Origin of the sequence: Mesorhizobium sp. M0954 (assembly GCF_040319155.1) — a bacterium.
GTDB lineage: Bacteria > Pseudomonadota > Alphaproteobacteria > Rhizobiales > Rhizobiaceae > Mesorhizobium.
Genome location: NZ_JAMYNR010000030.1, coordinates 1 through 57,130 on the forward strand (window position 1 = coordinate 1; position 57,130 = coordinate 57,130).

Genomic DNA, 57,130 nt, shown 5'->3' on the forward strand with positions numbered 1-57,130 from the left:
GCCATCACAGCCATCATGCGAAAGCTCATCATCCTCGCAAACGCACTACTCAGGGACAATCGGACCTGGACACCATCTCTCCCTTGACCAACACGGATACTCTGGCGCAGCTCGGAACTCTGTAAGCCGTCCGTAAGTCGCGGTCTGGGAACCTCGGCTCGTCGATCAAAACCGATCGCCGGAGGCCTGAAGCCCCCGATACCAACACTCACAGGAAGGAAAAGGTCATGCCGTATACTGCCAGAGCAACTTCGAGAGTGCGTGCCGGCACCATCCGGGCTGGAGCCACAAGACTTTCCGACCAGCTCAGGATCGGGCCTTGGTCGCTCCTCTCGCCCGAAGCTGTCATACAGCAAAAGTACAACTCCCTTGGAGGCGCCGGCTTCGCCGAGATCGACAGGAAGGACACTGGAAAAGCCTGGTATCTCAAGAATGGCTCATGCATTTGTTACAACGATGCCATGCACGACGCCTTTGAGATCCATGGCGAAATCTACAGGAAGTGGATTGCGCTTGGCGGTCTCGCGTGGGGCATTCCCTGCACCGACGAAACCGGAACTCCCGACGGCGTCGGCCGATACAATCACTTCAACAACAATACCGCTTCGATCTACTGGACACCGAATACCGGTGCTCAAGCGATTTGGGGGGCAATTCGCGGCAAATGGGCAGCAATGGGCTGGGAGCGCTCGGTTCTCGGCTATCCGGTCACCGACGAAACCGGAACTCCCGACGGCGTCGGGCGCTACAACCATTTTGCCAATGCCGGCTCGATCTACTGGACACCGAACACAGGAGCCAACGTGGTGTACGGTGACATCCGCAAGAAGTGGGAGAGCCTGGGCTGGGAACAGTCATATCTGGGATATCCCACGACCGACGAGACCGAATTTGCCGATGGTGGCCGTGCCAATCTGTTTGAAAACGGCGGCATATACTGGTGGCCCGACACCGGCGCGATCGACCTTCGAGATGTCGTCGTCCACTATACCGGCCTCCATTGCTTCGGCGAGACCGACTGGGATCAGGGATCGAGTGCGGACGAACCCTATGCCATCGTCAGCGTGACAACGCCGCAGATCGCCGACACCAAGCGCAGCCAGGTCTATGGCGACGTCGATGCCGGAGATACAAGACCCGACCTTATGGAAATCTATCGAGGCAAGCCTTACGGCATCAATATCGGCACGGTGCTGATGGAAAACGATTTTGGCGACCCCAACAAATACAAGGACGAGGTGCAGAAGATCGTCATGGGCGTCCATACGGCGGGCACGCTCGCTTTGGGCCTCATTCCGGTGGCAGGACCTATCATTGCCGCGATAGCCGGCCCGGCCCTGGGATCCTTGATGCCATCGATCGGCGGCGCCATCAGCGATCTCTTCGATTGGGGCGATGACAGGATCGGGAGCGCGACAGTAACCATCTCCGCAAAGCAGATGGTGTTGCTCGCTGCACGCACGAACAATACTACCTTCAGCGGGATTGGATTCAAGGTGGAAACGCCCCTGATTTCCGGCGATGGGGCTTCCTACAAAGCCTATTTTGGCTTTGTGCCTGCCTAGGCCAATCGCCCTGGCAAAAAAGCTTGCCGGGACAATCAACTTACCAGCCCCGCCTTCCGTTGGCGGGGCTGCCAGTTCGCGACAGAGAGTTTTATTGCCCTGGTACCTCTGCACAGAGGATTTGATGGGTTAGCTGGGCTCTGGGTAGGCTTTCGGGTTCGACGAGCAGTTCGATATTGCGCGCGAGGCCGGATTGCCTGCGGATCAATCCGCTGAGCGCCGCCTCCAGGCCTATCTCCACGAAGCGCTTGGTGCGGTAGACCGTGGAGCCGCCGACCACCACCGTGGCGGCGATGGCCTCGTCGCCCAGGCCGGCATTGGCAGCGAGCAGGATCCGGGCCCGCTTGGAGCTGACCGAGCACGAACAGATGTCGCGCGAGACTCGCGGTTGCCAAATGGCGGAAGCAATCTCCACGAGGCGCTGGCCACGAAGCGGAATCATGGAACTGTTTGCCCGTGCCGTCATGGCGAGAGTGTTAGCGCAATCGCTGTCACCGGAAGCGCGCGCTTATGTGCCGTGCTGGAATGTACATGAAGAATCCGCGTTCGCGCGGCCTCGTCGATTTCCTTGCCTTCGAGGAAATCGTCGATTTGTTCATAGGTGACGCCATATGCATCCTCGTCAGGACGAAGCGGGACAAGGTTCTCCAGGTCGGCGGTCGGGGTCTTGTCGACGAGTTCGGGCGGAGCGCCCAGATGCGCGGCCAAGGCTCGCACCCTGCGTTTGTTTAGCCCCGAAAGAGGAAGGATATCGGCGGCGCCGTCGCCGAACTTGGTGAAGAAGCCCATCAGTGCCTCGGCCGCATGGTCGGTGCCGATGACCAGTCCTCGGCTGGCACCGGCGAGCGCGAACTGGGCAATCATGCGCTGACGCGCCTTGATGTTGCCAAGCAAGAAATCCTCGCGGCCGGCGTCGCCGAACTCGACACCAGCCCGCTTGATCGAATCCAGCATTGCGTCGGCAGCCGGCTTGATGTCGACCCGGCACACTTCGTCCGCCCCTATGGTGTCCAAAGCCCGCTGGGCGTCGCTCTCGTCGGCCTGGTTGCCATACGGGAGCCGAACGGCCAGGAATTTGGCGTCATATCCAGCCGTTCGCAGTTCTTCGACGGCTCGTTGAGCCAGAAGGGCCGCGACGAGTGAATCCACCCCGCCGCTGATCCCCAGCACATAGGTGCTGAGGCCCGATGCACGCAGATACGTGCCGAGAAAGTCGATACGCCGGCGTGCTTCCAGCGCGACGTCAACACTGGGAGCGACGCCCAACGCGTTGATAATCATTTCCTGTTCGGTCATTGGCAGTGGGTGCTCCTGATATCACAGCATTCCGTCTAGTAGCTCTGCACAGAGGATTCGGCGGGTTCGATGGGTTGTAGCGTGGGTAGGATATTGGGTTCGACGAGCAGTTCAATGCTGCGCGCGAGGCCGGGTCGCCTGCGGATCAATCCGGCCCGCTCGAGGATGAGCACCATCTTATGGACAGAAGGCGCGGTGACACCGACCTTGCATAAGGTCAAGGTCACCGAGCGCGCAGCACAAGACTTTGCCACTGCATGCGCGACCTCCTCGATATTCATTACCCCCAGCCCGACCGCGTCAGGGTGGTGCTCGTTAGTCTGCCGACCCACACGCCGCGCTCTATCAGGCCCTGCCGGCGTCAGAGGCGCGACGCATCCTGCGACGGCTGGAGTTCCATGACACGTCCAAACACGTGAGCCGGCTCAACATGGTCGAGATCGAGATCGGCATCCTGCGCAGCCAGTGCCTCGACCGCCGCATCGAAAGTCGCGACAGCCTGTTTGCCGAGATCGCCGCTTGGGAAAACCAGCGAGGCGCCAGCGGCGCCCGCATCAACGGGATGTTCTCGACCGAACAGGCCCGCCTCAAATTGGCCAAAGCCTATCCTATCCAAAGCCCACCGCCAACGAGTCATAATCCCTGTGCAGAGCCACTAGTAGTCGTCGCAAGGCGCGGTCCGGATGCGGCAGCGGCCGATCAGCATAGCGGGCAAGCTGTCGTTGCCTACCCCCGCACAGCCCGTAGCGCCGCCATGAACGCGGCTCCTTCGGCCGGAACGATGGAGACCGCATTAAGTGCAGTCACCTTAACGACGCGAACGGCCAACGGGGCCGAGCGGGATCGGCGGAAACCGGATCAGGCGGTGCGCAACCCGACGCCATGACAGCCGACATCAATCAGGATGGAAAGAGAACGGTGACAAGAGCGGCATGCATCACACCAGCCCGCGCTTGGCCATCATCGCTTCCGGGGAAGGCATCTTGCCGCGGAAGGCGGTGTAGAGTTCTTCGGGGTCCTTTGAACCGCCGGCGGCGTAGATGTTCTTGCGCAGCCGCTCGGCCAGCGCCGGATTGAAGGGATCGCCTGTTTCCTCGAAGGCGGCGAACGCGTCGGCGTCGAGCACTTCCGACCACATGTAGGAGTAATAGCCGGCAGAATAGCCATCGCCGGCGAAGATATGGCCGAAATGCGGGGTGCGGTGACGCATGGCAATGGTGTCAGGCATGTCGAGCTTTTCGAGCGTCTCGGCTTCGAAACGAAGCGCCTGTTCCGGTGCATCCGGCCGGGCGTGGTAGGCCATGTCGACCAACGCCGAGGCGGTGAACTCGACGGTGGCGAAGCCGGCGCCGAAGGTGCGTGCCGCCAGCATCTTGTCGACCAGCGCCTTTGGCATCGGCTTGCCGGTCTTAATATGCAGCGCATGCTTTTCCAGCACCGCCGGCACCGTCAGCCAGTGTTCATAGAGCTGCGACGGCAGCTCGACGAAATCGCGGCTGACCGAGGTGCCAGCGACCGATGGCCAGGTAACGTCGGTCAGCATGCCGTGCAGCGCGTGACCGAATTCGTGGAACAGGGTCTTGGCCTCGTCGACCGACAGCAAGGCTGCCTCGCCGGCCGGCGGCTTGGCGAAATTCATGATGTTGTAGATGACCGGCTTGGAGCCAGGACCAAGCTTGTAGCCGGATTTCAGCGCGCTCATCCATGCGCCGGAGCGCTTCGAGGGTCGCGCGAAATAATCGGCGAGGAACAGGCCGCGCTCGCTGCCGTCGGCATTCTTCACCACGAAAACACGGGCGTCCGGATGCCAGGTGGCAATGCCCTTCTTTTCTTCGAAAGAAATGCCGAACAATCGTGTTGCCACGTCGAAACAGGCGTCGATGATGCGGTCTAGCTGCAGATACGGCTTCAGCTCGGCCTCGTCGAAGGCGAATTTCTCTGCGCGCAGCTTCTCCTGATAGAAGCGCCAGTCCCAGGCAGCGAATTTCTCGTTGCTGCCGGCCTCGGCCGCCAGCCGCTGCAATTCGGCCTGGTCGCTTGCGGCCTTTTCCACCGCCTTTTCCCAGACCGGATCGAGCAGCGCGTGCACCGCCTCCGGCGTCTTGGCCATGGTATCGTCGAGCTTCAATGCGGCATAGGAAGGATAGCCGAGCAGCTTCGCCTTCTCGGCGCGCAGGCGCAGCATGTCGCGCACCACTTCCGTGTTGTCGGTAGCGCCGCCATTCTGGCCTCGCATGATGAAGGCGCGGAACGCTGTCTCGCGCAGGTCGCGGCGTTCTGAGAAGGTCGAGAACGGCTCGTAGATCGAACGCGACAAAGTGACGGCGTAGTGGCCCTTCTGGCCGCGCATCTCGGCGGCTTCCGCCATCGAGCTTTTCAGGAATTCCGGCAGGCCGGCAAGATCGGCCTCGTCGAGGAACAGCGCCCAGTCGCGCTCGTCGGCAAGCACGTTCTGGCCGAAATTGGTGCCGAGCGACGACAATTCCTCGTTGATCGAGGCGAGCCGCTTCTTGCCTTCGGCGTCGAGCCTGGCGCCGGAGCGGACGAAGTTTTTCCAGGTCTTTTCCAGTACGCGCAGCGTTTCGGCATCGAGCTTCAGAGTCTCGCGGCGTTGATAGAGATCGTCGATGCGGGCAAAGAGGCGCTCGTTCATCGAGATCGCCGAGAAATGCCGCGACATCTTCGGCGAAATGTCGCGCTCCAGCGCCTGGATTGCCTCGTTGGTGTGGGCGCCAGCGCGGCACCAGAAGATCGACGAGACATGGTCGAGAGCCTCGCCGGCGAGTTCGAGCGCGGCAAGTGTATTGTCGATGGTCGGCGTCCCGGTGTTGCCGGCAATCGCCTCGATCTCGGCCTCATGCGCCTTCAGGGCCGCGTCGAAGACCGGAGAAAAATCGCCGTCGCCGATGCGCGTGAAATCGGGCAGGCCGAGCGGCCCTTGCCATGCGGTCAGCGGATGGGCGGCGAGGTCGACGGTGGACGGCATGGGCAAACTTTCGCTGAGTGGCGGGAGAAGCGGATCGTCACCGATGTAAGGCGCCGGCCGGTTGCGCGCAACAGCGGGTCCCGTTCATGGTTCCGTCAGTAGCCGTCGCAGTTTTCGGCGATCGCGGCTTGCGAACTGGCGGTGATCTGGTCGTTGGCGACTGCAAAGGTCTCCTGCATCAGCATGTCGTTGCTGGGAAAATCATAGCAGGCGATCACAGTGGTGACGCCGCCCTCCGTCTTCTCGATCCGGTGGCGGATTTCGGCCCCGGCGACGGCGCCCTGCCACTCGGCGATCGAGGCGATGAATTCCTGCTTGCTTTGCACGACGCCGAGGTCGTCGAGCTTGATGCGGACGTTGTCGGCGAGCAGGTCCGACAATTCGGTGCGGTCGGCGATCAGTAGTGCCGAATACCAGCGGTCGATGATCGCGCTATCATCGGCGCGGGCGACAGTTATCGGGCACAGCAGTGCCGCCGCCGCGAACGCGATCCGAGCTCGCACCATGCCTCGTCTCCTACTCCGTCTCCGGCCGCTCGAAATCGCCGGTTTCCTTGTTCATCACCCAAAGCTCGCCGGTCGAAATATCGAACCAGGCACCGTGCAGCGACAGTCGCCCCTTGCCTTCGAGGATCGAAACACAAGGGAAGGTACGCAGATTGGCGATGGAATACCGGATCGAGATGCGCTCCAGCGCCGTCTGGCGCTCGGTCGCGGTCATGAAGGTGCTGGACGATACGGTCTCGGCCGCGGGCGCGATCAGGCTCATCCACTTGCCGATGAAATCGCCCGGCGACAAGGGTGCGGCCGTGGTGTCGAGTGCCGCGCGGATGCCGCCGCAGCGGCCGTGGCCCATCACCACGATGTTCTTGACCTTGAGGCTCTGCACGGCAAATTCGAGCGCCGCCGATGTCGAGTGGAACTGATCGTCTGGCGCATAGGGTGGCACCAGATTGCCGACATTGCGCAGCACGAACAGCTCGCCCGGCCCGGCATCGAAGATCGCTTCGGGCGCGGCCCGCGAATCGCAGCAGGCGACGATCATCGTTTCCGGTGCCTGGCCCTCTCGCGCCAGCGAGCGATAACGGCCGCTTTCGGTGAGATAGCGGCCGCTCATGAAACTGCGGTAGCCGGTGAGAAGATGCTCGGGAAGATGGGGCATGGGCAGCGGTGGGAGCCTTTCCGGGTTGAAGGCAGCTCGGTTCAATCCCGAAAGGCTCTAGCGCATCGGCCCGAAAATCGGAACCGATTTTCGGAAAGCGGGATGGCGTGGTTTCGACGTGCCAGCCCGTGTTTTGACACGGGTGAACGAACGCCGCCATTAATCGGCCTCAGAACCGCAGATTGGCGGTTCGACTATTCCGCGATGTCCAGCAGGGTCGATATCAGCAGCCGGCGCTCTTCGGCGGAGAGAATGTCCGAATCGAACAGGTTCATGCTGCGAAGCCCTTCGATGGCGAGATAGCAGACCAGTAGCGCTTTGAGGTTCGGCGTCTCCTGCTTCAGCCGCTCGAACAGCTGCCGCCTGAACGATTTTATCGGCGTCAGGAAATCGGGATCCTCGGCAATCGCCGAAAATATCCAGGATGCCGACGGTTTCGATTCCTCGGCATGCTCGGCCGACAGCTTGATGTAAGTTGCAAGCGGGCTTTCGCCGTTGACGCCGGCCGTGCGGGCGGACTCCAGGGCCTGCTCGAAGGCGCGCAGGTAATCCTCCACCAGCGCCTGCATCAATTTCGCCTTGGTCGGGAAATTGTAGAGAAGACCGCCCTTCGACACGCCGGCACGGCTGGCGACCGCATCCAGCGACAGGCTGCCAGGACCCGTCTCGCGCGCCACGGCGGCGGCGGCGGCGAGGATCTTCTCGCGCGAATTTGCTCTGCGGGCCTTCATCAAGCGTTCCCCATTCATTAGCTTAGGCGGAATTGACAAGACCGTCCAGACGGTACAGTAAGATCGCCGTCATTTGAAATTGGGACCAGGCACAGGTATGTGTTCCGGTCATCCGACCGTTATGCTGGGCCGTGGCCGAGGGACTGTTCGTGATCAAGCGCTTCATCATCGCCTTCATTCTGCTCGTGCTGGTGTGCGGCGGCATCGTCGGCTTCAACCTGTTTCGCGACAATGCGATCAAACAGTTCTTCGCCACCATGAAGCCGCCGGCCGCGACCGTGTCGACGGTCATCGTCAAACCGATGTCCTGGACGCCCGGCATCGAGGCGATCGGCACTGTCAGTGCCGTACGCGGCGTCGACCTGACGGTCGAAACCGCGGGCATCGTCAAGGACATCCTGTTCCATGCCAATCAAAAGGTCGCCGCCAACGCCGTGCTGCTGCAGCTCGACGATGAAGTCGAGCGAGCCGACCTCGTGGCATCGAAGGCGCAAGCCACCTCCGACCAGACGACGCTGATGCGCGCTCTTGAGCTGCAGAAGCGCGGGGTCGGCACCGACGCTACGCTCGACACGGCGCAGGCAGCGGCATCGGTCTCCGCCGCGCAGGTAAACAAGCTGCAAGCGGTGCTCGACCAAAAGCAGTTGACGGCCCCTTTCAAGGGTACCGTCGGTATTCCGAAAATCGACCTTGGCCAGTATCTCACACCCGGCACCGCCGTGGTGACCTTGCAGGACATGGATACGATGCGTGTCGATTTCACCGTGCCGGAGCAGCAGCTTCCGCAGCTGAAGATCGGACAGACGGTACGGCTCGGCGTCGGCGGCGACGACATGCCGTTCGCCGGCAGCATCCGCGGCATCGATCCGAAGATCGATCCGACCAGCCGGCTGGTGACGGTGAGGGCGGAGGTCGGCAATCCCGAAGGCAAGCTGACGCCCGGCCAGTTCGTCCAGGTGCGCGTCGAACTGCCCGAGGAGAACGACGTGCTGGCGCTGCCGCAGACAGCGCTGACTTCCAGCCTGTACGGCGACTTCGTCTTCGTGGTGCGGCCGGCCAAATCCGCCGAAGCCAACGGCGCGGCGCCCGAGGCAAAGCCGGAAGAAAAGCCGGCTGCAGATGCTGCCAAGCCCGCGGCCGAAGCACCCGCGGCAAAACCCGACGAAAAGCCGGCTGCTACCCCAGCCAAACCGGCAGAGGAAGCCAAGCCGGCAGCGGAAAAACAGAAGCCGCAGCTCGTGCTAGCCCAGGTGTTCGTCAAGCCAGGCCGCCGCAACGCCGGCCTGGTCGAGATTCTGGAGGGCATCGCGCCCGGCGACGAAGTCGTTACCGCCGGCCAGAACCGGCTCTCCAACGGAATGTCCGTTGCCGTCGACAACACGATCGATCCGAGCAAGCCAGGGAACCAGCAGGCAGCCCAGCAATGAGCTTTTCCGACCTCTTCATCCGCCGCCCGGTCCTTTCGACCGTGCTTGCCTGCATGATCCTGCTTCTGGGTTTTCAGGGAATCTTCAACCTTTCGATCCGGCAGTATCCAGAGGTTGAAGAAACGGCCATCACCATCACCACGGCCTATCCCGGCGCCAGTGCCGACCTGATCCAGGGGTTCATTTCCGCGCCGATCGCGCGTGCCGTCGCTTCGACCGAAAACATCGATTATGTCACGTCGTCGAGCCGGCCGTCCTCCAGCACCGTGACAGTGCAGATGAAGCTCGGCTCCGACCCCGACGTCGCGCTGAACGAAGTCTTGTCGAAGGTTCAGAGCGTTCGCGGCGATCTACCGGACGAAACCAAAGACCCGGTGATCGTCAAGGGCACCGGCCAGCAGTTCGCGATGATGTACATCTCGATGCAGAACCCGAACATGACGCCGGAACAGCTCACCGAATATATCGAGCGCGTCGTGCGGCCGCGTATCTCGACGGTCGAAGGCGTCGCCGACGTGCAGATCTTCGGCGCAGCCGAATATTCGATGCGGGTCTGGATCGACCCGATCAAACTGGCGGCGCGCGGCGTGACCGCGGCGGAAGTGCTGGCCGCCATCAACGAATCGAATTTCCTTTCCGCGCCCGGCGACACCGAAAACGAATATGTGGTTTCTTCGATCACCGTTCGCTCTACGCTGCAGACCCCGGAGGCTTTCGCCGCCCTTCCACTCCGGTCGAAGGACGGCAATGTGGTGAGATTGCGCGACGTGGCCCGCGTCGAACTCGCCGCGGCGAACACCGACACCAGGGTCAGCTTCAACGGCAAGCCCGGCATCTTTCTCGCTATCTTTCCGACGCCGGCCGCCAATCCGCTGACCACCGCGGCGGCAATCCACAAGATTGTGCCGACCATCCAGGAGACGCTGCCGCTCGGCATGACGATGGAGATCGTCTACGATTCAACCGAGCAGATCAGTGCGTCGATCGAGGAGGTGTTCAAGACCATCGGCGAGGCGGTCGCCATCGTCATCGTTGTTATCCTGCTCTTCCTCGGCTCGTTCCGCTCGGTGCTGATGCCGATCGTGACCATTCCGCTGTCGCTGATCGGCGTCTGTTTCCTGCTGTTTTCGGTGGGCTATTCGATCAATCTTTTGTCGCTGCTGGCCATGGTGCTGGCGATCGGACTTGTCGTCGACGATGCCATCGTGGTGGTGGAAAACATCCACCGCCACATGGAGGAAGACGGCTTGTCGCCGATGCAGGCGGCGTTCAACGGCATGCGCGAGATCTCGTCCGCCGTCGTCGCCATGACGATAACTTTGGCCGCCGTGTTCGCGCCGCTGGCCTTCACCGGCGGCCTGACAGGCGCACTATTTCGCGAATTCGCGGTGACGCTTGCCGGCTCGGTGGTGCTTTCGGGTGTCGTCGCCCTCACCATCACACCGATGATGTCGGCACGTATCCTGAGGTCCGGCTCGCACAGCCGCTTCCAGCGCATTGTCGACAATACGTTCGGGCGCGTCGAACACATCTATGAGCGGCTCGTCACCGGTTCGTTGAACTATCGCCCGGTGACGCTGATGATCGTCCTCGCGCTGGTCGCCACGACCGGTTTCATGTTCACCAAGACCGCGAGCGAACTGGCGCCGGAAGAGGACCAGGGTTTCCTGCTTTCGCTGGTGACCGCGCCGCGGTACGCGACGTCGGACTATACCGAAACCTACGTCAATCAGATACTCGGCCTGGTCAAGGATCTGCCTGAGACGCGGGCACAGTTCTCCGCGGTCGCCTTCGGTGGTGGCCAGACAAACAGCGCTTTCGTCGGCTTTGCGTTCAAGGACTGGGCTGACCGCACGCGCAACTCGAAGGAAATCCAGCAAGACATTACGGGCCGCCTGAGCAAGGTGGCGGGCGTCGAAGCTTTCGTCTTCGCGCCGCCGACGCTGCCCGGCTCCGGCGGCGGCCTGCCGATAACGATGGTCGTGCGCTCGACCGGCGACGCCTCGCAGGTGTACGAGGCGGCCGAAGACATCAAGAACAAGGCGCAGGCCTCCGGCCGCTTCATCGTCGTGCAGAATTCGATGACCTTCGACGCGCCGCAAGTGACGGTGACGATCGACCGCGATCGCGCCGCCGCGCTCAACCTGCCGATAGCCGACATCGGCCGGACGCTGACGCTCCTGGTCGGTGGCGCCGAAGTGGCGCAATTCGACCGCGAATCCAACAGCTACGACATCATTCCGCAGGTGCCGCAGGAATTCCGCGACAATCCCGAAAAACTGGGCGAGTATTTCGTGCGCAGCGTATCGGGCGAGATGGTGCCGCTCTCGGCGGTGGTGAAGATCTCGACCAACGCGTCGCCGGCCGCCATCGAGCAGTTCAACCAGCTCAACTCGGCGACGATCTCTGCCTTGCCGCGGCCCGGCATCACCACCGGGGATGGGCTACAGGCGATCGAGGACATTGCCAAGCAGAGCCTGCCCGACACCTTCTTCATCGACTATACCGGTCAATCGCGGCAGGAGAAGGAACAGGGCTACACGATCATCATCGCCTTCGCGGCGGCGGTGCTCGTCATCTATCTGGTGCTGGCGGCGCAATTCGAAAGTTTCCGCGATCCGCTGATCATCATGATGGCGGTGCCGCTGTCCATCTTCGGCGCGATCGTGCCGCTTAATGTCGGGCTCGGCACGCTCAACATCTACACGCAGGTCGGCTTGATCACGCTGATCGGCCTGATCACCAAGCACGGCATCCTTCTGGTCGAGTTCGCCAACCAGCAGCGTGAAATGCACGGCATGCGGCGGCGCGATGCGATCATCGCCTCGGCCAGGGTGCGGCTGCGGCCGATCCTGATGACGACGGCGGCGATGGCGCTCGGCGTGGTGCCGCTGATCATCTCCAGCGGCGCTGGTGCCGCGGCACGCTATTCGATGGGCCTAGTGATCTTCACCGGCATCCTGGTCGGAACCATGTTCACGCTGTTCGTGGTGCCGATGTTCTACACCTTTATCGCCAGCAAGGACCTGCCGCATCACGCCGAAAAGCCGGATCCGAAGCTGATGCCGGTAATGCCGGATTAGACTGCGCTAATTTCCGGCCCTTTCCTGGGAGCGACGAGAAGCATCGCTCATTTAACGATGACGATGCTGGTGTTGGCCGGGCCGAAGACCTCGACGAGCTGGTAGAAATCGGCGGCGTTGTCCGGATGCAGACGCACGCAGCCATGCGAGGCCGGCTGGCCGAGGCGCTTGATGGCGCTTGTCGCATGTACGGCGTAGCCGCCGCTGAAGAACACCGAATGCGGCATCGGGGCGTTGTCGTATTTCTTCGAGTACCACATTTCATGCATGCGGGTCGGCTTGAACGAACCGGTCGGCGTGACGTGCGTCCTGTCGCCGGTCGAGACCTTCCAGGCGAATGTCGGCCGGCCGTCGACCAGGATTTCCATGGTCTGCTGTGACAGTGATACACGCGCGACGATCTTGTTGGCGGCGGCGTGGGCCGCGCCGTTGCCGGCACTGACAAGCAAGGCAGTACCGGTGATGACGGCGGCAATGTTGATGAGCTTGGCGGAAATGGCAGTGTACATGATGTCTCCCCTATTCTGCCGGTCGGGGCCGGCTCAATTCGATGACCGGCTTATCGGGGCGTCATGTTTCAAGCCGATTTCGCTAGATGCTCGTTTGTGTTTCGATTCTGTTTCCCCTGGTTAACAGAAAAGGTCCGTGCAAAGCAGCTTGCAGTTGCACGACGTCGTCATGACGGTGGCGTGTTTGCCTAGACGGATCGGCCAAACCGCGGCACGAATACGCGATTGCCTTTCGTTTGATAGGAATTCACCTGACTCCGAAACCGAGCTGCAACAAAGCGCAGCCTCGGCGGCATGATCCGGATACAGCGAACAGGCAAAGTTGACCTAACGAAAACAGCGGTCAACGAACGATCGGAAGCCAACACTGTTTTCGCTACGGTCTGGATTGGTCTGGACAGTTTCCAGCCTGCGCGTCGACCGGCTCAAGCCCCTCTGGCGGGGGCGGCTTAGGGCCGTTGAGGATGCGCGGCGCCTCCGGCAACTTGCAGCCGAGAGGACCGAAGGCCCGCGCCGCAACGGGGGGCTCCGCTGGCGGCGCGGGCGCTTCGGGGGTTCCCCTGAAGTGCCCGTAAATTCCAATTTTGAGGAACGAACAGGATGAAAACGAAATTGGCCGCTTCGGTGCTTTCCGCGCTGCTTTACGTCCAGGGGCTGCTCGGCATTGCCGGCCTCGCCACCGTGCTGCTGAAGGAACGTGCCCATGCCGGCGAGGTCAGCACGAACAGTGACATGCCGTCCGGCCCGTCGCTTCTCGTGGTGCGCTGAAGAGCATCGGACCCCAAGGTGGAAACCGGTTTTGGGAAAATCCGATGCTCAAGACAAAAGGGTGGCCGTCCTGCCTTCAATCGGCGAATTGCGTCGGCGGATCGAACCGGTAGCCCGCACCCCGTATGGTGGTGATGGTTTCGGTATCGAGCTTGCGGCGCAGCCGCACGATGCGCGAATCGATCGACCGATCGAAGGCTTCGGCATTTTCGGCGGGCGCGGCGGCGATGATGTCGTCCCGCGTCAGCACCTTGCGCGGGCTGGCCAGGAACAGCCTGAGCAGCGCCACCTGCCCGGGGGACAGCTGTTCTTCCGTGCCCGAGCGGTGCATGACGATGGCCGATCGGAGATCGACGGTCGCGTTCTCCAGCACGATCAGTTCCCCGGCGCTCCTGCCGCGCCGAGCCAGAAGGCCGCCGACGCGAGCGGCAAGCTCCCTGACATTGAGCGGGCTTTCGACGACGTCGGCGGCGCCGAGTTCGAGCGCCAGAACCTTGTCGACCAGATCGGCCGGGCGGCAGATCAGGATGAAATCCGGTCCACCTTCGCCGCCATGTCGCCTGAGCAGGTCGCGCCCCTCTGCCTGGCTGACGCTGTCGCCGACAACCACGACATCGATACCCTTTTCCGAAAGCAGCGATTCGGCCTCCCACGGCTGTCGCGCCGCGCGGACGTCATGACCGCGCCGCTCGAGATGATCGGCGAGATCGGTCGCAATTACTTCAGCGACGGAAACAAGCGCGATAACGGATCGTGCAGCCATGTTTTTCTACCCCGCATACGGCAACCCAAGAAGAGTGCTGGACATCATGTTTATACCCAATCTACTTTCCGCTGAAAGCGGGAGCGAAAGCATCGTGCGGGCACGAATTGTCATTGTCGAGGACGAGCCCGACCTGAGGGATGCGGTCGCCGAGTATCTCGGCGCCAGCGGCTATGATGTGGCCACGGCCGAAAGTGCGGCGGCGGCGCGCGACCTTTTGGAAACCCAGTCCTTCCATCTGGCCATTCTCGACATCGCCATGCCGGGCGAGGACGGCCTGTCGCTCGGCCGCTGGATGCGGTCGAAAATGCCGATCGGCATCATCTATGCGACGGCGGCCGGTACCGCGCTGGACCGCATCGTCGGACTGGAGCTCGGCGCTGACGACTACATCGTCAAGCCTTACGAATTGCGCGAAGTGCTGGCCAGGGTGCGCAGCGTGCTGCGCCGCGTTCCGGAGCCGACCGAGCCACAAAAGGCCAAGGCTGAAACATCCGGCGGCCGCCGGTCCGTGAGCTTCGGACCCTTTCACGCCGATCTCGACGGCAGGCTCGTCACCGGCGCCAACGGCGCGGTCATCGACATGGCCAAGAGCGAGTTCGACGTGCTGGAGGTGTTCCTGACGCGCGCCAACCGGCTGTTGACGCGGGCGGCGATCTCCGAGGCGATCGGTTTCGTCGAGGACCCGGAATCGTCCCGCGCCGTCGACATCCGCATCATGCGGCTGAGAAAGAAGATCGAGGCGGATCCGGCCAATCCGAAATTCCTGCGCACGGTGCGCGGCGAAGGCTATATCTTCTCGCTGCCAGTCGGGGAGAACAACTAAGGCCCGGCGGCTTGAGCAAGCCACGGCCAGGAAATGACGGCTGACCATGACGGCTGAAACAACACGCGCGGACATGCAGGGCGCCAGGCAGGGCGCGGCGATGGCGGCCGTGCATGTGGTTCGCCGGCTGCGCGAAGCCGGCGACTGGCAACGCGAAATGGAGGGTATTCTCCAGACGCTTTGCGAAGCCATGGATTGTCACCGCGGCATCCTGTTTCGCCTGCGCGAACTGCCCGGCCAGGGCTTCGCCCAGTCGGTCGCCGCTTATTGGATCGCCCCCCGGTTTGGCGGCGAGCTGGCATCACCTACCGTCATCGTGCAGTCGGTCGTCGATTCGGACCCATTGCTGGAACGGCTGGCGGAGGACGAGCGTCAAGGCAAGATCTTCGCCGGGCACACACGCGATCTCGAAGGCTTTCTGCGGACCGATTTCGAAAAGCAGAACATCAAGTCGTTCCTGTCGGTGTCGGTCTTTTCGCACGGCAATTTGTGGGGCACGCTGGCGGTCAACGACTGCGTCAACGAACGCGAATGGACCGACCAGGAAGAGGCGGCGCTGCACATGGTGGCACTCGCGATCGGCGATGCCATCGAACGATCGCCCTCCGACGCGCATGCCAGTGACGTCATTCGCCGCACCATGCTGCAGGCCTCGCTCGACGCCATCATCGTCATCGACGAGACCGGCTCGATCATCGAATTCAATCCGGCCGCCGAGAAGATGTTCGGCTATCGGCGCAGCGATATCCTCGGCAAGGACCTGCTCGACACGGTCGTGCCGGAATATTACCGCAAGGGCTATGCGTCCGGCGCCGAATACATGTCGGGCCGCGGCGCGCCGATGGTCGGCCAGCGGCTCGAAACGGTCACCCAGAACGCCGCCGGCGAGGTTTTTCCGATCGAGCTGACGGCAACCGAGATGCGGGTCGCCGATCGCCAGCTGATCTTCGGCTCTATCCGCGACCTGCGCGACAGATTGCGCGCCGAGGAGGAAATCAACCGCCAGCGCGAAAAACTGCACCAGAACGAGAAGATGGCGGCGATGGGCTCGCTGCTTGCCGGCGTTTCGCACGAGCTCAACAACCCGCTGGCCGTGGTCGTCGCCCAGTCGACGCTGCTGCATGAATTCGCCGCCGATCCGCAGACCAAGGTGCGCGCCGAAAAGGTGCGTGCCGCTGCCGAGCGCTGCGGCCGTATCGTCAAGAGCTTCCTGTCGATGGTCCGCCTGCACCCGGCCGCACAGGCCGAAACCGACCTCAACCAGGTGATCCGCGCCGCACTCGAAGTGACCGCCTATGGCGCACGGTCGAGCGGCATCATCATCGACACCGATTTCGCCAGCGGCCCGCTGCTGGCCATGGCAGATGCCGACCACGTCACGCAGGTGGCCGCCAACTTCCTCATCAACAGCCAGCACGCCTTGGCCGGCGTTGCCGGCGACCGCCGGATCAAGGTCCGGACGTTTCGCAGCGACCGCGGCAATCCCGGGTTCTCGGTCGAGGACAACGGACCAGGCGTGCCGGAAGCGATACGTTCACGCATATTCGAATCCTATTTCACCACCAAGCCGGTCGGTGTCGGTACCGGCATCGGCCTGTCGATCTCGAAATCGATCATCGAGCGGCACAATGGCAATATCTGGTTCGAGGAGGTTTCGCCGAGAGGTGTGCGTTTTGTCGTGCAGCTGCCGGCGATCGCGGCCGGCGCGGCCGCCGCCGGCGAAGCTCCGTCGCGGTCGAGCGGCTTGCGTCACGCGCTGATCATAGACGATGAGCCGGATGTCGCCGCGTCGCTGTCCGACATTCTGGAGTTGATGGGCATCAAGTCGCGGATCGTGCCGGCCTGGGTCTCGGCCGCCGCGACGCTGAGCGGCCATGTGCCGCCGGACATCGTGTTTTCCGATTTGCGCATGCCCGGCACCAGCGGCATAGCCGCCTATCGCGAGCTACTCGCCGAATTGCCGGGTCTGGCGCAGCGCTTCGTGCTTGTCACCGGCGATCTGATCGGCGCGAAAGGCGAGATCGAGGCGCTACCGGCGCCGCAGCGGCCGCCAATCCTCGAAAAGCCGTTCAGCACGCTGGATGTGCGCGGCGTGCTCTCGGCCATTGCCGAGCAGGCGGCTCTGGGCGGCTAGACTCCGAGATCTCTCCCGGAAGAAAAAGGCTCCCGGCCGACATTGCGGCGGGAGCCTGACTGGAGTGCTGGAGGGCGCTCGCAAAAAATCAAAAAACGTTCGGCGTATCGGCCAGTGGTGCGGCGTTGGCGATCATGCGGACCGGCCGTGCCTTGCCCGACTGGGCGGCGATGACGCGCAGGCAGTCCAGGCTCTCGGCGCCCCAGGCCTGCCCCTTGCAGGCAAAATCGATCTCCGGAATCGGCAGGCGCGCCGTCTTGGTGGTGGTCGTCGCGCCATCGATGAGGTTGGCCGGCGGGTTCAGTGAGGCGAAGGCCGGACCGACGGTCGGCGTCAACGCCATGCCGGCAAATGCGGCAGCCGCCAGCAGCATGAACATCGCCATTGGATGATCACTGGCGCGCTGGCGCAGCGCCAGCTTCGGGCGCCGGTCGTTACGCTGGGGACCCTGCTGGCGAAGGTCGGTATCGGTGATCTGGATTTTCGTACGCATCGTCGTTTCCTTCGGTCTTCTTCTTTTCTCTGTTGAAACGAACTTAATCGCACCTTGTAACCGGCCAACGATGATGGATTAACGATTGTGTAACCGGCATGAAACCAAGCCCGCGGCCATTCCTGGGCAAACCGATCCGGCGTAGCTGGCAGCACCGGTGGCATTCTGTGCTCGTTTTCCGCTACCCACGGCACCAGATCCACGTCGCCTTTCCAGGCCCACAGAGCGTCGGGCGCTCAACAACTGTAAGGGGATTAACGTCTGGAATTCCCGGGATTTTCCCGACTTCGATCATTCGGACTGGGCTCTCGAATCCCGTTCGATTTCCCGTCAAGAATTCGCCCCATTTTCCCAAGCCATTGCATTTCAATGGAAAATATGCTTTTATTGAACGAGCATTCAATAAATAAAGAGCCTTTTATGAACCCGCATCTGCGTGACGTGGCAATCCCCAACGATTGGGATCGGCGGGGGCTGCCGGGCTGGAGCTATCATTCCGACGCCTTGCTCGAACTCGAGAAAGAGCACGTCTTCCGCAACCATTGGCAGATCGCCGGCCATGTCTGCGACGTGCCGAACGCCGGCGACTATCTGACGATGGATGTGGTCGGCGAGCGGGCGCTGATCGTGCGCGGCAAGGATGGCGTTGTGCGCGCCTTCAACAATATGTGCCGCCACCGCGGCAGTCGCGTCGTTGCCGACAGCCAGGGCACTTGCAAGAATGCGCTGGTCTGCCCCTTTCATGGCTGGGTCTACAATCTCGACGGCACGCTGCGCGGTGCTGCCCGCCCCCGTTCCTTCCCCGACCTCGACAAGACCGAATTCGGCCTGATGCCGCTCGAGCTCGAAATCTGGATGGGCTTCATCTTCATCCGCTTCCGCAAGGGTGGGCCGCAGCCATCGGTGGCCGAGCTGTTGAAGCCGATCGAAGCCGAGATTGCCCATTACGGCGTCGCCGAGATGGTGCCGTCCTGGGGCATCTGGACCCAAAGGACGCCGGTCAACTGGAAGTCGGTGCGCGATGTCGACAATGAAGGCTACCATGTCGCCATGGCGCATCCGGCGCTGCAGGACCTTTACGGTGCGACCTATTTCGACGAGCCGTTCGTCAACGGCGTGTCGCGCTCGTTCGCCACCTACAATCCGCATGCCGGACGGCGCTGGAGCGTCGCGCAGTACATCAAGCTCGCACCCGAGGCGAAGCACCTGCCGGAACACCTGCGCAAGGCCTGGATCTACTACGGCATCTTCCCGAACAACGTGCTGTCGCTCATGCCGGAATCGGTGCAGTTCTATCAGGAATTTCCGCTGTCGACGGGTGAGACGCTGCTGCGCGGCGCCATCTACCGCTATCGCGACGAGACCCGGGAACAGGCGGCAGCCCGCTACCTATCCTACCGCATCGACCGCGACACGCTGGCCGAGGATGTACAGCTTTCGATATGGTCCAACGAATCCATGCTGTCCGAAGCCTTCGGAGGTTTTTACCTCTCCGATCTCGAATATGGCGTGCGCACCCACCACGACCATTTGCGTAAGCAAGTTCCCGTGCTCGGATTGGAGACCGCGCCCGAGGAGAAGGATATGTGGGCACTCAACGAGGCGCTCAGATCACGCTCCTGACGCCCCGGTCCTCAGGCCCAAATGGCGACCGGAATGCCGAAACGATCGGCGAGCGGCGGATCCGGAAATGGCATTGCCTTGCCTCTGACGATGCGTCCGGCAACCACCATCATCGCCGCGGCGTCGAGGAAATCGTCGGCGGCCGCGCCGCGCGGCGGCGTCTGGTCGAGAAAATTTTGGCTATAACCATGCTGGGCAAGCAGCGCCTTGCGTTCGGCCATGCCGGCCGGATTGATGTTGCCCCTGATCTTCTTCGGCAGGCGCATAGCGCGGTCGCCGTTCAGTTTGCAGAAGGCAACTTCCGGATGCGATTCGAAGACGCGGCTGCGCAGTTCGGGCCGCGCGATCAGCAGCGAATCGATCTCGCGGATCTTGGCGAAGATGCCGAAGGCCTGGATCGAGACACCGCGCGGCGGATCTGAGGTTGTCCTGGCCACCTCGCTTGCCTTGCGATGTGCGGCGTACCAGGCATCGACCGTGGTGAAGGCTTCGACCTCGGCGTAAAGCGCGGCGCGGGAGGGGATGGCAAAGACACTGGACTGCCGGGCCCCGAGCAGCGGCCGCACCAGCGCCTCCGGGCCGCGACCGCCTCGTTGCGAGAAATCGGGCAGGCCGATTGGCATATCGACCGCTACCAACGAGTCGGCGGGCAGTCGGTCGAGCAACGCCGCGAAGCTCGGGAAAACGGCTGTCGACGGTGCCGCACCGGGATCGCGGCGGACGGCTATCCAGCCGGCCTTGCAACCGTCGACGCCGACAAGCACAACACCCCAGGGCATAACATCGTCGGGCGCAACATCCTCGGGCGCATCATCCTGGGGCACGGCGTCTTCGGCCTGCGTCACGCCCGGCGGTCCCGTTCCGGATGCAGCAGATGGCGAAGCTGCACCATCGCCATCGGGTGCGACAGGCTCTGGGCATCGGTCTCGAGCTGCAACTCGTCGCCGCCGCGCTTGGCGGTCCGCGCCAGGATCTCGTAGACCGCCGCCGTGGTCGATTGCAGCGCCTTGGCGGCCGGCTGGCCGGACAGGATCCGCGCCAGGTAGACGGCAGCCGTCAGGTCGCCGAGCCCATTCGGCGGCTTGTCGATGAGCCGGTGTTCGGCAAGCAGTGCCTCTCTGCCGGCGAGCAGCAAATTGCCGGTGCCGCCGGCCATCATCGCCGGCGCCGATGTGACCAGCATGGCCGGTGGGCCGGCCTGCAGGGCTGCAGCCATTGCCGATTTCAAGTCGGGCAGCGGCGCTCCGGCCATCCATTCCAGCTCGTAGCGGTTGGGCGTGGCGATATCGGCGATCGGCATCAGCCGGTCGCGCATGGCGATTGCGGTCGGCTCAGGTACGTAGAGCCCGCCCGAATCGCCCATCACCGGATCGCAGATATAGAGGGCGTCCGGCGTCTTCGCCTTGACCGCGCCGACCAGCGAAGCGACGGCTTCGGCCTGGCCAGCCTCGCCGAGATAGCCGGACAGCACGGCGCCGACCTCGCCCAGCCACGGCGCGCGCTCGAGGTCGGCCATCAGCGCCTTGAACTGGTCCAGCGGCGGCACAATGCGGGTGGCCCGGCCATGGCCCGGATGCCAGGGCAGGATGACGGTCGGTACCGCCCAAACCGGAAAGCCGAGCGTCTCCAGCGCAAAGACAGCGGCACGGTTGCCGACCGAGCCACGGGCGACATGACTGGAGACGACGATGACCGCGCGCGGCGCGTCGGTTTTTTCGGCACTCATTGATTTTTCCTAACTGCCCCTGGTGACGAAAAGCACGAGCCAGATCAACAGGCCGATGGCAATAAGCAAGCCCGCTGCCCGACCGATGCGGGTGCCCCAATATTCGATCGGGTCCGACCGGTCGGCATCGGCCGCAGTGACGTGGTCGCGCGCGCCTTTAGTCGTTCGTGCAAGGAACGAGGTGCCCCCCGGCTCGGTCTCGCGCGCCACCCGTTCGATGATGCGGCGCGATTCCGCGTCGCTGTCGTGGCGTTTCGCCATGGTGATGTCCCGTTTTATGCCGAGCTTAACCCGTTCGCCTCGTCTGTCACAGGGCCCGACGGCGAATGGCAGAAACCAGTAACACTTCTCGGCCGAAGTCATTTTCTTACGCAAGGATTGTGCTAATGCTTCGCCTGCCAATGCTATCGAGGGGACTTATCATGCTTGCCCAGCGCCTTTCTTCGCCGCCAATCTTCCGTAATTTAGCTGCGTTCCTGGTTATGGCCGTCATGCTGCCGCTGCTTGCCGGCTGCGGCTACAACACCATTCCAACAGCTGAGGAAAACGCCAAGGCCGCATGGAGCGAGGTGTTGAATCAATACCAGCGCCGCGCCGATCTCATCCCCAATCTGGTCAACACGGTCAAGGGCTACGCGGCGCACGAGAAGGACACGCTCGATGCCGTGGTCGAAGCGCGCGCCAAGGCGACGCAGGTGACCGTGACGCCGGAAACGCTGAACAATCCGGAAGCCTTCAAGAAATTCCAGGACAGCCAGGCCGGCCTGACCAGCGCGCTGTCGCGCCTGCTGGCGGTGGTGGAGAACTATCCCGATCTCAAGGCCAACCAGAACTTTCTGGCGCTGCAAGCACAACTCGAAGGCACCGAGAACCGGATCACGGTCGCCCGCCGCGACTATATCCAGGCAGTGAGAGAGTACAATCTGACGCTGAGGACCTTCCCGTCGGTGATCTGGGCGACCTTGTGGTTCCGCGGCAACCAGCCGTTTGCGAATTTCACCATCGAGGAGGACAAGATGCAGCCGCCGAAGGTCGATTTCGGCACCAACACCACGCAAGGCGGGTGAACGGCGCCTGTTGAGCCTGGGCCTGTTGGCCTTGTATTCCGTCGCGCCCCCCTCTGTCCTGCCGGACATCTCCCCCACTTGGGGGGAGATTGGCAGCTCTTGCCAAGGCGGCCAATCACCGACCTTGGGAGTTGGCGAAAGCGGTCGCGATAGTCGATCTTCCCCCAAGTGGGGGAGATGTCCGGGAGGACAGAGGGGGGCGCGACGAAGTGCAAACCTGACGCTTCTGAGCGTCACTTTGCTTCTTCTTTGCCTTGGTCTGTTCCTCCCGCTCACCGCCCTTGCCGCCGCACTGCCGGCACTGACCGGACGGGTCGTCGACAATGCCGGCATCATCGATGCCGCGACCGAGGCGGCGCTGACGCGGAAGCTTGCCGAGTTCGAGACCAAAGGGTCCGACCAGATCGTCGTCGCGACCATCCCCAGCCTCGACGGCGAGGAGATCGAGCCTTACGCCAACCGGCTGTTCCGCGCCTGGAAACTGGGCCAGGCGAAGGAGAACAACGGCGTCCTGCTTCTGGTGGCGCCGAACGACCGCAAGATGCGCATCGAAGTCGGCTATGGGCTGGAAGGCACGCTGACCGACCTGCACACCAAGCTGATCATCGAAAACGACATGGTGCCGGCCTTCCGTGCCGGCGATTTCTCAGGCGGCATCAGCAAGGCCGTCGACGACATGATCATGGTGCTGGAAGGCAATCCCGAAGAGCTGGAGGCGCGCGGCGAACGCAACCAGCAGCCGCCGTTCAACAGCGACGATCTGTTCTTCACGATCTTCATAGCCATCTGGGCAATCATCTTTTTCGGCGGCCTCGCAGCCTCCATCCTGCCGCCGATCTTCGGCCAGAAGATCGGTCCCGGCCGCTATCGCTGGCTGGGCATGACCTTCGAGCCAAACCGGCGGTCGTCCGGCGGCTGGTCGGGAGGTTCCGGCGGGGGATGGTCGTCGGGTTCAAGCGGTGGCGGGTTTTCCGGCGGCGGCGGTTCGTCCGGCGGCGGCGGCTCCTCGGGAAGTTGGTGACGAGATGACAAGACACGCCATCAGCCCGGTGGAATCCGGCCGTTTCATCAAAATGATCGGCACCGCGCTGTTGCCCATGGCGGTGCTGCTGGTCGGCTTCGCGGCCTTCGCCGCCGCACTGCCGGCGCTGACCGGACGGGTCGTCGACAACGCCGGCATCATCGATGCCGCGACCGAGACGGCGCTGACGCAGAAGCTTGCCGAGTTCGAGACCAAAGGGTCCGACCAGATCGTCGTCGCGACCATCCCCAGCCTCGACGGCGAGGAGATCGAGCCTTACGCCAACCGGCTGTTCCGCGCCTGGAAACTGGGCCAGGCGAAGGAGAACAACGGCGTGCTTTTGCTGGTGGCGCCGAACGACCGCAAGATGCGCATCGAGGTCGGCTATGGGCTGGAAGGCACGCTGACCGACCTGCATACCAAGCTGATCATCGAAAACGACATGGTGCCGGCCTTCCGTGCCGGCGATTTCTCAGGCGGCATCAGCAAGGCCGTCGACGACATGATCATGGTGCTGGAAGGCAATCCCGAAGAGCTGGAGGCGCGCGGCAAGCGCAATCCGGCGAATGACAATCCTGTCGATCCCATCTTCATGCTGTTCATTGTCCTGTGGGCGACGATGTTCTTCGGCGGCTTGGCAATGGCGTTCCTGCCGCCGATCTTCGGCACGAAGCTGTCGCCGGGCGTGTACAAGTGGCTGGGCATGACGTTTCGCTACGGCCGTGGGCCAGCTTCGTCATCTTCCGGCGGCGGTAGCTGGACGTCCGGGACCTCGTCAGGCAGTGGCTGGTCGTCTGGAAGTTCCGGCAGCGGTTGGTCGTCCGGAAGTTCGGGCGGCGGGTTTTCAGGCGGCGGCGGCTCGTCCGGCGGCGGCGGTTCTTCAGGAAGCTGGTGAGACATCAATCATGGCAACACGACCGATCAGCCCCGAGGATCATGAGCGCATCGCCGATGCGATCCGCGCTGCCGAATCAAAGACCGACGGCGAGATCTACTGCGTCGTGGCGCATGCCAGCGACGGCTATTTCTTCCCGGCCGCCTTCATGGCGATGCTCGGCATGCTCGTCGTCAGCCTCGCCGTCGGTTATGGGCTGGAAGCCTGGTGGCTGTCGATCCGCTTGCCGCATTTCGTCATCGCCGAGCTTCTAGCGCTTGCCAGTGTGCTCATCCTGTTGTGGGCATTGCCGGCATTGCGCATCCATTTGGTGCCGAGGCGGCTGCGCTACCAGGCCGCCCACGCCAATGCGATGAAGCAGTTCCTCGCCCGCAACGTCCACCGCACCACGGCGCGCACTGGCGTGCTGGTGTTCGTCTCGATTGCCGAGCGCTACGCCGAGGTGGTCGCCGACAGCGGCATCGATTCTCGTGTCGGCCAGCATGTCTGGGACGGTGTCGTCCGCGACCTTACGGCGCATGCCGGCGACGATCGGCTTGCCGACGGGTTCGTCAAGGCGATCCAAGCAGTCGGTGGGGTACTGGCCGAGCATTTTCCGGTCTCGACCGGCGACAGCAACGAACTGGACGACCATCTGATCGAGATTTGATCTCGCCAAAAGCGGTTTCGCAGCGTCTCAAGGACGCACCGTCCGGCTGTGTGAAAGCATCGCTGCGGTTGACCGGACTCTTGCAATCGGGCGCGGCGGGTTTATGGTTAACCAATCATGAATACGCTGAGCATCGACATCAGGAAAGCCGAACCGCGCGATGCAGCCGCCATCGCCGACGTGCATCTCGAGGCCTGGCGCGGCGCCTATTCGGGCATCATCCCGCACCGCACGCTGACATCGATGATCAACCGCCGCGGCGCCGACTGGTGGGCGAATGCCATTCGCCGCGCTGCCACCGTTTTGGTCGTCGAAATCGGCGGCAAAATTGCCGGCTATGCGACGATCGGCAAGAACCGCGCCCGCGAACTCAGGCAGCAGGGCGAGATCTACGAACTTTACCTGCGGCCGGAATATCAAGGCATCGGGCTCGGCAGCCGGCTGTTCTCGGCCGCGCGGGCACGGCTGGCCGACCATGGCCTGAAAGGCATGGTGGTCTGGGCGCTGGAAGACAATCAGAACGCACTTGCCTTCTATGCCGGCGCCGGTGGCCGCGATGTTGCCGAAGGCGTCGAGATCTTCGAGCAGAAGGCGCTGAAGAAGGTCGCTTTCGTCTGGGAATGACGGCCAGCGCATGATCCGGCCGGTTTTCGGTTCGGACGATCTCCCCGTACCATTCGCCGCATTGCACCATTCGCCGTCGCCCGCTATCGATCTGCAATCGAGAGAGGGATAAAGCGATGCGTATCGAAGCGATTGCCAGCGGAAAGAACCCGCCCGAGGACGTCAACGTCATAATCGAGGTCCCGATCGGCGGCGAGCCGATCAAGTACGAGATGGACAAGGAGGCCGGCACGCTGTTCGTCGACCGCTTCCTGCACACTTCGATGCGCTATCCCGGCAATTACGGTTTCGTACCGCATACGCTATCGGGCGACGGCGACCCGATCGACGTATTGGTCTGCAACACGCGCGCGCTGGTGCCAGGCTGCGTCATCAATGTGCGGCCGATCGGCGTGCTGGTGATGGAGGACAATGCCGGCCAGGACGAGAAGGTCATCGCGGTGCCTTCGCCCAAGCTGACCTTGCGCTACGAGGACGTCCACGAATACACGCAATTGCCCGACATCACCCGCCAGCAAGTGCAGCACTTTTTCGAGCACTACAAGGATCTCGAACCCGGCAAATGGGTCAAGATCGAAGGCTGGTACGATGCGGCCTATGCCAAGAAGATGATCGTCGAGGCAATCGAGCGGGCCAGGCGCAAGTAATTATCGGGCGCAAATAATCAGTTGTCGACGCGGCCGAAAGCGGGCGCGTCGCCCAGCACCTCACGCTTGTCCTTGCCGCAGGCGAAGGTGCGTGCCTTCTCGTCGGCAAGCTTGCGCGCCTGATCGTTGGCCGCGGGATTGCCGGTGGCGAGCACAAGGCCGATCGTGCAGCCTTCGTGGGCGTCAGGCTGGGCAACCTTGGCCACAATCAGCACTTCCGTCGACTTGTTCTCGCCCTCGCTATCGCTGATCGAGCGACGATGGATGACGGCGAAAGGAATGGCAGTTTTGCCGTTGGTTTCGATCCGCCACTCGATTTTGGGTCCAGCCGAATTGAGGCCGGAAAAGCTTTCCCAGACCGTGGTCATATCACCGGGTGGAAGGCCGTAGAACAGCGATTCCCGCGCATCGTCGTAGGAAACCAGCACGGGGTAGCCGCGGTAGCCCGAACAGGCGAGATCGGCCCAGTCGCCGTCGCCTTCTTCCGCTTGGGCATAGGTGACGCAGTCCTTCTCCCAATCGAGATCGGTATAGACGCTGGATATGTCGCCGGCCCGGGCCGCCTGGCAGAAACCGGCGAGGGCAAGCGGGATCAAGAGAGCGCGCATGGCGGAACAACTCAGTTCGGGGGGCGCAGCGTACCGTCAAATTTAGCGGCAGCCTAGAGGAAGTCAGGCTGCGCACAGTGGTCTTGTAAAACGGACTACTATTTCTTCAAGCTTGCCTCTATCAGAAGATCGGCGTTGCGGGCCACCGACTGCGCCGGTCCGCCGGCACCGAACAGCTGGCCGCTAATATAGGCGCCCTCGATCAGCAGCAGCAGCCCGTCGCCCAGCGTGTCGGCGTCGCCGGCGCCCATCTCTGCCGCCATGGCATGCAGGCGGCGGCGCAGTTCCTGCTTGTTGGCCTCGCTCACGACGCGGGCCGGATGGCCATGTTCGGGATATTCGACCGCGGCATTGGTCATGCCGCAGCCGCGATAGTCGGGCCTTTGCGTACGCTTGCCGACACGCGTCAGGAAGGCGACGATCTGCGCGCGCGGATCGCCGGGATGGGCATCCACCGCCTCGTCGAAACGCTCCCAGAATTCGAGGTCATAGTGCCGGAGGTAGGATGCGGCCAGCTCGTCCTTGGACGGAAAGCTGCGGTAGAGGCTGGGCTTGGTGACGCCGGCACGCCGCACGATCTCGTCGACGCCGATCGCCCTGATGCCTTGCCGGTAGAACAGATCGCGCGCCACCTGGAGAATCCGTTCGGCGGCGCGAGGCGGCGGTGCGTCATTGGCCTTGATCGTTGGTTCAATGCTTTTCATGCCTGGTCTGCCGATTAGCTGGTTGACAATGTTACCGGTCGGTACGTATGTTTCGCGCTCCTGCAACGTACCGGTCAGTAACATGATAGCTCAATCCCGCCCGTTTGGCCAGCGCTACGCTTTCGTCGTGGTCGCCGTCATCTTCCTTTGCCTGCTGATCGCAGCGGGCCTGCGTTCGGCGCCGGCAGTCATGATGCTGCCGCTGGAGAACAGTTTCGGCTGGCGGCGCGACGTGGTGTCGCTGGCGGCGGCCACCGGCATCTTCCTCTATGGCCTGACCGGGCCGTTTGCCGCGGCGCTGATGGAGCGGATCGGGCTGCGCCGCACCTTGCTTGCCGCGCTGCTGTTGATGTCGGGATCGACCGCGCTCAGCCTGTTGATGACCAAACCGTGGCATCTGCTCCTCACCTGGGGCGTGTTTTCCGGCGTCAGCTCGGGCGCCGTCGCCACCGTGCTCGGCGCGACCATCGTCAACCGCTGGTTCAAGACCAATCGCGGCTTGGTGATGGGACTGATGTCGGCGTCCAGTGCCACCGGGCTGCTGGTCTTCCTGCCGCTGCTCGCCTCGCTCGCCCAGTCGGGCGGCTGGAAGCCGGTCGCCATCGCCATTGCCGTGGCCACCGCCTGCCTGGTGCCGCTGGTCTATATGCTGGTGCCGGAGCGCCCGGCGTCGATCGGCATGGTCCGCTATGGCGCCGATGCCGACGACGTGCCGCCGGTGCCGCCAGCCTCGCAAGGCAATTTCCTTTCGCATACATTGAGCACGCTGCGCCGCGCCGCCGGCACGCGCGTCTTCTGGTATCTGTTCGCCACCTTCTTCGTTTGCGGCTTCACCACCAACGGGTTGGTCGGCACGCATCTGATCGCCTTTTGCGGCGATATGGGCATCGGCGAAGTGCAGGCCGCAGGCCTGCTGTCGATGATGGGCATCTTCGACCTTATCGGCACGACGCTGTCGGGCTGGCTCACCGACCGTTTCGACCCGCGCAAGCTGCTCGGCGTCTATTATGGCATTCGCGGCCTGTCGCTGATCTATCTGCCCTATTCCGGCTTCTCGGCGACCAGCCTGATCATCTTCGCGGTGTTTTACGGACTGGACTGGATCGCCACGGTGCCGCCGACGCTCAGGCTTTCCAACGAGGCGTTCGGCGACCGCAGCGGGCCGATCGTCTTCGGCTGGATCGTCGCCGGCCATCAGGTGGGTGCGGCAACGGCGGCCTTCTTCGGCGGCACCATGCGCGAGCTGCAAGGCAATTACGAGCTTGCCTTCCTGATCGCCGGTATGACGGCAATAGCCGCCGCCTGCATCTCGCTGCTGATCAACACCAGCCGCCCGGCGTTTGATCCGGAACCGCAGGCGGCGTAGGGCGCAATCGGCCGTGCTAATCTCCCCCCTTGGGGGGGAGATGGCCGCGAAGCGGCCAGAGGGGGTCGGTCCAACCGGGCTCGGCCCCTTATCGCCGATGCAAGAGGTCGGTGCTCCGCGCGAGACGACCCCCTTCTGTCGCCTTTGGCGACATCTCCCCCTCAAGGAGGGAGATTCGCCAGCCTGTTCACTGTTATCAAACCTTCATCGTTTCGAAATGTGCCTGAAACATTGAAGCTGGAGCTTGGCGGCGACGTTCAATGCCATCCAGGAGACAGCCATGAACAAGATTTCGATGACGCGGCGCGCTTTCGTCACGTCGGCCAGCGCCGTTGGCCTGGTCGGCGCCTCGGGCCTCGCCCTTCCCTATTACTCGCGCGCCAATCAGCGCCCGGCTTTCACCCATGGCATCCAGTCCGGCGACGTCGACGCCACCAGCGGCATGGTCTGGACACGCACCGACCGGCCGTCGCGCGTCATGTTCGAGGTGTCGCCGACCGAAAGCTTCACCAGTGCCGTCCGCCTGGCGCCGCTCGATACCTCGCCGGCCAGCGATTATACGGTGAAGCGGCTGCTTACCGATCTCGCATCCGACCAGGACATCTTCTACCGCATGGTCGCGGCCGATCTTGCCGACATCAACGCCGTTTCCGAGCCGGTCGTCGGCCGCTTCCGCACGGCACCTGCCTCGAAGCGCGACATTCGCTTTGCCTGGTCGGGCGACACCGCCGGCCAAGGTTGGGGTATCGACGAGACCGGCATGAAGACCTACGCCACCATTGCCAAGCACACGCCCGACTTCTTCCTGCATTCGGGCGATACGATCTATGCCGATGGTGCGATGAAGGACGAGGTCGACCTGCCCAACGGCGGCAAGTGGAAAAACAAAGTGCTGATCGACGAGAAGCGCAAGGTTGCCGAGACGCTGGACGAATACCGGGCGCAGTGGAAATACAACATGATGGACAGGCATGTGCTGGCGCTCAGCGCCATCTGTCCGACCTTCTATCAGTGGGATGACCACGAGGTGCTGAACAACTGGTCGGACTCGAAGGACCTGAGCGCCGACGATCGCTACACTGAAAAATCCATCCATGTGCTGGCGGCACGTGCGGCGCGCGCCTTCCACGAAATGACGACGATCCGTTACGAGCCGTCGGAGCCCGGCCGCGTCTACCGCAAGATCGCCTATGGTCCGCTGCTCGACGTGTTCTTCCTCGACATGCGTTCCTACCGCGGCCCCAACGGTCCGGATATGCAGGAGACGATGACGCCGCAATCGCGCATCCTCGGTGAACAGCAGATCAAGTGGCTGAAGCGTGAATTGGCGAATTCCAACGCAACCTGGAAAATCATCGCCGCCGACATGCCGCTCGGCCTCATCGTCTGGAACGACGGCACCAAGAAGGTAGGGGCCGAGGCGGTCAGCAATGGCGACGATGGCCCGGCCAAGGGGCGTGAGCTGGAAATTGCCGACCTTCTTCGCTATATAAAGAATGCGGGTATCAGCAACACTGTCTGGCTCACCGCAGACGTGCATTACACGGCCGCGCATTACTACAATCCGGACAAGGCGCAATTCCAGGACTTCGATCCGTTTTGGGAATTCGTTTCGGGTCCGATCCATTCCGGCACGTTCGGGCCTAATGGTTTCGATATGACATTCGGCCCGGAGCTGAAGTTCATAAAGGCACCAACTGCCGAACAGGGTCAAAACCTGGCGCCTTCGGCCGGCCTGCAGTTCTTCGGGCTCGTCGAGATCGATGGCGCCACCGAGCAGTTGACGGTGCGGCTGATGGATCGCGACGACAGCGAACTCTACAAGGTCACGCTCGATCCGGTGCGGTCGGCGTGAGCGACGGCGCCACTACCCTCGGGCCAGCCCGAGGGTAGGAACGTATATCAATCGGGATAGCAGACGACGGGAATGTTGGGCCAGACGGCGCTGTCGCATCCGGCATTTTGCTGCCGCTGCTTGAAGGCGGCGCTGACCGGCCCGGTCACCACCGGATCGACGCCATCGGGAGCATCGGCAAAAAGCTGCTCCGCCGACGGCTTGTCGGACGGCAAAGCAGACCGCGTCTCCTTGAACGACGCCGCCGATTGCGCCGCGCCGGCCGCGAGGAGGACGGCAAGCGCGGTACATGCCAAAATCGGCCGGAGTTTGATGCCTATCTCGATCATGAAATTCGAACTGCCCGGACCATGAAAGGTTCCGCCTTGGTTAATAATTCCACTTCACACCAAGACATTTAAGATTTGGTGACTTTATTTGGTGGCTCGCCTCCTCTTTCGCAATTGCGAAAAACCCTGTATGAGCCGCCCAACCGAAAGAGGCAGCGCCTTTTGGCCTGCTGCCTGCAACGCTCCCGAGACCAAAACATGAAAATCCGCAATATCGCGATCATCGCGCACGTCGACCATGGAAAAACCACCCTCGTCGACCAGCTTCTGAAACAGTCCGGCTCGTTCCGCGACAACCAGCGCGTCGCCGAGCGCGCCATGGATTCGAACGACCTCGAAAAGGAACGCGGCATCACCATCCTGGCCAAGGCGACCTCGGTCGACTGGAAGGACACCCGCATCAACATCGTCGACACGCCCGGCCACGCCGACTTCGGCGGCGAGGTTGAGCGCATTCTGTCGATGGTGGATTCGGCCATCGTGCTGGTCGACGCCGCCGAGGGGCCGATGCCGCAGACCAAATTCGTGGTCGGCAAGGCACTCAAGGTTGGACTGAAGCCGATCGTCGTCATCAACAAGATCGACCGGCCAGATGCCCGCCACGTCGAAGTGGTGAATGAGGTGTTCGATCTTTTTGCAGCACTTGACGCTACCGACGAGCAGCTCGACTTCCCTATCCTTTACGGTTCAGGCCGCGACGGCTGGGTCTCGGAAAACCCCGAAGGTCCGAAGGACCAGGCTCTGGCGCCGCTGTTCGACCTCGTCATCAAGCACGTGCCGGCCCCGACCGTTCATCCCGGCCCATTCCGCATGATCGGCACCATCCTGGAAGCCAATCCTTTCCTCGGCCGCATCATCACCGGCCGTATCGAATCCGGCACGCTGAAATCCAACCAGGCGGTCAAGGTGCTGCACCATGACGGCACCCAGGTCGAAACCGGCCGAATCTCGAAAATCCTTGCTTTCCGCGGGCTCGAGCGCCAGCCCATTGACGAAGCGCAGGCGGGCGACATCGTCGCCATCGCCGGCCTGTCGAAAGGCACTGTCGCCGACACCTTCTGCGACCTGTCGGTGACCGAGCCGCTGCACGCGCAGCCGATCGATCCGCCGACTGTGACGATGTCTTTCCTCGTCAACGATTCGCCGCTGGCCGGTACCGAAGGCGACAAGGTGACCAGCCGCGTCATCCGCGACCGCCTGCTGCGCGAGGCCGAAGGCAATGTCGCGCTGAAGATCGAGGAATCACCTGACAAGGATTCGTTCTTCGTTTCCGGCCGCGGCGAATTGCAGCTGGCCGTGCTGATCGAGACGATGCGCCGCGAAGGTTTTGAGATCGCCGTGTCGCGGCCGCGCGTCGTCATGCAGAAGGGCGATAGCGGCGAATTGCTGGAGCCGGTCGAGGAAGTCGTCATCGACGTCGACGAGGAGCATGCCGGCGTCGTCGTGCAGAAGATGTCGGAGCGCAAGGCCGAGATGGTCGAGCTTCGCCCTTCGGGCGGCAATCGCCAGCGCATCGTCTTTCACGCACCGACGCGCGGGTTGATCGGCTACCAGTCGGAACTGTTGACCGACACGCGAGGCACCGCTGTGATGAACCGGCTGTTCCATGCCTATGAACCTTACAAGGGTGAGCTGCCGGGCCGTACCAACGGCGTGCTGATTTCCAACGAACAGGGTGAATCGGTGGCGTACGCCATGTGGAACCTGGAAGACCGCGGCCCGATGGTCATCGACCCCGGCGTCAAGGTCTATCAGGGCATGATCATCGGCATCCATTCCAGGGACAACGACCTCGAAGTCAACGTGCTCAAGGGCAAGAAGCTGACCAACATCCGCGCCGCCGGCAAGGACGAGGCGGTAAAGCTGACACCGCCGATCCGCATGACGCTGGAACGCGCGCTGGCCTGGATCCAGGACGACGAGCTGGTCGAAGTGACGCCGAAGACCATCCGCCTGCGCAAGCTCTATCTCGATCCGAACGAGCGCAAGCGTTTTGAGAAGTCGGCGAAAGTGGTCGGCGCAGCGTAAGAGCTTTTATTCTGGGCGGAATGGAGGGGCGAAACACGCGTTCCTTCCCGCTGAGCGGACACGGCTTGTCGCCAGAAGGAATGTGGCGCCGGCCGCTCAGTGTCTCTTCAGAGGCTACAGCGGAGTCGTCGCAATACCATGATATTTTCGCTCTCTCCTTCTTTGTCACGGTAGTTTAGCTGTGGGTAAAGGCGGGGAAACGGGTGTGGGAAATGCCGTTCAGGCTTTCGTCCGGAGCCTTATGCAAAATGACATGCGGCGAAGGCTCGTTGCTCACAAGAATCTTGTTGGATTTGGCAATGCAGTATTGCCAGCGATCGAGCACGAACTTGCAAGGATCGATCTAGGCAAGGTTTCCCATCACGAAATCGCAACGCTTGTGGCGGGCCTCGCTACTGCTCTGCACGATATCAACGAAGACGCATCCCGACGATATATGTCGGCTTCGCTCGCAAGACCGATAACTCCCCTCATGCGAGCTGCGCTCCGCAGCATCGTCCGCTTTACAATGGACGACTGGCGGCGGTCTTCGGTCGGCGGCATCATTGTTCTGGAGCATGGCAAGCTCGACAGTCGCTTTGAAGCCTCTCGGCACGTTGGCCGCTGGCTCGCAAATGTACCTGAAGCCGATCTGGTTGGCATTTCGCGAATCTACATAATCCCGGAATCTCCCGAGCCCGAATTCGCCGGTACCTACCTCCAGGCGGTATCGGTCATCGAGATTGTCTGGCGACGCCCATCCGAGCACAGGATTGGGAACGCAGTTCGGAGATTCATGATCGAGAAAACGCTCTATCATGAGGTAGGACACCACGCGCTGCAGCATGTCGAATCTGGACAGGATCCTGATCAGGAACGGCAGGCAGACCGTTACGCATGGAAAATGATGGGCAAGGCACATCCCAATCTATCGATGCTTACTCTTCCCTTGCGATTCCTTGGCGCGTTTCACCGAAGGAAAAATGCCAAGGATTTGGAAACAGCTTAGGATTGCGTTTCGGGAAATCGGCGAAAGTGGTCGGCGCGGCGCAAGTTTCTTTGTTGTAGTCTGCAACAACGAGGGAAGGGAGCACTCGTGTGCTCCCTTCCCTCGTTGTTTCATCCGCCGGCAGCCGAGATGATGGCTTCCCGGTCGGGCTCGCCGACGAGATAGACGCGGATCGCCGTTCCCGCCCGCGCTGGCTTGCGCAAGGCTTTGGCTCCGTCCGGACCAACCACCAGCAATCGTTTCTCTTCCCAAACCTGAAGCCGCGATCGCGAGACACCGAGTTCGTTGGCGAGCAACCGGTCGAGCCGCAGCGCTGTCGGCATTTCGAGCCAGAGCTGAAGTTCGAGCGCGCTGGTATTTTCCGGTCTATCCCCGAGCGCCTGCTTATGAACGACGGCTTCGGGAAACTCCTCGACGCGCCCGATACTGCTTCGCAATGCGGCAACATCGAAGGCATGGCGCCGCGCCAGGACCGGATCGTTGCTTTCGAGCGCCTGCAATATTGTCGGTTCGATATCGCGGCGGCTGCAGCGCTCCAGAATGCCGAAATTCCAGGAATTGTCGCAGTCGATGCAGCGGTAGATCAACCAGGCGTCAATGCGCTTGCCGTTGGCATTGACCCGGAATTTGCCGCTGCAGCGATAGCCTCTCAGGCCGCCGCAGCGATTGCAGTTGAGGTGAGGTCGAGGTGCGGTCTTGGGTGTGATCGTCCAGCGGATACGCAGTATCGAAGGCATGCCGAAAAGCCATTCCCGTCGGGAAGTTCGTCAGATCGGCGATATCGAGAACCCATGCGGGGACGGCGTGGCGAGAGACTGCGGCAGTTGGAAATCAGGTGTCGCGGGTGGTTATGCGCGACAGCGATTCAGCAGTGCCAAACCGGTCTCGAACCGCCACCCGAGGAACACATGATGTGAAAATAGGCATCGCGACTGCGACGCCCTGCTCTGTGTTGGGGGAGTTGACGAGACCGGCGGTTACGAAGGCAAAGTGAAGCTCGAAATGATGTCGGGACGACATTTCTAGCCGCGAGGTGCCTGGCCGACAAGCCTTCTTTCGGTGGACGCTACTGTCGTCGGACCAGTTGGGTTATCTTGAACGACCCAAACATTTCAAACGGGATCCGCGTCATGCATTTCACATCGCTTCTGATTTTTGCCGGCGCCCTGCTTGTTGCCGCCGGCTCGCCCGGCCCATCGATCGCCGCTCTTGTGGCGCGGGTCATCGCAAAAGGGTTTCGCGACGTGTTCCCGTTCCTGCTTGCGATGTGGATCGGCGAAGCGATCTGGCTGTCGCTGGCGGTGTTTGGCCTCGCCGTGGTGGCGCAGACGTTCCATTTTGCCTTTGTCGTCGTGAAATGGGTTGGCGTTGCTTATCTCGCCTGGCTGGCCTGGAAGATGTGGACGGCGCCGGTCGAGGCAAAAGAAGGTTCGCTGCCGCGCGAAGATTCGCCCGTCAGACTGTTCTTTGCCGGCATGGCCGTGACGCTCGGCAACCCCAAGATCATGATGTTCTATCTGGCGCTGCTGCCGACCATCATCGACCTCGGTTCGGTCAGCATGGTCGGCTGGATCGAATTGACGGCGACCATGGCAGTGGTCCTGGTCGCCATCGATTTGACATGGGTGCTCGCCGCATCGCAGGCGCGCAAGCTCTTGAGGAGCAAGCGGGCGATGAAAATCGCCAACCGCATCAGCGCCGGTACCATGGCCGGCGCTGCGGCGGCGATCGCCGCGCGGTCTTGAGCCGGGCGCGTCAACCCATTTCGATTATTGGCGCGATCTCGACGCTGAAACCCGGGTCCGTCAAGATAGGACAATCCTTGGCTTTGCCGACGGCATCGTCGATGTCCTTTGCTTCGATGATGGTGTAACCGGCGGTCGGATTGCTGCCGCCATTGTTCTCGACCTTGCCGCCAGGCAGCAGGGTCTTCGACATGCCGACTGGATTGCCGCCGTCGACCACCGCTGAGCCAAGCTTGCCGTACCAGCCGTTCCAGGCATCCATCGCTGCCTTCCGTTCGGCCTCCTCGGTCGGCATCTTGCCCGAGCCGTGATAGACGTAGAGAAATTTCGCCATGTTCTCCTCCTCTGATCGGCGGCATCGAACCGGCATGCGGTCATGCCGCATGCCGATCATCGGACCAAACCGGCAAACAAGCAACGATAATGCGAAGTAGCTAATATAATATGCCGTTGACTCGCAACGGCGGTGCCCTATCGCGCCATCGCATGGTATTCATCGTTCGGCCGCATATCGATTGCCGATGCCAGCCGGTTCGACATGTTGAAGAACGCCGCGGTCGAGGCGACGTCCCAGATGTCGCGGTCGGAAAAGCCGACTTGCCGCAACGCCGCCCGGTCCGCTTCGACGATCTTTGCCGGCTGCCCGGTCAGCTTCACCGCGAATTCGAGCATGGCGCGTTGCCTGTCCGACAGCTTGGCGGCGCGAAAATTCATCACCATCATCTCGCCGAAGGCTGGGTCGCCGGAAAGCTGGCGCACCGCCGCGCCATGCGCGGCCAGGCAATAGTAGCAATGGTTGACCGATGAGACGGCCACCGCGATCATCTCGCGCTCGAGTTTCGACAGGCCGGATTCACCCAGCATCAAATCATTGTACATGTCGGTGAAAGCGCGCAGCTTCTTCTCGTCGAAGGCATAGGCGAGCAGCACGTTGGGAACGAGGCCGAGCTTCTCCCGGCACTTGGTGAAATAGGCCTTGGTCGCGTCGCTCAGCTCCGCCGGTGCCAGGTCAAGCGCGGTGATTTTGTCCGTCATGGCGGATCTCTCCTCTTTTTCGCCAGGCTGCCGGTGAATTCCGACATTTCGTCGCAAGCCGTCAAACCTTTGTCGCCAAATACCCGTCATCTGTTAGCATAGCCGCAAAAACATGTGACGGGAGGGACTCATGGCCAGCGTAAAGTCAGCGAGCCGGTTGAAAAAAGCCGGACTGACGAGGGGTGAAGCCGCGGGTGGTGAAAAGCCCGGCAGGCTTGCCGACTACCTGCTGGCCCGAGCTCCGGCCGAAGATGTCGCCGCCTACGACGTCATCGATCTCGAACGCGCTGCCGAACTCGCCGGCCGCGCAGTGGCCAGGCACAAGAAGGACGACTGCGTCGTTGCCATAGACGTCGATTCCGGTGTCGTCCGCCAGGGCCGGCCGATGACGGTGATCACTGTCGTCAACGACAACATGCCGTTCCTGTTCGATTCCGTCCTCGGCGAGATTACAGAAAGCGCCGGCGAGCCGCTGCTGGTTACCCATCCAGTCATAGTCGTCAGGCACGGCAAGAACGGCGTCGAGGAAATCCTCGGCGATGGCGGTTATGCCAAGGGCGACCACAGCCATGACCGACTGAGCGTCATCCATGTCCATATCGGCCGCCTTTCGGCCGAGCAGGCCGAAGGCCTGGCCGCACGCCTGACGAAACTGCTCGGCCAGGTGCGAGCCGCCGTCACCGACTGGAAGCCGATGCTTGCCCGCCTCGACCAGGCGATCTCGGAATTCCGCTACTCGCCAGTGCCGCTCGACAAGGCCCATGTCACCGAGGCGATCGCCTTCCTCGAATGGCTGCGCGACGACAACTTCACCTTTCTCGGCATGCGCGAATTCAACTATACCGGCGGCGAGACGAGCGGCATGCTCGAGCGCGCCGAAAAGCCCGGCCTCGGCATCCTTTCCGATCCCGACGTGCTGGTGCTCAGACGCGGCACCGAAGCGGTGAGCACGACGCCGGAAATCCGCGCCTTCCTGCATGGGCCGGAACCGCTGATCGTCACCAAGGCCAACGCCAAGTCGTCGGTGCACCGCCGCATCTACCTCGACTACATCGGCGTCAAGACCTACACCGGCAAAGGCGTGCTTTCAGGCGAGCTCCGTATCGTCGGCCTGTTCACCTCGACTGCCTATACGCGCTCGGTGATGAAAATCCCCTATCTGCGCTCGAAGGCGGAAACCGTCATCGCCAAATCCGGCTTCAATCCAAGCGACCATTCCGGCAAGGCATTGATCAACGTGCTGGAGAGCTATCCGCGCGACGAGCTGTTCCAGGTTCCGGTGCCGATCCTGCGCAAGCATGCCGAAGCCATACTGGGCTTGATCGAGCGGCCGCGCGTCAGGGCATTGGTGCGTGTCGACCAGTTCGACCGCTTCGTCTCCGTGCTCGTCTTCGTGCCGCGCGACCGCTACGACAGCGTCGTGCGCGAGAAGATCGGCACCTATCTGAAGACCGTCTTCGAAGGCCGGCTGTCCGCCTATTACCCGGCCTTCCCGGAAGGCGGGCTGGCGCGCGTCCATTTCATCATCGGCCGCTCCGGCGGCAAGACGCCGAAGGTCGAGCAGGCAACGATCGAGGCGGCGATCCGCGACATCGTACGGACTTGGGACGATGCCCTGCGCGAGACCGCGACCGAGACCGGCGCCGATGCGAGACTCACGGCCATCGCCTCGCGTTTTTCGGAAAGCTATCGCGACAGTTTTCGGCCGGGCGTGGCGCTGGCCGATGCCGGGCGCATCGCCAAGCTCGATGCGTCAAATCCGATCGCCATCGACTATTACCGTCACGCCGACCAGAAGCCGCATCAGGCGGCACTGAAGATCTATCACCATGGCAGCCCGGTGGCGCTGTCGCGGCGCGTGCCCGTGCTGGAAAACATTGGTTTCCGCGTCATCAGCGAGCGCACTTTCGAGGTCGGCGACAATCAATCCGGCACGATCAATAGTGATCAGCCCGGCATGGTCTTCATCCACGACATGGAACTCGAGAACAGCTACGGCAGGCCGATCGACCTCGGCAATGGCGGCGCGCTGTTCGAGGATGCGTTCCTTTCCGTCTGGCGCGGTGATGTCGACAATGACGGCTATAACGGCCTTGCCCAGACCGCCGGCCTGTGGTCGGGCGAGATCACCGTCCTGCGCGCCTATGGCCGCTATCTCCAGCAGGCCGGCATCCCGCAGAGCCAGGATTTCATCGCCGCCGCGCTCAACCGTTATCCCGAGATCGCCCGCGACCTGCATGCGCTGTTTGTCGCCCGCCTCGGCGCGACGGCCGAGACGGAAGGCGTCGTTCAGGCCAAACATCTGAAAGCCAAGATCACGGATGCGCTGGAAGACGTTCCCAACATTGACGACGACACCATCATCCGCCGTTATCTGAACCTGATCGAAGCCTCGCTGCGCACCAATCATTTCGTTGCCGATACGAAACAGAAAGGCCAATCGCTGGCGATCAAGCTCGATTCGCAATCGGTCGACGGGCTGCCGGCGCCGCGGCCATGGCGGGAGATTTTCGTCTACGGCTCCGAGGTCGAGGGTGTGCATCTGCGCTTCGGCCCGGTCGCGCGCGGCGGCCTGCGCTGGTCGGACCGTGCGCAGGACTATCGCACCGAGGTGCTCGGCCTGGTCAAGGCACAGCAGGTCAAGAATGCGGTGATCGTGCCGGTTGGCGCCAAGGGCGGCTTCTACCCGAAAAAGCTGCCGATGAGCGCCGGGCGCGACGCAATTTTCGAGGCCGGCACGGCCGCCTACAAGAATTACGTTTCCAGCCTGTTGTCGATCACCGACAATATCGGGCTGGATGGCGTCATCCCGCCAGCCGGCGTCGTGCGGCGCGATCAGGATGATCCGTATTTCGTCGTCGCCGCGGACAAGGGCACGGCGACCTTCTCGGACATCGCCAACGCCATCAGCGAAAGGCACGGCTTCTGGCTCGACGACGCTTTCGCCAGCGGCGGTTCGGCCGGCTACGACCACAAGAAGATGGGCATCACCGCCAAGGGCGCCTGGGAAGCGGTCAAGCGGCATTTCCGCGAGATGAACCGCGACATCCAAACCACGCCGTTCACCGTCGTCGGCGTTGGCGACATGTCGGGCGACGTGTTCGGCAACGGCATGCTGCTGTCGGAGCAGACCCGGCTGATCGCCGCCTTCGATCATCGCGACATCTTCATCGATCCCGATCCCGACATGGCCGCTTCGATGGCCGAGCGCCGGCGTATGTTCGCTCTCGCTCGCTCAAGCTGGCAGGATTACGACAAGACGAAGCTGTCCGAAGGCGGCATCATCGTCTCGCGCAGCCAGAAGTCGATCACCTTGCCGGCCGCCGCGGCTGCAGCTATCGGCCTCGGCAAGACAACGGCCACGCCGGTCGAGATCATGAGTGCCATCCTCAAGGCGCCGGCAGATCTTTTGTGGTTCGGCGGCATCGGCACCTATGTCAGGGCATCGGGCGAGACCAACCAGGACGTCGGCGACCGTGCCAATGACGCGATCCGCATCACCGCACTCGACCTGCGTGCCAAGGTCATCGGTGAAGGCGCCAATCTCGGCGTCACACAGCGGGCGCGCATCGAATTCGGATTGAATGGCGGCCGCTGCAACTCAGATGCGATCGACAATTCGGGCGGCGTGAACTGCTCAGACGTCGAGGTCAACATCAAGATCGCGCTGGCTTCCGCCATGCGGAAGGGTTCGCTGACGCGGCCGTCGCGCAACAAATTGCTGGCCGAGATGACCGACGAGGTCAGCGCCCTGGTGCTGTCCAACAATTACCAGCAGACGCTGGCGCTGTCCCTTGCTCGCAAGCGCGGCCTTGCCGACATTGCCCATCAGAGCCGCTTCATGGAGGCGCTCGAGGCGCGCGGGCTGCTCGACCGTGCCGTCGAGACGCTGCCGTCGCCGACGGCTCTTTCCGAGCGCGAAGCGCGCGGCGAGCCGCTCACCCGGGCCGAGCTCGGCGTGCTGCTTGCCTATGCCAAGATCGTGCTGTTTTCCGATATCGTCGCCAGCGAGGTGCCGGACGATCCGCATTTCGACCACGACCTGATGGGTTATTTTCCCGACCGCATGGCAAAGAAATATGCGGCGGAAATCCACGGCCATCGCCTGCGCCGCGAGATCATCGCCCGTGCCGTCGCCAATGACCTGGTCAATCGCGGCGGCCCGTCCTTCGTCAACAGGCTGCAGGAAGCGACCGGGCGCAGTGCCGCCGATGTCGTGCGCACCTTCGCCGTGGTGCGGGATGGCTTTGCGCTGCCGGCGCTGTATCGCCAGATCGACGCGCTCGACAACCGGATCGACGGACAGATCCAGCTCGACCTCTATCAGGCGGTCAGCCGGCTGATCTATGTGACCAGCGGCTGGTACCTGAAGAACGATGCCGGCACCGCACCACTCGGGCAGCGGATCACCGAGTTGCAGGATGCGCGCAAGGCGCTGGAGCCGAAGCTCGTTGCGCTGTTGCCGGCCTTCTCGCGCGAGCGGATCGAGGAGCGGCGGCACAGCCTGTCGAAGGGCGGCGCGCCCGAGAGCCTGGCCGAGCAACTGGCGTTGCCCGATGTGGCGGAACTCATCCCCGACATTGCGCTGACGGCGCGGACGGCAAATGCCGGCATCGTCGCTGCCGCCAAGGCGTTTTTTGCAGTCAGCGATGTCTTCCGCATACCGCGCGTCGAAGATGCGGCGCGCTCGATCACGCCCTCGGATTATTACGATCAACTGGCGCTTTCGCGCGCCACCGACACGATCGGCGCCGCCAGGCGCGGCATCGCGGTGGCGGCACTCACCAGTCATGCCGAGGCGGCGGATCCGGTGACAGCATGGTTGGAGGCGGGCGGCGAACGGGTCGGACGCATCCGCGAGCGGCTGCAGGCTCTGACCGAGGGCGGCGACATCACCGTGTCGCGGCTGTCGGTGGCGTCCGGCCTGATGAGCGATCTGACAGGGCTGTGAGACGTCTTCCACATCGCGCGGGATTGCCGGGAAGAACTACGCCATAGAGCGAACAGCGCCCTGCGTTGGGGGGCGCCGGAGCATGATCCCAAAAAGTGACGATCGGCTTTTGGACAAGATCGTGCTCAACAACAAGACGGAGCATCATTCCGATTCGATCGGCATGAAGCAAGCTCCAGCGGAGGGGACATGGCTGAGATGGCAGTGCAGCGGGCATCGGGACGCGGCATCTGGGGATGGATGCTGTTCGACTGGGCGGCACAGCCGTTTTTCACGGTCGTTACCACCTTCATCTTCGGTCCTTATTTCGTCTCGCGCATGGCCAGCAATCCAGAGACCGGGCAAGCGGCCTGGGGCTACGGCATTGCCGCCGCCGGCCTCGTCATTGCCGTTTTGTCGCCGGTCCTCGGCTCGATCGCCGATCAGACCGGACCACGCAAACCGTGGATAGCCTTCTTCGCCGCGGTTAAAATCACCTGCCTCACCCTGCTGTGGTTCGCCGCGCCCGGCTCTAATCTTTTTCTGGTCGTGGCGTTGTTCTCGCTGGCGTCGGTCGCGGCGGAATTCTCGACTGTGTTCAATGATTCGATGATGCCCCGCCTGGTGCCGAAGAGCGACATCGGCAGGATCTCGAACATGGCCCGGGGACTCGGCTATCTCGGCGGCATGATCGCACTGATCTTCGTCGTTACCGTCATGGCCGGCTCGCCTGAAACCGGCAAGACCGTCGTTGGGCTCGACCCGATCTTCGGCCTCGACCCCAGGCTCGGCGAGGACGCGCGCGCTACCGGGCCGTTGTCGGCGGCCTGGTATTTCCTGTTCATCCTGCCGATGTTCTTCTTCACGCCTGATGCGATCAAAGGCATTCCAATCGGGCCGGCGGTGCGCGAAGGCCTGTCGGAACTGAAGTCGACGCTGGCCGAAGTGCGCAAGCGCAGCGGCATTTTTCGCTTTCTCGTCGCCCGCATGATCTATCAGGACGGCGTCAATGCACTGCTGGCGCTGGGCGGAACGTTTGCGGCGGCAATGTTCCATTGGTCGATTACCGAGATCGGCCTGTTCGGCATCATCCTCAACGTCGTTGCCATCGTCGGCTGCCTGGTTGCCGCACGCCTCGACACAGCACTGGGTTCCAAGACCATAGTGATGATTTCGCTGGTCATGCTAAGCATCGCTACGCTCGGCATCGTCTCGACCGGCCCGGGCTATACGCTGTTCGGCGCCTGGGTGATGCCCGGACTGGACGGCGGCGGATTGTTCGGCACGGCGGCGGAAAAAGCCTACATTTTCTACGGCCTGCTGATCGGGCTTGCTTTCGGGCCGGTGCAGGCATCGTCGCGCTCCTACATGGCGCGCAGCGTCTCCGCTGCCGAATCGGGCCGCTATTTCGGCATCTATGCGCTGGCCGGCCGGGCAACCAGTTTTGCCGCACCCTTCATGGTGGCCACGATCACCCTGGCCAGCGGCTCGGCGCGGCTCGGCATGGCGGCGATCGTGCTGTTCCTTGGCGCCGGCATGGCGATCCTGATCGGCACGCCCTATCCGGCGGATCGGCCGGCGGAGTGAGCTGCTCTTGCCTTCTCCCGCAGCGGGGGTAACGCGTTCAATGCCGGAAATGCCTCACTCCGGTGAAGACCATGGCAATGCCGTGAGCGTCGGCGGCGGCGATGACATCGTCGTCGCGCATCGAGCCGCCGGGCTGGATGACGGCTGTGGCGCCGGCTTCGATTGCCGACAAAAGCCCATCAGCGAACGGGAAAAAGGCATCCGAGGCGACGACCGAGCCCCTGGTCAAAGGCTCCGTCAGGCCGGCAGCTTCGGCCGCGTCGAGCGCCTTGCGCGCCGCGATGCGCGAGGAATCGACCCGGCTCATCTGGCCGGCGCCGATGCCGACTGTAGCGCCATCCCTGGCATAGACGATGGCGTTCGACTTGACGTGCTTTGCCACGCGAAAAGCGAATTTCAGATCGGCCAATTCGGCCGGCGTCGGAACGCGCCTGGTCACCACTTTCAGCTCGAGGTCATCCACCACCGCGTTGTCGCGGCCCTGGACCAGCAAACCGCCAGCAACCGATTTCAAGCCAAGGCCCGCCGCGCGCGGGTCGGGCAGGCCGCCGGTGACCAGCAGGCGTAGGTTCTTCTTGGCGGCAATGATGCGGACTGCTTCTTCGGACGCCTCCGGTGCGATGATCACTTCGGTAAAGGTCTTGACGATCTCTTCGGCGGTTCCGGCATCGAGGATGCGGTTCATGGCGACGATGCCGCCGAAGGCCGAGACCGGATCGCAGGCCAGCGCCTTGGCATAGGCCGCCTGCAGCGAAGCGTCCTCAGCGACGCCGCACGGGTTGGCGTGCTTGATGATGGCAATTGCTGCGGAGCGCGACGGGTCGAACTCGCCGACCAGCTCGAAGGCAGCGTCGGTGTCGTTGATGTTGTTGTAGGAAAGCTGCTTGCCCTGAAGCTGGCGCGCCGTGGCGACGCCCGGCCGCCTGTCGCCGTTGACATAGAAGCCGGCGCCCTGATGCGGGTTTTCGCCATAGCGCATCACCGACTGCAGCTTGCCGCCGAAGGCGCGCCATGTCGGATGCTCGATCTCAAGCGCCTCGGCGAACCATCCCGAGATCGCCGCATCGTAGGTGGCGGTGCGGGCAAAGGCCTTGGCTGCCAGCTTTTTGCGGAAATCCAGCGACAACGACCCGAAATTCATCTCCAGCGCGTTGAGCACCGAGGCATAGTCATCGGGATCGGTAACGATGCCGACATAGGCGTGGTTCTTGGCCGAGGCACGGATCATCGCCGGGCCGCCGATGTCGATGTTCTCGACGATCGCCGCGTAGTCGGCGCCGGAGCGACGCACCTCTTCGAACGGATAGAGATTGGAGACGACGAGATCGATCGGCTCGATGCCGTGGTCGCGCATCGCTGCGGCGTGCTCGGGATCGTCGCGCACGCCAAGCAGTGCGCCATGCACCGACGGGTGCAGCGTCTTGACGCGGCCGTCCATGATCTCGGGAAAGCCGGTGAGCTCGGACACGTCGCGCACCGCCATGCCTGCCTCGGCAAGCGCCCTTGCGGTGCCGCCGGTCGAGACTAGCTCGACGCCGGCCGAAGCCAGCGCCCTGGCGAAATCGATCAGGCCGGTCTTATCAAAGACGGAAAGGAGCGCGCGACGGATGGGTACAAGGTCGGGCGCGGGAATGTTCTTGGCGGCGACGGCCATGGGCTGGCGGCCTTTCCAGTTCTGGTTGGAGAGCGTCCGCGGGCCGTAGCATATGAGGCCCGGAAATCAAGCCGCAAGACTTGATCAGTGTCTGCCGTTGCCACCGGCTTCAGCTTTTTCCGGACGGCCGGCGATGATGGTGCGCGTCAATTGCCAGTGGACCTCCGAAATTTCCGAGGCCTTGAACGCAAGCACGATCTGGCGGCTGCGGCGCGGGCCGCCAAGCCCTGCGAAATAGATCGATTCCTCGACCTCGGGCACCACTTCGGTAGAGGTAAACACCCAGGTGTCGGCATGGTCGGCGGCCAGCACCAGACGGTCATGCTCATCCTGGAGCAGGCTAATATCGGGATGGACATGGAAACGCACCGTGACGAAGTCACGGCCATTGTTGCGGATAGAAGCGCCGCCCGGGCGCAGGAAACGGTCCCTGCCGGCAAACACATTGCCTTCGGTCGATAATTTCAGCTCGCGCTCATGCAGGAAGCCGAAGCGCGCTGCATAGCCGTCATGGCGGGCGATGAAGCCCTGGCTGCCCTTCTGGTCGGTGCGCTTGCAAGGCACATGCTGCGGCCCGCCGATCAAAGGCGTGCCGAGCAGGTCGTTGACGCGCAAGGAGTGATTGAAGCGCGCCGACGACGTGTCGTTGATGGTGGCGGTCGAGTGGGCGGCGGTGGCGCGGGCAAGCGGCCGGAACTCGGCGGCGCCATAAGTGTCTATTCCGGCGTTGACGATATAGTGCTGGCGGCCCGACGACAATTCGAAGGCGAGGCATCCGGCGTGAGCGACATTGGATACGTCGACAGGGGGCGGCGGGCCGGTATCGGCGATCACAGTGACACCGCCCATCGACAGGCGCTCATAACCCGAATGCGGCGCGTGCAGCAACGGTGCGCCGGCGGTGTCGTCGTGATGCAGGATGCTGGCGATACGGTCGTGAATGGTGGCGCCCATGCCGTTGAAGCGGGCAAGGCTGCCGTCCTGATGGCGAAAGAAGCGCAATGCCGGCAGCATCCGGTCGATGGCGCCGATCAGGGCGGCCGGCGGTGTCTCGGCCTGATTGGCGTATGTCTGGCGCAACGGCAGAAGGTCGGCGAGGATTTCAAGCACGGCCATCGGATTGCGCGAGATATGGCCGCCGTCAGGCAGGATCTGGCGGTCGAGCTCCTCGGCGAGATTGCGGGTAGCACCGCGTAGCGCCGAGGCCGGCGCCGGCAGCGACAAAGCGGCAAAGGCCAGCGCAATGCGGGCGCGCAGCCGGTCCTTGCCGTCCGGCATCTCGCGCACCATGGCGCGCAGATAACGGATCTGGACGGCGAGCGATTTCAAGAACGCGCGGTAGAACGGAAATTCGGCGCCCTGCAACACGATCGAGGAATGCTGCAGCCAGGCAATGACACGCTTGGCCGTCGTGCCGGGCTCCCAGGCGACGCCGGAAATATGGCTGCCATGGATTGCAATCCAGTCGGAAACCAACGCCCGCGCGTTGGCGGCGGCTAGCTCGGTGCCGGCGGCACGCATATGCCGCAGCCAGCGAAAGCCATGCAGCGTTTTTTGCCAGCCGGGATTGGGCACGTCGATCTGGAAGGGCGATTTGCCGCCGGTCTCGACCAGATGCCCCGAAAGCGGATAGCGGCCGTAATAGATCTCGAGCGCGATCTGAGGATCGGCGAGCCGCAGGTCCGGTGGGGCGATCAGGACGCGCTCCGGCGTGCGGCCTGAGTAGCGCCAGCGATAGAGTGGCCCGGCGCGCAAGCGCCGGCGCGTCTTGCGCCAGAACTCCCTCGCGACAAGCGTCCACAGACGCGTCGTGTTACCGGCAGCGATTGCCAAAACCCCTCCTGATCGTCCTCACCCAGGCACAAGTTTATATGATTCAAGAACTTGTGCGAAGGCGAATTCCGCGGCAGTGGGGCCGTTCAGCCTGTTTTCCATGCCTCCTCGCCCCAAGAAGCCGGACGGCGCTTCAAGATCGGCCCTTAGCCGGCTCTGCGCATGCGGGCGGCGAAGAAGCCGTCCAGCCCGGAGCGGCCCGGCGAGCCTAGCTCCAGATCGGCAGGCGTGGTGCGCAACGTGCCTTGCGGCGTCAGAAACGGGTCGATGCCGGCGATCTCACCCGGCCGAAGCGGGTCGTCGACAATCTCCGCATTGCCGGCGAGAAAGTCGCGATAAAGCTCTTCGCCTTCCAGCGGATCGAGCGAACAGTTGGAAAAGACGATGCGTCCACCAGGCTTGACCAGGGTGACGGCGCGGGCAAGCAGCCGGCGTTGCAGGTCGGCCAGTTTTTCGACGTCGGCCGCCGTCTTCGTCCAGGGGACGTCGGGATGCCGCCGCACCGTGCCGGTCGAAGAGCAAGGTGCGTCGAGGAGGACCGCATCGAAGAGGTCCTTCGGCTCGTATTTGAGCAGATCGGCCTGGACGATCTCGGCGGCCAGACCGAGCCGTTCGAGGTTCTGCGTCAGCCGTGCCAGCCGCGTTTTGGACATGTCGAGCGCGGTGACGTGGGCGTCGGCGAGGATCAGCTGGGCGGTCTTGCCGCCCGGCGCGGCACAGAGGTCGGCGATTCGCAAACCATTGATGTCGCCGAACAGCCGGGCCGGCAGGCTGGCCGCTGCATCCTGAACCCACCAGGCGCCTTCCCCAAAGCCGGGCAGTTCGGTCACGGAAGCGCTGAGCTTTTCCACCCGCACCGTGCCGGTCGGCAGGACAAAGCCGCCGAGCCGTTCGGCCCACAGCGCCGGGTCCGACTTGACCGAGAAGTCGACCGGTGCCTCATGGCGATGGGCGAGCAGTATCTGCCTGGCCTTGTCGAGGCCGTAGACTGTTTTCAAACGGTCGGAAAACCATTTTGGCGCCTCGTCGGTAACGGCAAGTGCTGCGGCGAGCTCGTCCTGCTTGGCCCGCGCCAGCGTGCGCAGCACGCCGTTGACGAGGCCGGAAAAGCGCGCCGTGCGCGGATCGGACTTGGCGTGTGTCACGGCGAGGTCGACGGCGGCGCTGTCGGGAACATCGAGGAACAGGATCTGCGCTGCCGCCACATGCAAAATGTGCGAAAGCGCCGTGGCGTTGGGCGGTAGCGGCTTTTCCAGGCGACGGGCCAAAAGGCCTGATATGGTCATGCGGTAGCGCAGGGCGGTGACCAAAATGGCGCGCACCAAAGCGCGGTCGCGCAGGTCGAGCGCCTTGTATTGTGGATGACCGTTCTCATGGTCGGTCAGCCCGTCGAGCGGCGTCCTCGCGTCGATGACGGCGGCAAGCAGCCGCGCGGCTGCCTTGCGCACGGCGAGACCGGCTACGGCCTCGCCGCTCGAATTGTGTTCACGATCGCCTGAAATTCCGTGCCGGCGCTTCGCTGAACTCACGACCACGGACCTTTGGGGCCGGTCGGATTGCGTCCCCAGGGATTGGGTCTCGGCTTGGCCGGCTCAGCCGGCCTCTCGGGCCGCGCGGCCCTGTCCCACGGACCAGACGGCTGCCCGGTCGCTTCCGGCGCCGGCCTTGGCGTCGCGGCCGCTTCGGGTGCGCCGGCCATTTCGCTCGCCATCCTCTGCAACGCGGCGATGCGGTTTTCTGTGCTCGGGTGAGTGGAAAACAAACTGTCCATACGCTCGCCGGAAAGAGGATTGATGATGAAGAGATGGGCGGTTGCCGGATTGCGCTCGGCATCCGGGTTGCGGATGCGTTCGGCGCCCCGCGCGATCTTGTCAAGCGCCGAGGCGAGCCACAGCGGGTGTCCACAGATTTCGGCACCGCGCCGGTCGGCCTCATATTCGCGGGTGCGGCTCACCGCCATCTGCACGATCATGGCGGCCAAAGGCGCGACGATCATTGCCACCAGCACGCCGACGATGCCGAAGGAATTGTTGTTGTCGCGGTTGCCGCCGAAAAAGAAGGCGAAATTGCCGAGCATCGAAATTGCGCCGGCAAAGGTGGCGACGATCGTCATGGTCAGCGTATCGCGGTGCTGCACATGGGCGAGCTCGTGTGCCATCACCGCCGCGACTTCTTCATGCGATAGCCGCTCGAGCAGGCCGGTGCTGGCGGCGACAGCGGCATTTTGCGGATTGCGGCCGGTGGCGAAGGCATTGGGCTGCGGATTGTCGATGAGATAGGTTCTCGGCATCGGCAGGCCGGCACGTTGCGCGAGACCCTTCACGATGGCGTAATATTCAGGCGCGTTGCGTTCGTCGACTTCGATCGCACGGTGCATCGACAGCACCATCTTGTCGGCGTTCCAATAGCTGAACAAATTAGTGCCGGCGGCGATCAGCAAGGCGATCATCATGCCGCCGGATCCGCCGACCAGATAGCCGACGCCCATGAACAGGGCCGTCATTGCGGCCAAAAGCATGGCGGTGCGAAGGGTGTTCATCGTCTGCTCCGTTCTGGCCCAACAAAGGGGTCGATCCTTGTGGGCCCATCGCTATATGATGGGAAACAGCGGTTCCCGTTTCAATCGGGGCCTGTTTCAATCTAGCGGAAGATCGCATGATCGACAAAATCAGCCAAACGCATGCTATCGGCTCGCTGCAAAAGCCGCTGACCCCGGCAGCCAGGCGAGCCTTGGTCGAGGCCGAGGTCCGGCGGGAGAAATATCGCGAGCAGGAAGCCACGCTGCCGAGGGAGATCGGCGGGCGCGGCGGCAAGGAGCCCGGCCGCTACGGCGACTGGGAGGTCAAGGGCCTGACCAGCGACTTTTAGCGCAAGCAGGATGCTAGTTAAGCAGGCTGTGCGGTCCGTTCCGCTTCGATGGCAATCCAGCCGTTGTCATCGACGGCGATGCCGATCGCGCCATAGCCGGTGATGGCGGCATGCGGCGTCTGCAACGGATGCCGGTGCGTGGCGCTGATCACCACGATTGCAGCGCCCGCGGCTTCGGCTGCCGCTATGCCGGCCGGCGCGTCCTCGAAGACGAGGCAGTCGCGCACATCGACGCCGAGCCGTGCGGCCGCCAGCCGGAAGCAGTCGGGCGCCGGCTTGCCGCGAGCCACGTCCTCCGCCGCGACGATCACGGCGGGAGCCGGAATGCCGGCGGCCTGCAGGCGCAGCAAGGCAAGTTCGCGCGGTGCCGAAGTGGCGATCGCCCAGCTTCCAGGCGGCAGCGACGCCAAGAAGGCCGCGGCGCCGGCAATCGGGCGAATGCCCTCGACATCGGCCGCCTCGGCCTGCAAAAGCGATTCGGCTTCGCGGGCAGGATCGACGCCTGGGAGCTCCAGCCGGCCGATGGTCTCGATCGCCCGCACGCCGTGGATGGTCGGCAGGAATGCGGCGACGTCAAGACCTTGCCGATGCGCCCACGCTGCCCAGACCCTTTCCGCCGCGGCGATCGAATTGAGAATCGTGCCGTCCATATCGAACAGTAAGGCCGCGAATTTTCTGCCTGCGAACATCGGCTTTCCCGGGTCATCTTGGAGGGATTATGTCAAAAGACGCGTGTCGATCGACCGTAACGTTGCCGCGTCCGTATGGGAAGCCGCGAGGCGTCGTTTTCGACGTTTGCAAGGAACCGCCGCACACTCTCCTGCGTTGACCACCACTATCTTCCATGACGATCGTAGGGGGACGGCGATGCTGATCAGGCTCGGCTATGAAATTGCCATTGAATGCGCCTGCAGCCACGCCGATTGTTTCGCTGCTCGAGATCCATCGGGATCGCCAGGCCGACATCAAGCGGCAGACGCGCGTGCTGACGTCGCCGTCGGTTCCGACCAGGGTCTACCACGATCTTTTCGGCAATAGCTGCCGCCGCTTCACGGCTCCGGCCGGAAGCTTTCGCATCCTTTATGACGCGGTGGTCGAGGACAGCGGCGAGATGGACGAAGTCAGCACGCTGGCCGGGGAAGTCCCGGTTGCCGAATTGCCGGACGAGGTGCTCGGCTATCTGCTCGGCAGCCGTTACTGCGAGACCGACCATCTCGGCGACCTGGCCTGGCAACTTTTCGGCCAGCTTCCGCCGGGCTGGGCGCGGGTGCAGGCGATCGTCGACTATGTCCACAACCGCCTGTCCTTCGGCTACGGCTATGCGCGCTCGACCCGCACGGCGGCGCAGGCGCATGAGGAGCGCGTCGGCGTCTGCCGCGACTTTGCCCATCTGGCGATCACGCTCTGCCGCTGCATGAACATCCCGGCCCGCTACGTGAACGGCTATCTCGGCGATATCGGCGTGCCCGCCGATCCGGCGCCGATGGATTTCTCGGCCTGGGTGGAAGTGTTCCTCGACGGCAGATGGTACACCTTCGATCCTCGCCACAATGTGCCGAGGATCGGCCGCGTCGTCATAGCCCGCGGCCGCGACGCCACCGACGTGCCGCTGCTGCACAGTTTCGGCCCGCATCGGCTCAGCCTGTTCAAGGTCTGGACCCACGAGCAGGAAGGCAATCTGTTCAAGCCGCCCTATCGCGGCGTCGACAAGACCGTCAGCGCACGGATGCTGGCCTGATCTTCGGACACATTCGCAGTCCGGATTTCCACCTGCCGCCACTGCGGCAGCACTGATCCTGTTCGATACATCTCGTCTGTACCGGATTGGGACGAAGTCCAGCCGTCTCGAATTGCGAGCCCGAATCTTGGTAAGCGCTTTTTGAACAAAGCCGTGCCGACGCGGCTTTCGTTTACCCGCTGTTTACCTTGTCGCCGCTCGAAACCGTTTGGAAACAATGGCCTGAGCGGGGGCCGCTCGCTTTCCCGCGCCCGGCGGCGCGATCCGGCCGGATTCCTGCAATGCGCGTTCGGACAGCTGCAGGCTGTAGCGAATGGAGGCGGAAGGAATGCGGCGTTTCGGGGGTCTTGTTCAGGCGATCGGCGGCTTTGCCGGGGATCGCAGCGGAAATTTCGCGGTCCTGTTTGGTATAATCGGCTCAGTACTGGCGCTGAGTGTCGGCTTTGCCGTCAACGTATCCCAACTCTACAATGTGAAATCGAGCCTGCAAGGCGTCGTCGACGCTGCGGTCACCTCGACGGCCCGCGACCTGACGACCGGCGTCATCAGCGAGGCCGAAGCCAGCAAATCGGTGCAGGCCTTTCTCGATGCCAACAGCACGGCGGGTATCCTGCAGGACAATCAGATCGTTCTCGACAAACTGACCGTCGACCAGACCGCCAGGACCGTTCAGGCGGACGTTCATGTCAATGTCAGCTATTATTTCCCGCTTTTCAGCACGGGTAGCATGCAGCGCGTTCCCGCATCGACGACGGCTCTCTATTCGGACAAGCAGATCGAAGTCGCGATGATGCTCGATGTGACCGGCTCGATGGCAGGCCAGAAAATCATCGATCTGCGGACGGCTGCGGCGAATGCCGTCGACAGTTTTCTGGGCGGTCAGGACACCTCCAAACCGCGCGTGCGGGTTGCCATCGTACCTTATGCCAATTCGGTGAATGCCGGTACACTTGCCGCCAGCAGCGTCTATGTGGAAACCACCGCCAGCCAACGCAAACAGGCGCCGGCCAATGACGCTGTGCAGTATGTCTCGGGGCTCATCCGTCCTGACAATTGCGCCACCGAACGCAAGGGGACCTACCAATATTCGGACGCAGGCCCCGGCGCCAGCATGGTCAACCGCGACTACCTGCTGTCGTCCTTCGCCTGGCAAACCGGCACCGCCGCCTGCCCGGCCGCCACGCTGATGCCGCTGACGGCGGATGCGACGGCGCTCAAGACTGTCATCAAGAATTTCGTCGCCTCCGGCGGCACTGCCGGCCATATCGGCGTGCAGTGGACCTGGTACATGCTCTCGGAGAACTGGGGGGGCATCATGAGGACTTCGCAGCGGCCAGCCAAGATGGATCCAAGAAAGGTCGCCAAAATCGCGATCCTGATGACCGACGGCGAATTCAACCTGTCCTACTTCGATGCGAGCACGGTGAGCGACGTCTACAATGACGCCGGCAAGGAGCCGACCCGCACGGCCGCCAAGAAACTTTGCGCTGCCATGCGCGACAACGGCATCGAGATCTTCACTATTGGGTTTGACCTAAACGAAACGAATGCCAAGGCCACGCTCCAGGATTGCGCGAGCCCGGACACCGCCAAGATCAAGCACTTCTACCAAGCTGCCAATGGAACCGAACTCAACCAGGCTTTCCAGGACATAGCCCGCAACGTCGAGATGTTGACCGTAACCAAATAAGGGACAACAGCCCAAAAAGGAAAAGGCCGCCGCTTCTCGCGAAGTCGGCGGCCTTCCGTGTTTCCGTCCATGGCGCGGCTCCTGGCGGCGACGGTTGGTCGCCAGCCGCGCATCTCGCGCCTTAACGGGAAGACTGCTTCCCGAAAGTGCGATCCGCTGAGGCCACGTTCTGGAAAACGAAATCACTCGACATCGGATCACCTCCTTTCGATTTGTTGAACACTTCCTCATGATGGGGTGTCATCCGGCAAATGGCAAGGCGCGGCACTCGAAAATCCTGAACAAGCGTGCTTGTGCACTCGGGCGGCTTGCGGCCGGCCGATCGGGCAGGCAAGATCGAGCCGCGATTGTTCCGGGCCGTTATTTGCCGGGTAAGGGAGGACGGGGATGGAGGCAGCCGAGAGAGCGGCCCGGATTGTTCGGACGGTCATCGAAACGCTGAAGCCGGGTTTCGCGGTGAGGCTGTGGACAGGCGAGCGGATCGGCCCGGCTACCGGCCCGGTGCTCACTATCAACGACCAGGACATCGTCTGGCAGATCGTACGTCGGCCCTCTTTATCGACGCTGATCGAGATGTGGATTGCCAAGGCGGTCGACGTCGAAGACGGATCGCTGTTCGATTTCTACGCCTTGCCCACGCACGGCAAGCTCAGGACGAAGCTCAAGACATTGCCGAAGCTGGCGATCCTGCGCGACCTGCCGGCGGTGCTGTTTTCGCGAAAACAGATGACGACGCGAACCGATCTTTCCGGCCGCAATCCTTTCGTCAGCGGTTCGAGCAAGGAGGCGATCCAGCATCATTACGACATTTCCAACGCATTCTACCGGCTCTTCCTCGACGAGCGCATGGTCTATAGCTGCGGCTACTTCAAGGATTTCGCCAACGATATCGATCAGGCCCAGAGAGACAAGCTCGACCATATCTGCCGCAAGCTTCGCCTGAAGCCCGGCGACAGATTGCTCGACATCGGCTGCGGCTGGGGAGCGATGCTCATCCATGCGGTGAAGAATTATGGCGTCGTCGGCCACGGCGTTTCGCTATCGGAAGCACAGACCGAACTCGCCCGTGAACGCATCCGCGCCGCCGGGCTGGAGGACCGCATCACCATCGAGATCAAGTCCTATGCCGAGCTGTCCGGCTCCTTCGACAAGATCTCCTCGATCGGCATGTTCGAGCATCTGGGGCTTGCCAACCATGCGGCCTATTTCTCGAGGATCCATCGCCTGCTCAAGCCCGGCGGCATCTATCTGCACCACGCCATCACCCGGCGCGACAAGGGCAGCTTGAAGAAGACGCTGCGCAAGGGGCCGGAATTCAAGGCGCTGATCAAATACATTTTTCCGGGCGGCGAACTCGATACGATCGGCATGACGCTCGGCAATCTCGAGGCGCACGGCTTCCTCGTCTACGACGTCGAAAACTTGCGCGAGCACTATGCGCGCACCTGCAGGCTATGGGCAGAGCGTCTCCACGCACGCTTCGACGAAGCCATCGCCGAGGTCGGCGAAGCCAAGGCGCGGCTCTGGCTGCTTTATCTGACCGGTTGCTCGATCACCTTCGAACGCGCCTCGGCGCAGGTCTTCCAGACCGTTGTCACCAGGCGCGCGCGCGGCCCGAGCGGCCTGCCGCCGACGCGGGCGGATTTGTATCGATAGCTACAGGAGGCGCATCGTGGCGCCGATCTCGACGCGGGCCGGTCGGTCGACGGTGCAGTAGACGCCGAGGTTATGGGCGTTGTGGCGGACCAGGCTGCGCAGGATTGCCGGGTCGTGATCGAACCCGTCCTGGCCAATGATGGTGAAGCCGCAGCGGCGGCACGGCTCGGAGATGGTCAGGAGCAGGTCGCCGATTGCCAGCTTGCACCCGATCCATTCCGTCTCGGGGAACGACCCCTCGACCTCTGGCATATCGACGACGATGTTGGGGCGGAAGCGGCGCGCGTCGGCGGCGCCCTCTGGATGCAGCACTTTCAAACGCGCCAGTGAGGCGGTGGTCAGCAGATGAATAGGGGTTTTGACGTAGCGTTCCGTCAGCAGGGGGCCGAGGTAATCCGGAGCCGCATTTTCCCGGCGGAACGGCCGGATGGAAGCCGCAAAGCCGAGATACGCGGAAACCGCGCGATCACTTTGCGCGCCAGGTGCCGAAAGCCAGCGTCCGTCGGGGATGGCGACCTCCAGCCTGCCGGCCTGCGACAGCCGGGTGCGGATGCGGGGCACCTTGTGCCATTTCGCTTCGCGGTCGGGCCGCGCGATTTCATCGGTCGAGGTATCGACAAGACCAAACAGGCGGTCGCCTTCGACGGTATACCAGTCGACGGAGATCGCCTCCTGAAACTCGCCGGCGAGCGAGCTCGCGGGATAGCGCCAAAGCTCGGTGACGGCGCCCAATGCGGGTTGCATCAGCCCTTCTTGTTTTGCCGGTTGGCGATCAGGTCGTCGACGACTGCCGGGTCGGCGAGCGTCGAGGTGTCGCCGAGCGCGGCAAAATCATCCTCGGCGATCTTGCGCAGGATGCGCCGCATGATCTTGCCGGAACGGGTCTTCGGCAGGCCGGGCGCGAACTGGATCTTGTCGGGCGAAGCGATGGCGCCGATCTCCTTGCGGACATGGGCGACGAGCTCCTGGCGCAATTCCTCGCTTGGCGTCTCGCCGGCCATCAGCGTGACATAGCAGTAGATGCCCTGGCCCTTGATATCGTGCGGGTAGCCGACGACGGCGGCCTCCGAGACCTTCTCATGCGAAACCAGCGCCGATTCGACCTCGGCGGTGCCCATGCGGTGGCCGGAGACGTTGATGACGTCATCGACGCGGCCGGTGATCCAGTAGTAGCCGTCAGCATCGCGGCGGCAGCCGTCGCCGGTGAAGTACCTGCCCTTGTAGGTCGAGAAATAGGTCTGCACGAAGCGGTCGTGATCGCCATAGACGGTGCGCATCTGGCCCGGCCATGAGTCGGCAATGCAAAGATTGCCGCTGGCTTCACCTTCCAGTACCTTGCCGTCGGCGTCGACCAGCTGCGGCTTGACGCCAAAGAAGGGCCGCGTCGCCGAACCCGCCTTGAGGTGGGTGGCGCCCGGAACCGGCGTGATCATGATGCCGCCGGTCTCGGTCTGCCACCAGGTGTCGACGATCGGCACCTTGCCGTTGCCGACGACGTTGAAATACCACTCCCAGGCTTCCGGATTGATCGGCTCGCCGACGGTGCCGAGCACGCGCAGCGACTTGCGCGACGTTTTGGTGACATGGGCATCGCCGGCGCCCATCAGCGCGCGCAGCGCCGTCGGCGCCGTGTAGAAGATGTTGACCTTGTGCTTGTCGATCACGTCCCAGAAACGCGACTGCGACGGGTAGTTCGGCACGCCTTCAAACATCAGCGTGGTGGCGCCGTTGGCGAGCGGCCCGTAGACGATATAGCTGTGGCCGGTGACCCAGCCGACATCGGCGGTGCACCAGTAGATATCGCCGTCATGATAGTCGAAGACATATTGGTGGGTCATCGAGACATAGACGAGATAGCCGGCGGTGGTGTGCAGCACGCCCTTCGGCTTGCCGGTCGAGCCGGATGTGTAGAGGATGAACAGCGGGTCCTCGGCGTTCATCTTCTCGGGCTTGCATTCGGCCTTAACCGTGGCGACCTCGTCATGGTACCAGACGTCGCGCCCGGCGGCCCAGCCGGTCTTGCCGCCGGTGCGGCGCACGACCAAGACCTTTTCGACTTTCGTTCCGGCCTTGGCGGCGATCTCGATCGCCTTGTCGGTGTTCTCCTTCAGCGGGATAGTCTTGCCGCCGCGCAGGCCTTCGTCGGCGGTGATGACGAAGGTCGACTTGCAGTCGTCGATGCGTCCGGCCAGCGCATCCGGCGAAAAGCCGCCGAAGACAACCGAATGAATGGCGCCGATGCGCGTGCAGGCGAGCATCGCATAAGCGGCCTCCGGGATCATCGGCATGTAGATGGTGACGCGGTCGCCCTTCTTGACGCCGTGCTTCTTCATCACATTGGCGAGGCGGCAGACACGTGCGTGAAGTTCGTTATAGGTGATCTTCCTGTCGTCGTAGGGATTGTCGCCTTCCCAGATGATGGCGGTCTGTTCGCCGCGCTTCTTCAGATGCCGGTCGATGCAGTTCCACGAAACGTTTGTCTGGCCATCCTCGAACCATTTGATCGAAACCTTGCCGTCGAA

Annotated in this window: 48 protein-coding genes and 3 pseudogenes (1 of these 51 cut by a window edge); 25 read left to right on the forward strand and 26 right to left on the reverse strand. The window is 62.8% G+C overall.

The annotated features are described in order from the left end of the window. The first annotated feature begins 227 nt into the window (after window positions 1-227). A complete protein-coding gene (locus NKH93_RS28045; protein WP_352470728.1) occupies window positions 228-1,565 on the forward strand; it encodes an LGFP repeat-containing protein in 1,338 nt (445 codons plus the stop codon). Window positions 1,566-1,776: 211 nt separating this feature from the next. On the opposite strand, the pseudogene NKH93_RS28050 reads toward NKH93_RS28045, so the two are convergent. From NKH93_RS28050 to NKH93_RS28060, 3 genes and pseudogenes are all read right to left on the reverse strand, one after another. After that, window positions 1,777-1,911: pseudogene (locus NKH93_RS28050) on the reverse strand (IS630 family transposase); the annotation flags it as partial. Window positions 1,912-2,027: 116 nt separating this feature from the next. Further along, the gene (gene nadE / locus NKH93_RS28055) at window positions 2,028-2,861 is read right to left on the reverse strand and encodes an NAD(+) synthase (RefSeq protein WP_352500802.1); all 834 of its coding nucleotides are present in this window, start codon (window positions 2,859-2,861) and stop codon (window positions 2,028-2,030) included. 35 nt (window positions 2,862-2,896) lie between these two features. Continuing rightward, window positions 2,897-3,088, reverse strand: coding sequence for a hypothetical protein (locus tag NKH93_RS28060; RefSeq protein ID WP_352470727.1), 192 nt, complete (start codon window positions 3,086-3,088; stop codon window positions 2,897-2,899). On the opposite strand from NKH93_RS28060, the pseudogene NKH93_RS28065 reads away from it, so the two are divergent. Next, window positions 3,075-3,471: pseudogene (locus NKH93_RS28065) on the forward strand (transposase); the annotation flags it as partial. The gene NKH93_RS28060 and the pseudogene NKH93_RS28065 sit on opposite strands and share 14 nt — an antisense overlap. 327 nt (window positions 3,472-3,798) lie before the next feature. Here NKH93_RS28065 and NKH93_RS28070 read toward each other — a convergent pair. The 4 genes from NKH93_RS28070 to NKH93_RS28085 all read right to left on the reverse strand — a co-directional run bounded on the left by NKH93_RS28070 (window position 3,799) and on the right by NKH93_RS28085 (window position 7,739). Then, window positions 3,799-5,853, reverse strand: a complete 2,055-nt coding sequence (locus NKH93_RS28070) for a M3 family metallopeptidase (protein ID WP_352767472.1) — start codon at window positions 5,851-5,853, stop codon at window positions 3,799-3,801. Between the two features lie 89 nt (window positions 5,854-5,942). After that, window positions 5,943-6,353: a nuclear transport factor 2 family protein gene (locus NKH93_RS28075; protein ID WP_352470724.1), complete on the reverse strand. Its 411-nt coding sequence runs from the start codon at window positions 6,351-6,353 to the stop codon at window positions 5,943-5,945. A 10-nt stretch (window positions 6,354-6,363) separates the two neighbouring features. Further along, window positions 6,364-7,008 (reverse strand): carbonic anhydrase, encoded by a 645-nt coding sequence (locus tag NKH93_RS28080; protein ID WP_352451260.1) that lies wholly within the window; start codon window positions 7,006-7,008, stop codon window positions 6,364-6,366. Window positions 7,009-7,202: 194 nt separating this feature from the next. After that, window positions 7,203-7,739 (reverse strand): TetR/AcrR family transcriptional regulator, encoded by a 537-nt coding sequence (locus tag NKH93_RS28085; RefSeq protein WP_352683701.1) that lies wholly within the window; start codon window positions 7,737-7,739, stop codon window positions 7,203-7,205. Window positions 7,740-7,888: 149 nt separating this feature from the next. Here NKH93_RS28085 and NKH93_RS28090 point away from each other — a divergent pair, with 149 nt between their 5' ends. Both NKH93_RS28090 and NKH93_RS28095 read left to right on the forward strand, forming a co-directional pair. Continuing rightward, window positions 7,889-9,166 carry an efflux RND transporter periplasmic adaptor subunit gene (locus NKH93_RS28090; RefSeq protein ID WP_502896506.1) on the forward strand — a complete coding sequence of 426 codons (1,278 nt, stop codon included), beginning with the start codon at window positions 7,889-7,891 and terminating at the stop codon, window positions 9,164-9,166. After that, window positions 9,163-12,249: an efflux RND transporter permease subunit gene (locus NKH93_RS28095; protein WP_352973670.1), complete on the forward strand. Its 3,087-nt coding sequence runs from the start codon at window positions 9,163-9,165 to the stop codon at window positions 12,247-12,249. The genes NKH93_RS28090 and NKH93_RS28095 overlap by 4 nt, the downstream gene beginning before the upstream one ends. Window positions 12,250-12,296: 47 nt before the next feature. Here NKH93_RS28095 and NKH93_RS28100 read toward each other — a convergent pair whose 3' ends face one another. After that, window positions 12,297-12,758, reverse strand: a complete 462-nt coding sequence (locus tag NKH93_RS28100) for a L,D-transpeptidase (protein WP_352973671.1) — start codon at window positions 12,756-12,758, stop codon at window positions 12,297-12,299. Window positions 12,759-13,358: 600 nt separating this feature from the next. On the opposite strand from NKH93_RS28100, the gene NKH93_RS28105 reads away from it, so the two are divergent. Then, a complete protein-coding gene (locus tag NKH93_RS28105) occupies window positions 13,359-13,526 on the forward strand; it encodes a hypothetical protein (RefSeq protein WP_352973672.1) in 168 nt (55 codons plus the stop codon). A gap of 76 nt (window positions 13,527-13,602) precedes the next feature. On the opposite strand, the gene NKH93_RS28110 is transcribed toward NKH93_RS28105, so the two are convergent. Continuing rightward, window positions 13,603-14,289 carry a response regulator transcription factor gene (locus NKH93_RS28110; protein ID WP_292663715.1) on the reverse strand — a complete coding sequence of 229 codons (687 nt, stop codon included), beginning with the start codon at window positions 14,287-14,289 and terminating at the stop codon, window positions 13,603-13,605. A gap of 46 nt (window positions 14,290-14,335) precedes the next feature. On the opposite strand from NKH93_RS28110, the gene NKH93_RS28115 reads away from it, so the two are divergent. Together NKH93_RS28115 and NKH93_RS28120 are read left to right on the forward strand one after the other, a co-directional pair. Next, window positions 14,336-15,115, forward strand: coding sequence for a response regulator (locus tag NKH93_RS28115; protein WP_198023578.1), 780 nt, complete (start codon window positions 14,336-14,338; stop codon window positions 15,113-15,115). Between the two features lie 46 nt (window positions 15,116-15,161). After that, complete coding sequence (locus tag NKH93_RS28120) at window positions 15,162-17,249, forward strand: PAS domain S-box protein (RefSeq protein WP_352973673.1); 2,088 nt, start codon at window positions 15,162-15,164, stop codon at window positions 17,247-17,249. An 88-nt stretch (window positions 17,250-17,337) separates the two neighbouring features. Here NKH93_RS28120 and NKH93_RS28125 read toward each other — a convergent pair whose 3' ends face one another. Next, complete coding sequence (locus NKH93_RS28125) at window positions 17,338-17,742, reverse strand: hypothetical protein (protein WP_352973674.1); 405 nt, start codon at window positions 17,740-17,742, stop codon at window positions 17,338-17,340. A gap of 420 nt (window positions 17,743-18,162) precedes the next feature. Here NKH93_RS28125 and NKH93_RS28130 point away from each other — a divergent pair, with 420 nt between their 5' ends. Further along, entirely contained in the window at window positions 18,163-19,365 is a 1,203-nt protein-coding gene (locus tag NKH93_RS28130; protein ID WP_352920568.1) for an aromatic ring-hydroxylating oxygenase subunit alpha, read from the forward strand. 11 nt (window positions 19,366-19,376) lie between these two features. Here NKH93_RS28130 and NKH93_RS28135 read toward each other — a convergent pair whose 3' ends face one another. From NKH93_RS28135 to NKH93_RS28145, 3 genes are all read right to left on the reverse strand, one after another. Further along, a complete protein-coding gene (locus NKH93_RS28135; protein WP_352973695.1) occupies window positions 19,377-20,144 on the reverse strand; it encodes a DUF429 domain-containing protein in 768 nt (255 codons plus the stop codon). Window positions 20,145-20,206: 62 nt separating this feature from the next. After that, complete coding sequence (gene pdxY, locus NKH93_RS28140) at window positions 20,207-21,091, reverse strand: pyridoxal kinase PdxY (protein ID WP_352470715.1); 885 nt, start codon at window positions 21,089-21,091, stop codon at window positions 20,207-20,209. A gap of 9 nt (window positions 21,092-21,100) precedes the next feature. Further along, entirely contained in the window at window positions 21,101-21,352 is a 252-nt protein-coding gene (locus NKH93_RS28145) for a hypothetical protein (RefSeq protein ID WP_352701295.1), read from the reverse strand. Between the two features lie 161 nt (window positions 21,353-21,513). Here NKH93_RS28145 and NKH93_RS28150 point away from each other — a divergent pair, with 161 nt between their 5' ends. The 6 genes from NKH93_RS28150 (at window position 21,514) to ppa (ending at window position 25,994) form a co-directional block, all read left to right on the forward strand. Further along, the gene (locus NKH93_RS28150; protein ID WP_352470713.1) at window positions 21,514-22,158 is read left to right on the forward strand and encodes a LemA family protein; all 645 of its coding nucleotides are present in this window, start codon (window positions 21,514-21,516) and stop codon (window positions 22,156-22,158) included. 226 nt (window positions 22,159-22,384) lie between these two features. Continuing rightward, on the forward strand, window positions 22,385-23,179 hold the full coding sequence (locus tag NKH93_RS28155; protein WP_502896507.1) for a TPM domain-containing protein: 795 nt from the start codon (window positions 22,385-22,387) through the stop codon (window positions 23,177-23,179). A gap of 52 nt (window positions 23,180-23,231) precedes the next feature. Further along, window positions 23,232-24,074, forward strand: coding sequence for a TPM domain-containing protein (locus NKH93_RS28160; RefSeq protein WP_502896508.1), 843 nt, complete (start codon window positions 23,232-23,234; stop codon window positions 24,072-24,074). 10 nt (window positions 24,075-24,084) lie between these two features. Further along, entirely contained in the window at window positions 24,085-24,723 is a 639-nt protein-coding gene (locus NKH93_RS28165) for a TPM domain-containing protein (protein WP_352474681.1), read from the forward strand. 117 nt (window positions 24,724-24,840) lie between these two features. Then, window positions 24,841-25,347, forward strand: coding sequence for a GNAT family N-acetyltransferase (locus NKH93_RS28170; protein ID WP_023678138.1), 507 nt, complete (start codon window positions 24,841-24,843; stop codon window positions 25,345-25,347). Window positions 25,348-25,463: 116 nt separating this feature from the next. Next, complete coding sequence (gene ppa, locus NKH93_RS28175) at window positions 25,464-25,994, forward strand: inorganic diphosphatase (protein ID WP_352451245.1); 531 nt, start codon at window positions 25,464-25,466, stop codon at window positions 25,992-25,994. Between the two features lie 17 nt (window positions 25,995-26,011). Here ppa and NKH93_RS28180 read toward each other — a convergent pair whose 3' ends face one another. Both NKH93_RS28180 and NKH93_RS28185 read right to left on the reverse strand, forming a co-directional pair. Further along, entirely contained in the window at window positions 26,012-26,602 is a 591-nt protein-coding gene (locus NKH93_RS28180) for a hypothetical protein (protein ID WP_352973675.1), read from the reverse strand. Window positions 26,603-26,700: 98 nt separating this feature from the next. Beyond that, the gene (locus tag NKH93_RS28185; RefSeq protein WP_352973676.1) at window positions 26,701-27,306 is read right to left on the reverse strand and encodes a TetR/AcrR family transcriptional regulator; all 606 of its coding nucleotides are present in this window, start codon (window positions 27,304-27,306) and stop codon (window positions 26,701-26,703) included. Window positions 27,307-27,388: 82 nt separating this feature from the next. On the opposite strand from NKH93_RS28185, the gene NKH93_RS28190 reads away from it, so the two are divergent. Together NKH93_RS28190 and NKH93_RS28195 are read left to right on the forward strand one after the other, a co-directional pair. Beyond that, entirely contained in the window at window positions 27,389-28,672 is a 1,284-nt protein-coding gene (locus tag NKH93_RS28190) for an MFS transporter (protein ID WP_352474677.1), read from the forward strand. 280 nt (window positions 28,673-28,952) lie between these two features. Beyond that, window positions 28,953-30,527 carry an alkaline phosphatase D family protein gene (locus NKH93_RS28195; protein ID WP_352973677.1) on the forward strand — a complete coding sequence of 525 codons (1,575 nt, stop codon included), beginning with the start codon at window positions 28,953-28,955 and terminating at the stop codon, window positions 30,525-30,527. Between the two features lie 47 nt (window positions 30,528-30,574). On the opposite strand, the gene NKH93_RS28200 is transcribed toward NKH93_RS28195, so the two are convergent. Continuing rightward, the gene (locus NKH93_RS28200) at window positions 30,575-30,856 is read right to left on the reverse strand and encodes a hypothetical protein (RefSeq protein WP_352451242.1); all 282 of its coding nucleotides are present in this window, start codon (window positions 30,854-30,856) and stop codon (window positions 30,575-30,577) included. 198 nt (window positions 30,857-31,054) lie between these two features. On the opposite strand from NKH93_RS28200, the gene typA reads away from it, so the two are divergent. Continuing rightward, window positions 31,055-32,884 (forward strand): translational GTPase TypA, encoded by a 1,830-nt coding sequence (gene typA / locus NKH93_RS28205; RefSeq protein ID WP_352451241.1) that lies wholly within the window; start codon window positions 31,055-31,057, stop codon window positions 32,882-32,884. Between the two features lie 241 nt (window positions 32,885-33,125). After that, complete coding sequence (locus NKH93_RS28210; RefSeq protein WP_352973678.1) at window positions 33,126-33,872, forward strand: M48 family metalloprotease; 747 nt, start codon at window positions 33,126-33,128, stop codon at window positions 33,870-33,872. 110 nt (window positions 33,873-33,982) lie between these two features. On the opposite strand, the gene NKH93_RS28215 is transcribed toward NKH93_RS28210, so the two are convergent. Then, window positions 33,983-34,609 (reverse strand): DUF1062 domain-containing protein, encoded by a 627-nt coding sequence (locus tag NKH93_RS28215; protein WP_352973679.1) that lies wholly within the window; start codon window positions 34,607-34,609, stop codon window positions 33,983-33,985. Between the two features lie 393 nt (window positions 34,610-35,002). Here NKH93_RS28215 and NKH93_RS28220 point away from each other — a divergent pair, with 393 nt between their 5' ends. Continuing rightward, a complete protein-coding gene (locus tag NKH93_RS28220; protein WP_352973680.1) occupies window positions 35,003-35,617 on the forward strand; it encodes a LysE family translocator in 615 nt (204 codons plus the stop codon). Between the two features lie 10 nt (window positions 35,618-35,627). Here the strand turns inward: NKH93_RS28220 and NKH93_RS28225 are convergent, their stop codons facing one another. Both NKH93_RS28225 and NKH93_RS28230 read right to left on the reverse strand, forming a co-directional pair. Beyond that, window positions 35,628-35,951 (reverse strand): YciI family protein, encoded by a 324-nt coding sequence (locus NKH93_RS28225; protein ID WP_023678126.1) that lies wholly within the window; start codon window positions 35,949-35,951, stop codon window positions 35,628-35,630. 137 nt (window positions 35,952-36,088) lie between these two features. After that, the gene (locus NKH93_RS28230; protein WP_352683681.1) at window positions 36,089-36,652 is read right to left on the reverse strand and encodes a peroxidase-related enzyme; all 564 of its coding nucleotides are present in this window, start codon (window positions 36,650-36,652) and stop codon (window positions 36,089-36,091) included. 130 nt (window positions 36,653-36,782) lie between these two features. On the opposite strand from NKH93_RS28230, the gene NKH93_RS28235 reads away from it, so the two are divergent. Together NKH93_RS28235 and NKH93_RS28240 are read left to right on the forward strand one after the other, a co-directional pair. Then, on the forward strand, window positions 36,783-41,603 hold the full coding sequence (locus NKH93_RS28235) for an NAD-glutamate dehydrogenase (protein WP_352973681.1): 4,821 nt from the start codon (window positions 36,783-36,785) through the stop codon (window positions 41,601-41,603). A gap of 189 nt (window positions 41,604-41,792) precedes the next feature. Further along, window positions 41,793-43,169: an MFS transporter gene (locus NKH93_RS28240; protein ID WP_352973682.1), complete on the forward strand. Its 1,377-nt coding sequence runs from the start codon at window positions 41,793-41,795 to the stop codon at window positions 43,167-43,169. A 37-nt stretch (window positions 43,170-43,206) separates the two neighbouring features. Here the strand turns inward: NKH93_RS28240 and purH are convergent, their stop codons facing one another. The 4 genes from purH to htpX all read right to left on the reverse strand — a co-directional run bounded on the left by purH (window position 43,207) and on the right by htpX (window position 49,195). Then, the gene (gene purH, locus NKH93_RS28245) at window positions 43,207-44,823 is read right to left on the reverse strand and encodes a bifunctional phosphoribosylaminoimidazolecarboxamide formyltransferase/IMP cyclohydrolase (RefSeq protein ID WP_352973683.1); all 1,617 of its coding nucleotides are present in this window, start codon (window positions 44,821-44,823) and stop codon (window positions 43,207-43,209) included. Window positions 44,824-44,907: 84 nt separating this feature from the next. After that, a complete protein-coding gene (locus NKH93_RS28250; protein WP_352973684.1) occupies window positions 44,908-46,656 on the reverse strand; it encodes a heparinase II/III family protein in 1,749 nt (582 codons plus the stop codon). Window positions 46,657-46,802: 146 nt separating this feature from the next. Beyond that, complete coding sequence (locus tag NKH93_RS28255) at window positions 46,803-48,191, reverse strand: RsmB/NOP family class I SAM-dependent RNA methyltransferase (protein ID WP_352973685.1); 1,389 nt, start codon at window positions 48,189-48,191, stop codon at window positions 46,803-46,805. Further along, window positions 48,182-49,195 (reverse strand): zinc metalloprotease HtpX, encoded by a 1,014-nt coding sequence (gene htpX / locus NKH93_RS28260; RefSeq protein WP_352973686.1) that lies wholly within the window; start codon window positions 49,193-49,195, stop codon window positions 48,182-48,184. Before htpX ends, NKH93_RS28255 begins: the two co-directional genes overlap by 10 nt. Before the next feature lie 116 nt (window positions 49,196-49,311). Here htpX and NKH93_RS28265 point away from each other — a divergent pair, with 116 nt between their 5' ends. Continuing rightward, window positions 49,312-49,524: a DUF1674 domain-containing protein gene (locus NKH93_RS28265; RefSeq protein ID WP_352973687.1), complete on the forward strand. Its 213-nt coding sequence runs from the start codon at window positions 49,312-49,314 to the stop codon at window positions 49,522-49,524. Between the two features lie 17 nt (window positions 49,525-49,541). Here NKH93_RS28265 and NKH93_RS28270 read toward each other — a convergent pair whose 3' ends face one another. Next, window positions 49,542-50,213, reverse strand: coding sequence for an HAD-IA family hydrolase (locus tag NKH93_RS28270; protein WP_352814790.1), 672 nt, complete (start codon window positions 50,211-50,213; stop codon window positions 49,542-49,544). A 178-nt stretch (window positions 50,214-50,391) separates the two neighbouring features. Between NKH93_RS28270 and NKH93_RS28275 the strand changes: the two are divergent. The 3 genes and pseudogenes from NKH93_RS28275 to NKH93_RS28285 all read left to right on the forward strand — a co-directional run bounded on the left by NKH93_RS28275 (window position 50,392) and on the right by NKH93_RS28285 (window position 54,608). Continuing rightward, window positions 50,392-51,262: pseudogene (locus NKH93_RS28275) on the forward strand (transglutaminase-like domain-containing protein). 328 nt (window positions 51,263-51,590) lie between these two features. Further along, the gene (locus NKH93_RS28280; protein WP_352814794.1) at window positions 51,591-52,952 is read left to right on the forward strand and encodes a pilus assembly protein TadG-related protein; all 1,362 of its coding nucleotides are present in this window, start codon (window positions 51,591-51,593) and stop codon (window positions 52,950-52,952) included. Window positions 52,953-53,339: 387 nt separating this feature from the next. Next, the gene (locus tag NKH93_RS28285) at window positions 53,340-54,608 is read left to right on the forward strand and encodes a class I SAM-dependent methyltransferase (protein ID WP_352451225.1); all 1,269 of its coding nucleotides are present in this window, start codon (window positions 53,340-53,342) and stop codon (window positions 54,606-54,608) included. Here NKH93_RS28285 and NKH93_RS28290 read toward each other — a convergent pair whose 3' ends face one another. Together NKH93_RS28290 and acs are read right to left on the reverse strand one after the other, a co-directional pair. Further along, the gene (locus NKH93_RS28290; RefSeq protein ID WP_352814796.1) at window positions 54,609-55,352 is read right to left on the reverse strand and encodes an MOSC domain-containing protein; all 744 of its coding nucleotides are present in this window, start codon (window positions 55,350-55,352) and stop codon (window positions 54,609-54,611) included. After that, window positions 55,352-57,130, reverse strand: partial view of an acetate--CoA ligase gene (acs, locus tag NKH93_RS28295; RefSeq protein WP_352471293.1) — the 3' portion only. 177 nt of this gene lie beyond the right edge of the window; only the last 1,779 of its 1,956 coding nucleotides appear in the window; its start codon lies beyond the right edge, outside the window; the stop codon is at window positions 55,352-55,354. Before acs ends, NKH93_RS28290 begins: the two co-directional genes overlap by 1 nt.

Bases quoted from the DNA above. Each gene is read 5' to 3' on its own strand.
- nadE (WP_352500802.1), bottom strand. From the start codon at position 2,861: ATGACCGAACAGGAAATGATTATCAACGCGTTGGGCGTCGCTCCCAGT.
- NKH93_RS28105 (WP_352973672.1), top strand. From the start codon at position 13,359: ATGAAAACGAAATTGGCCGCTTCGGTGCTTTCCGCGCTGCTTTACGTC.
- NKH93_RS28145 (WP_352701295.1), bottom strand. From the start codon at position 21,352: ATGGCGAAACGCCACGACAGCGACGCGGAATCGCGCCGCATCATCGAA.
- NKH93_RS28200 (WP_352451242.1), bottom strand. From the start codon at position 30,856: ATGATCGAGATAGGCATCAAACTCCGGCCGATTTTGGCATGTACCGCG.
- NKH93_RS28165 (WP_352474681.1), top strand. From the start codon at position 24,085: ATGGCAACACGACCGATCAGCCCCGAGGATCATGAGCGCATCGCCGAT.
- NKH93_RS28100 (WP_352973671.1), bottom strand. From the start codon at position 12,758: ATGTACACTGCCATTTCCGCCAAGCTCATCAACATTGCCGCCGTCATC.
- NKH93_RS28270 (WP_352814790.1), bottom strand. From the start codon at position 50,213: ATGTTCGCAGGCAGAAAATTCGCGGCCTTACTGTTCGATATGGACGGC.
- NKH93_RS28265 (WP_352973687.1), top strand. From the start codon at position 49,312: ATGATCGACAAAATCAGCCAAACGCATGCTATCGGCTCGCTGCAAAAG.
- NKH93_RS28285 (WP_352451225.1), top strand. From the start codon at position 53,340: ATGGAGGCAGCCGAGAGAGCGGCCCGGATTGTTCGGACGGTCATCGAA.
- NKH93_RS28080 (WP_352451260.1), bottom strand. From the start codon at position 7,008: ATGCCCCATCTTCCCGAGCATCTTCTCACCGGCTACCGCAGTTTCATG.
- NKH93_RS28170 (WP_023678138.1), top strand. From the start codon at position 24,841: ATGAATACGCTGAGCATCGACATCAGGAAAGCCGAACCGCGCGATGCA.
- purH (WP_352973683.1), bottom strand. From the start codon at position 44,823: ATGGCCGTCGCCGCCAAGAACATTCCCGCGCCCGACCTTGTACCCATC.
- NKH93_RS28210 (WP_352973678.1), top strand. From the start codon at position 33,126: ATGCAAAATGACATGCGGCGAAGGCTCGTTGCTCACAAGAATCTTGTT.
- NKH93_RS28220 (WP_352973680.1), top strand. From the start codon at position 35,003: ATGCATTTCACATCGCTTCTGATTTTTGCCGGCGCCCTGCTTGTTGCC.
- ppa (WP_352451245.1), top strand. From the start codon at position 25,464: ATGCGTATCGAAGCGATTGCCAGCGGAAAGAACCCGCCCGAGGACGTC.
- typA (WP_352451241.1), top strand. From the start codon at position 31,055: ATGAAAATCCGCAATATCGCGATCATCGCGCACGTCGACCATGGAAAA.
- NKH93_RS28280 (WP_352814794.1), top strand. From the start codon at position 51,591: ATGCGGCGTTTCGGGGGTCTTGTTCAGGCGATCGGCGGCTTTGCCGGG.
- NKH93_RS28160 (WP_502896508.1), top strand. From the start codon at position 23,232: ATGATCGGCACCGCGCTGTTGCCCATGGCGGTGCTGCTGGTCGGCTTC.
- NKH93_RS28235 (WP_352973681.1), top strand. From the start codon at position 36,783: ATGGCCAGCGTAAAGTCAGCGAGCCGGTTGAAAAAAGCCGGACTGACG.
- pdxY (WP_352470715.1), bottom strand. From the start codon at position 21,091: ATGAGTGCCGAAAAAACCGACGCGCCGCGCGCGGTCATCGTCGTCTCC.
- NKH93_RS28230 (WP_352683681.1), bottom strand. From the start codon at position 36,652: ATGACGGACAAAATCACCGCGCTTGACCTGGCACCGGCGGAGCTGAGC.
- NKH93_RS28115 (WP_198023578.1), top strand. From the start codon at position 14,336: ATGTTTATACCCAATCTACTTTCCGCTGAAAGCGGGAGCGAAAGCATC.
- NKH93_RS28135 (WP_352973695.1), bottom strand. From the start codon at position 20,144: ATGCCCTGGGGTGTTGTGCTTGTCGGCGTCGACGGTTGCAAGGCCGGC.
- NKH93_RS28150 (WP_352470713.1), top strand. From the start codon at position 21,514: ATGCTTGCCCAGCGCCTTTCTTCGCCGCCAATCTTCCGTAATTTAGCT.
- htpX (WP_352973686.1), bottom strand. From the start codon at position 49,195: ATGAACACCCTTCGCACCGCCATGCTTTTGGCCGCAATGACGGCCCTG.
- NKH93_RS28125 (WP_352973674.1), bottom strand. From the start codon at position 17,742: ATGCGTACGAAAATCCAGATCACCGATACCGACCTTCGCCAGCAGGGT.
- NKH93_RS28085 (WP_352683701.1), bottom strand. From the start codon at position 7,739: ATGAAGGCCCGCAGAGCAAATTCGCGCGAGAAGATCCTCGCCGCCGCC.
- NKH93_RS28110 (WP_292663715.1), bottom strand. From the start codon at position 14,289: ATGGCTGCACGATCCGTTATCGCGCTTGTTTCCGTCGCTGAAGTAATT.
- NKH93_RS28095 (WP_352973670.1), top strand. From the start codon at position 9,163: ATGAGCTTTTCCGACCTCTTCATCCGCCGCCCGGTCCTTTCGACCGTG.
- NKH93_RS28240 (WP_352973682.1), top strand. From the start codon at position 41,793: ATGGCTGAGATGGCAGTGCAGCGGGCATCGGGACGCGGCATCTGGGGA.
- NKH93_RS28130 (WP_352920568.1), top strand. From the start codon at position 18,163: ATGAACCCGCATCTGCGTGACGTGGCAATCCCCAACGATTGGGATCGG.
- NKH93_RS28120 (WP_352973673.1), top strand. From the start codon at position 15,162: ATGACGGCTGAAACAACACGCGCGGACATGCAGGGCGCCAGGCAGGGC.
- NKH93_RS28190 (WP_352474677.1), top strand. From the start codon at position 27,389: ATGATAGCTCAATCCCGCCCGTTTGGCCAGCGCTACGCTTTCGTCGTG.
- NKH93_RS28225 (WP_023678126.1), bottom strand. From the start codon at position 35,951: ATGGCGAAATTTCTCTACGTCTATCACGGCTCGGGCAAGATGCCGACC.
- NKH93_RS28290 (WP_352814796.1), bottom strand. From the start codon at position 55,352: ATGCAACCCGCATTGGGCGCCGTCACCGAGCTTTGGCGCTATCCCGCG.
- NKH93_RS28180 (WP_352973675.1), bottom strand. From the start codon at position 26,602: ATGCGCGCTCTCTTGATCCCGCTTGCCCTCGCCGGTTTCTGCCAGGCG.
- NKH93_RS28185 (WP_352973676.1), bottom strand. From the start codon at position 27,306: ATGAAAAGCATTGAACCAACGATCAAGGCCAATGACGCACCGCCGCCT.
- NKH93_RS28215 (WP_352973679.1), bottom strand. From the start codon at position 34,609: ATGCCTTCGATACTGCGTATCCGCTGGACGATCACACCCAAGACCGCA.
- NKH93_RS28075 (WP_352470724.1), bottom strand. From the start codon at position 6,353: ATGGTGCGAGCTCGGATCGCGTTCGCGGCGGCGGCACTGCTGTGCCCG.
- NKH93_RS28045 (WP_352470728.1), top strand. From the start codon at position 228: ATGCCGTATACTGCCAGAGCAACTTCGAGAGTGCGTGCCGGCACCATC.
- NKH93_RS28195 (WP_352973677.1), top strand. From the start codon at position 28,953: ATGAACAAGATTTCGATGACGCGGCGCGCTTTCGTCACGTCGGCCAGC.